This is a genomic window from Xanthomonas bonasiae (assembly GCF_017163705.1).
In the GTDB taxonomy this organism is placed as follows: domain Bacteria; phylum Pseudomonadota; class Gammaproteobacteria; order Xanthomonadales; family Xanthomonadaceae; genus Xanthomonas_A; species Xanthomonas_A bonasiae.
The window spans coordinates 112,293-169,963 of sequence record NZ_JAFIWB010000003.1; the positions used below are offsets into that span (position 1 = coordinate 112,293).

Annotated in this window: 53 protein-coding genes and 2 pseudogenes (2 of these 55 cut by a window edge); 47 read left to right on the forward strand and 8 right to left on the reverse strand. The window is 67.1% G+C overall.

Translation table 11 applies throughout. The annotated features are described in order from the left end of the window. The 4 genes from mnmA to JR064_RS05160 all read left to right on the forward strand — a co-directional run. Positions 1–809: the 3' portion of a tRNA 2-thiouridine(34) synthase MnmA gene (gene mnmA, locus JR064_RS05145; RefSeq protein ID WP_206229029.1), read on the forward strand. Its footprint begins 331 nt before the window's first position; the window shows 809 of its 1,140 coding nt (coding positions 332–1,140); its start codon lies off the left edge, out of view; its stop codon occupies positions 807–809. Beyond that, positions 806–1,420, forward strand: coding sequence for a high frequency lysogenization protein HflD (gene hflD, locus JR064_RS05150; RefSeq protein ID WP_191824232.1), 615 nt, complete (start codon positions 806–808; stop codon positions 1,418–1,420). Before mnmA ends, hflD begins: the two co-directional genes overlap by 4 nt. Before the next feature lie 135 nt (positions 1,421–1,555). Beyond that, positions 1,556–2,746, forward strand: coding sequence for a methyl-accepting chemotaxis protein (locus tag JR064_RS05155; RefSeq protein ID WP_179564590.1), 1,191 nt, complete (start codon positions 1,556–1,558; stop codon positions 2,744–2,746). Between the two features lie 128 nt (positions 2,747–2,874). Further along, positions 2,875–3,192, forward strand: coding sequence for a hypothetical protein (locus tag JR064_RS05160; protein ID WP_179564588.1), 318 nt, complete (start codon positions 2,875–2,877; stop codon positions 3,190–3,192). Positions 3,193–3,406: 214 nt separating this feature from the next. On the opposite strand, the gene JR064_RS05165 is transcribed toward JR064_RS05160, so the two are convergent. From JR064_RS05165 to JR064_RS05180, 4 genes are all read right to left on the reverse strand, one after another. Continuing rightward, complete coding sequence (locus tag JR064_RS05165; protein WP_206229030.1) at positions 3,407–4,726, reverse strand: ABC transporter ATP-binding protein; 1,320 nt, start codon at positions 4,724–4,726, stop codon at positions 3,407–3,409. A gap of 21 nt (positions 4,727–4,747) precedes the next feature. Continuing rightward, positions 4,748–6,502 carry an ABC transporter permease gene (locus tag JR064_RS05170; protein WP_206229031.1) on the reverse strand — a complete coding sequence of 585 codons (1,755 nt, stop codon included), beginning with the start codon at positions 6,500–6,502 and terminating at the stop codon, positions 4,748–4,750. 81 nt (positions 6,503–6,583) lie between these two features. Beyond that, entirely contained in the window at positions 6,584–6,832 is a 249-nt protein-coding gene (locus JR064_RS05175) for a hypothetical protein (protein WP_206229032.1), read from the reverse strand. Positions 6,833–7,226: 394 nt separating this feature from the next. Beyond that, positions 7,227–10,016 carry a sensor domain-containing protein gene (locus JR064_RS05180; RefSeq protein ID WP_179564581.1) on the reverse strand — a complete coding sequence of 930 codons (2,790 nt, stop codon included), beginning with the start codon at positions 10,014–10,016 and terminating at the stop codon, positions 7,227–7,229. Between the two features lie 172 nt (positions 10,017–10,188). Here JR064_RS05180 and JR064_RS05185 point away from each other — a divergent pair, with 172 nt between their 5' ends. Next, the gene (locus JR064_RS05185) at positions 10,189–12,288 is read left to right on the forward strand and encodes a PAS domain-containing sensor histidine kinase (RefSeq protein ID WP_241092867.1); all 2,100 of its coding nucleotides are present in this window, start codon (positions 10,189–10,191) and stop codon (positions 12,286–12,288) included. Positions 12,289–12,293: 5 nt separating this feature from the next. After that, positions 12,294–14,018, forward strand: a complete 1,725-nt coding sequence (locus JR064_RS05190; protein ID WP_179565595.1) for an EAL domain-containing protein — start codon at positions 12,294–12,296, stop codon at positions 14,016–14,018. A 180-nt stretch (positions 14,019–14,198) separates the two neighbouring features. Here the strand turns inward: JR064_RS05190 and JR064_RS05195 are convergent, their stop codons facing one another. The 4 genes from JR064_RS05195 to flgA form a co-directional block, all read right to left on the reverse strand. Then, the gene (locus JR064_RS05195; RefSeq protein ID WP_179564579.1) at positions 14,199–15,428 is read right to left on the reverse strand and encodes an ATP-binding protein; all 1,230 of its coding nucleotides are present in this window, start codon (positions 15,426–15,428) and stop codon (positions 14,199–14,201) included. Between the two features lie 104 nt (positions 15,429–15,532). Continuing rightward, positions 15,533–15,877, reverse strand: coding sequence for a flagellar protein FlgN (locus tag JR064_RS05200; protein WP_179564577.1), 345 nt, complete (start codon positions 15,875–15,877; stop codon positions 15,533–15,535). Continuing rightward, the gene (gene flgM / locus JR064_RS05205) at positions 15,874–16,191 is read right to left on the reverse strand and encodes a flagellar biosynthesis anti-sigma factor FlgM (RefSeq protein ID WP_206229033.1); all 318 of its coding nucleotides are present in this window, start codon (positions 16,189–16,191) and stop codon (positions 15,874–15,876) included. Before flgM ends, JR064_RS05200 begins: the two co-directional genes overlap by 4 nt. Positions 16,192–16,256: 65 nt before the next feature. After that, the gene (flgA, locus tag JR064_RS05210) at positions 16,257–16,901 is read right to left on the reverse strand and encodes a flagellar basal body P-ring formation chaperone FlgA (protein ID WP_191824284.1); all 645 of its coding nucleotides are present in this window, start codon (positions 16,899–16,901) and stop codon (positions 16,257–16,259) included. Between the two features lie 115 nt (positions 16,902–17,016). Here flgA and JR064_RS05215 point away from each other — a divergent pair, with 115 nt between their 5' ends. From JR064_RS05215 to fliG, 41 genes and pseudogenes are all read left to right on the forward strand, one after another. Further along, positions 17,017–17,961, forward strand: coding sequence for a chemotaxis protein (locus JR064_RS05215; RefSeq protein WP_179564572.1), 945 nt, complete (start codon positions 17,017–17,019; stop codon positions 17,959–17,961). Between the two features lie 150 nt (positions 17,962–18,111). Further along, on the forward strand, positions 18,112–18,513 hold the full coding sequence (flgB, locus tag JR064_RS05220; RefSeq protein WP_179564570.1) for a flagellar basal body rod protein FlgB: 402 nt from the start codon (positions 18,112–18,114) through the stop codon (positions 18,511–18,513). 2 nt (positions 18,514–18,515) lie between these two features. Next, the gene (gene flgC, locus JR064_RS05225) at positions 18,516–18,923 is read left to right on the forward strand and encodes a flagellar basal body rod protein FlgC (protein WP_145708233.1); all 408 of its coding nucleotides are present in this window, start codon (positions 18,516–18,518) and stop codon (positions 18,921–18,923) included. Between the two features lie 39 nt (positions 18,924–18,962). Next, positions 18,963–19,634: a flagellar hook capping FlgD N-terminal domain-containing protein gene (locus tag JR064_RS05230; protein WP_179564568.1), complete on the forward strand. Its 672-nt coding sequence runs from the start codon at positions 18,963–18,965 to the stop codon at positions 19,632–19,634. Between the two features lie 25 nt (positions 19,635–19,659). Then, positions 19,660–20,883 carry a flagellar hook protein FlgE gene (gene flgE / locus JR064_RS05235; protein WP_179564566.1) on the forward strand — a complete coding sequence of 408 codons (1,224 nt, stop codon included), beginning with the start codon at positions 19,660–19,662 and terminating at the stop codon, positions 20,881–20,883. Positions 20,884–21,032: 149 nt separating this feature from the next. Next, on the forward strand, positions 21,033–21,788 hold the full coding sequence (locus JR064_RS05240) for a flagellar basal body rod protein FlgF (protein ID WP_179564564.1): 756 nt from the start codon (positions 21,033–21,035) through the stop codon (positions 21,786–21,788). Between the two features lie 117 nt (positions 21,789–21,905). Beyond that, positions 21,906–22,691, forward strand: coding sequence for a flagellar basal-body rod protein FlgG (flgG, locus tag JR064_RS05245; RefSeq protein WP_179564562.1), 786 nt, complete (start codon positions 21,906–21,908; stop codon positions 22,689–22,691). A gap of 26 nt (positions 22,692–22,717) precedes the next feature. Continuing rightward, entirely contained in the window at positions 22,718–23,419 is a 702-nt protein-coding gene (gene flgH / locus JR064_RS05250; RefSeq protein WP_179564560.1) for a flagellar basal body L-ring protein FlgH, read from the forward strand. A gap of 8 nt (positions 23,420–23,427) precedes the next feature. After that, positions 23,428–24,546 carry a flagellar basal body P-ring protein FlgI gene (locus JR064_RS05255; RefSeq protein ID WP_179564558.1) on the forward strand — a complete coding sequence of 373 codons (1,119 nt, stop codon included), beginning with the start codon at positions 23,428–23,430 and terminating at the stop codon, positions 24,544–24,546. Between the two features lies 1 nt (position 24,547). Beyond that, positions 24,548–25,777, forward strand: a complete 1,230-nt coding sequence (flgJ, locus tag JR064_RS05260; RefSeq protein ID WP_206229034.1) for a flagellar assembly peptidoglycan hydrolase FlgJ — start codon at positions 24,548–24,550, stop codon at positions 25,775–25,777. Between the two features lie 11 nt (positions 25,778–25,788). Further along, positions 25,789–27,663: a flagellar hook-associated protein FlgK gene (gene flgK, locus JR064_RS05265; protein ID WP_191824237.1), complete on the forward strand. Its 1,875-nt coding sequence runs from the start codon at positions 25,789–25,791 to the stop codon at positions 27,661–27,663. Next, entirely contained in the window at positions 27,660–28,865 is a 1,206-nt protein-coding gene (gene flgL / locus JR064_RS05270; protein ID WP_191824238.1) for a flagellar hook-associated protein FlgL, read from the forward strand. The genes flgK and flgL overlap by 4 nt, the downstream gene beginning before the upstream one ends. A 41-nt stretch (positions 28,866–28,906) precedes the next feature. Next, the gene (locus JR064_RS05275; protein WP_191824239.1) at positions 28,907–29,131 is read left to right on the forward strand and encodes a hypothetical protein; all 225 of its coding nucleotides are present in this window, start codon (positions 28,907–28,909) and stop codon (positions 29,129–29,131) included. Between the two features lie 67 nt (positions 29,132–29,198). Then, positions 29,199–30,383 (forward strand): flagellin, encoded by a 1,185-nt coding sequence (locus tag JR064_RS05280; RefSeq protein WP_206229035.1) that lies wholly within the window; start codon positions 29,199–29,201, stop codon positions 30,381–30,383. A 197-nt stretch (positions 30,384–30,580) separates the two neighbouring features. Further along, entirely contained in the window at positions 30,581–31,915 is a 1,335-nt protein-coding gene (fliD, locus tag JR064_RS05285; protein WP_206229036.1) for a flagellar filament capping protein FliD, read from the forward strand. Between the two features lie 167 nt (positions 31,916–32,082). Further along, a complete protein-coding gene (gene fliS, locus JR064_RS05290) occupies positions 32,083–32,502 on the forward strand; it encodes a flagellar export chaperone FliS (protein WP_179564545.1) in 420 nt (139 codons plus the stop codon). Beyond that, positions 32,499–32,801 carry a hypothetical protein gene (locus JR064_RS05295; RefSeq protein WP_206229037.1) on the forward strand — a complete coding sequence of 101 codons (303 nt, stop codon included), beginning with the start codon at positions 32,499–32,501 and terminating at the stop codon, positions 32,799–32,801. The genes fliS and JR064_RS05295 overlap by 4 nt, the downstream gene beginning before the upstream one ends. Further along, positions 32,798–33,376, forward strand: coding sequence for a PilZ domain-containing protein (locus JR064_RS05300; RefSeq protein ID WP_179564541.1), 579 nt, complete (start codon positions 32,798–32,800; stop codon positions 33,374–33,376). Before JR064_RS05295 ends, JR064_RS05300 begins: the two co-directional genes overlap by 4 nt. 94 nt (positions 33,377–33,470) lie before the next feature. Next, positions 33,471–34,103, forward strand: a complete 633-nt coding sequence (locus tag JR064_RS05305) for a response regulator (RefSeq protein ID WP_179564539.1) — start codon at positions 33,471–33,473, stop codon at positions 34,101–34,103. A 270-nt stretch (positions 34,104–34,373) separates the two neighbouring features. Beyond that, positions 34,374–35,771: an RNA polymerase factor sigma-54 gene (rpoN, locus tag JR064_RS05310; RefSeq protein WP_179564537.1), complete on the forward strand. Its 1,398-nt coding sequence runs from the start codon at positions 34,374–34,376 to the stop codon at positions 35,769–35,771. A gap of 13 nt (positions 35,772–35,784) precedes the next feature. Next, complete coding sequence (locus JR064_RS05315; protein ID WP_010341669.1) at positions 35,785–36,168, forward strand: response regulator; 384 nt, start codon at positions 35,785–35,787, stop codon at positions 36,166–36,168. Next, entirely contained in the window at positions 36,165–37,655 is a 1,491-nt protein-coding gene (locus tag JR064_RS05320) for a sigma-54 dependent transcriptional regulator (RefSeq protein ID WP_206229038.1), read from the forward strand. The genes JR064_RS05315 and JR064_RS05320 overlap by 4 nt, the downstream gene beginning before the upstream one ends. 287 nt (positions 37,656–37,942) lie before the next feature. Next, complete coding sequence (locus JR064_RS05325; RefSeq protein WP_191824243.1) at positions 37,943–39,124, forward strand: DegT/DnrJ/EryC1/StrS family aminotransferase; 1,182 nt, start codon at positions 37,943–37,945, stop codon at positions 39,122–39,124. Beyond that, complete coding sequence (locus JR064_RS05330; protein WP_003466862.1) at positions 39,121–39,345, forward strand: acyl carrier protein; 225 nt, start codon at positions 39,121–39,123, stop codon at positions 39,343–39,345. Before JR064_RS05325 ends, JR064_RS05330 begins: the two co-directional genes overlap by 4 nt. 1 nt (position 39,346) lies before the next feature. Beyond that, the gene (locus JR064_RS05335) at positions 39,347–40,387 is read left to right on the forward strand and encodes a ketoacyl-ACP synthase III (protein ID WP_206229039.1); all 1,041 of its coding nucleotides are present in this window, start codon (positions 39,347–39,349) and stop codon (positions 40,385–40,387) included. Then, positions 40,384–41,157: an SDR family oxidoreductase gene (locus tag JR064_RS05340; protein ID WP_206229040.1), complete on the forward strand. Its 774-nt coding sequence runs from the start codon at positions 40,384–40,386 to the stop codon at positions 41,155–41,157. Before JR064_RS05335 ends, JR064_RS05340 begins: the two co-directional genes overlap by 4 nt. Further along, positions 41,154–41,906 (forward strand): SDR family NAD(P)-dependent oxidoreductase, encoded by a 753-nt coding sequence (locus tag JR064_RS05345; RefSeq protein WP_206229041.1) that lies wholly within the window; start codon positions 41,154–41,156, stop codon positions 41,904–41,906. Before JR064_RS05340 ends, JR064_RS05345 begins: the two co-directional genes overlap by 4 nt. Next, entirely contained in the window at positions 41,906–42,547 is a 642-nt protein-coding gene (locus JR064_RS05350; protein ID WP_206229042.1) for an acetyltransferase, read from the forward strand. Before JR064_RS05345 ends, JR064_RS05350 begins: the two co-directional genes overlap by 1 nt. A 14-nt stretch (positions 42,548–42,561) precedes the next feature. Then, positions 42,562–43,707: an aromatic ring-hydroxylating oxygenase subunit alpha gene (locus JR064_RS05355; RefSeq protein WP_206229043.1), complete on the forward strand. Its 1,146-nt coding sequence runs from the start codon at positions 42,562–42,564 to the stop codon at positions 43,705–43,707. After that, positions 43,697–44,320 (forward strand): LbetaH domain-containing protein, encoded by a 624-nt coding sequence (locus JR064_RS05360; protein ID WP_206229044.1) that lies wholly within the window; start codon positions 43,697–43,699, stop codon positions 44,318–44,320. The genes JR064_RS05355 and JR064_RS05360 overlap by 11 nt, the downstream gene beginning before the upstream one ends. Positions 44,321–44,852: 532 nt before the next feature. Further along, positions 44,853–46,127, forward strand: a complete 1,275-nt coding sequence (locus tag JR064_RS05365) for a hypothetical protein (protein WP_206229045.1) — start codon at positions 44,853–44,855, stop codon at positions 46,125–46,127. A 39-nt stretch (positions 46,128–46,166) separates the two neighbouring features. Then, positions 46,167–46,922 carry a 3-deoxy-manno-octulosonate cytidylyltransferase gene (locus JR064_RS05370; RefSeq protein ID WP_206229046.1) on the forward strand — a complete coding sequence of 252 codons (756 nt, stop codon included), beginning with the start codon at positions 46,167–46,169 and terminating at the stop codon, positions 46,920–46,922. Next, the gene (locus tag JR064_RS05375) at positions 46,919–47,692 is read left to right on the forward strand and encodes an FkbM family methyltransferase (protein WP_206229047.1); all 774 of its coding nucleotides are present in this window, start codon (positions 46,919–46,921) and stop codon (positions 47,690–47,692) included. The genes JR064_RS05370 and JR064_RS05375 overlap by 4 nt, the downstream gene beginning before the upstream one ends. A gap of 21 nt (positions 47,693–47,713) precedes the next feature. Beyond that, complete coding sequence (locus JR064_RS05380; protein WP_206229048.1) at positions 47,714–48,931, forward strand: FkbM family methyltransferase; 1,218 nt, start codon at positions 47,714–47,716, stop codon at positions 48,929–48,931. Between the two features lie 360 nt (positions 48,932–49,291). Next, complete coding sequence (locus tag JR064_RS05385) at positions 49,292–50,602, forward strand: FkbM family methyltransferase (protein WP_206229049.1); 1,311 nt, start codon at positions 49,292–49,294, stop codon at positions 50,600–50,602. Positions 50,603–50,732: 130 nt separating this feature from the next. Beyond that, positions 50,733–51,037 (forward strand): annotated as a pseudogene (locus JR064_RS05390) (transposase); the annotation flags it as partial. Between the two features lie 66 nt (positions 51,038–51,103). After that, positions 51,104–51,304: pseudogene (locus JR064_RS23355) on the forward strand (hypothetical protein); the annotation flags it as partial. A gap of 209 nt (positions 51,305–51,513) precedes the next feature. Next, positions 51,514–55,035, forward strand: coding sequence for a glycosyltransferase (locus JR064_RS05395; RefSeq protein ID WP_277420372.1), 3,522 nt, complete (start codon positions 51,514–51,516; stop codon positions 55,033–55,035). Positions 55,036–55,378: 343 nt separating this feature from the next. Next, a complete protein-coding gene (fliE, locus tag JR064_RS05400; RefSeq protein WP_185812917.1) occupies positions 55,379–55,741 on the forward strand; it encodes a flagellar hook-basal body complex protein FliE in 363 nt (120 codons plus the stop codon). Positions 55,742–55,752: 11 nt separating this feature from the next. Further along, on the forward strand, positions 55,753–57,465 hold the full coding sequence (gene fliF / locus JR064_RS05405) for a flagellar basal-body MS-ring/collar protein FliF (protein WP_179564514.1): 1,713 nt from the start codon (positions 55,753–55,755) through the stop codon (positions 57,463–57,465). A 10-nt stretch (positions 57,466–57,475) separates the two neighbouring features. Further along, positions 57,476–57,671: the 5' end (the start) of a flagellar motor switch protein FliG gene (gene fliG / locus JR064_RS05410; RefSeq protein ID WP_179565591.1), read on the forward strand. The gene runs 794 nt beyond the window's last position; the window shows 196 of its 990 coding nt (coding positions 1–196); its start codon is at positions 57,476–57,478; its stop codon lies off the right edge, out of view.

The window sequence follows — 57,671 nt, forward strand, 5'->3', positions numbered from 1 at the left end:
CGGCGCGCGAACTGGGCGCCGAGCGCATCGCGACCGGCCACTACGCCCGGGTGGCGTTCGCCGACGGCCGCTGGCGGCTGCTGCGCGGGGTGGACCGCAACAAGGACCAGAGCTATTTCCTGCACCAGCTCGGCCAGGCGCAGCTGGCCGCGACCCTGTTCCCGGTCGGCGAGCTGCCCAAGGAACAGGTGCGGCGCATCGCCCGCGAGGCCGGCCTGCCGACCCATGCGAAGAAGGACTCCACCGGCATCTGCTTCATCGGCGAGCGCGACTTCCGCGAGTTCCTCGGCCGCTACCTGCCGGCCCGGCGCGGCGAGATCCGCGACCCGCAGGACCAGGTCGTGGCCGAGCATCCGGGGGTGTTCTATTTCACCCTGGGCCAGCGCGAGGGCCTGAACATCGGCGGCGTGCGCGGCCGCGCGGCCGCGCCGTGGTACGTGGTCGGCAAGGACGTGGCGCGCAACGTGCTGTACGTGGACCAGGATCGCGACAGCCCGCATCTGATGTCCACCCAGCTGCAGTCCGAAGCCGCCCACTGGATCGCCGGATCGGCGCCGGCGCGACGCTTCGACTGCACCGCGCAGACCCGTTACCGCCAGGCCGACGAGCCGTGCACGGTCGAGGTGGCCGACGACGGCACCCTGGCGGTGCGCTTCGCCCGCCCGCAGCGCGCCGTGACCCCCGGCCAGTCGCTGGTGCTGTACCAGGGCGACGAGTGCCTGGGCGGCGCCGTGATCGCCACCACCGATGCCCCGCTGCAACGCCGTCTGGCGCAGCGCACCGATCTACATGAGGAAACCACCCGATGACCGATTCCATGGACGCGCGCGTGCTGGCGCTGGCCGGCGTCGCCCAGGCCCTGCAGCAGGTCCGGCGCATCGCCGAGACCGGGCAGTCCGAGGCGTCGCTGGTGCGGACCCTGCTGGACAGCGTGTTCCGCACCGATGCCGACACCCCGGAGGCGGTCTATGGCCGGGTCGGCGACGTCGCGCCCGGGCTGCGCCTGCTGCACAACTATTTCCGCAACCAGGGCCAGGACGAGGCGCTGCCGCGGCTGGCGCTGGCGGTGCTGCAACTGGAGCGGCGCTTCGTGCGCGACACCGAGACCAGCGCCAAGGTCACCGCCGGCATCGCCCGGATCGCGCCGAGGCTGGCCGAGCACGCCGACAGCGCGCATCCGGAGGTGATCGGCGCGCTCGGCCAGCTGTATGCCGACACCATCAGCCACCTGCGTCCGCGGGTGATGGTGCAGGGCAATCCGCATTACCTGGGCCAGGCCGGGGTGGTGGCGGAGATCCGCGCGCTGCTGCTGGCCGCGGTGCGCTCGGCGGTGCTGTGGCGGCAGATGGGCGGCAGCCTGTGGGATTTCCTGCTGGCCAAGCGGCGCATGATCGACGCGGTGGACCGCGCGCTGGGCTGAGCGCGGCGCTGGCGCCGCCGGCGCGGGCTCGATGCAGCGCACGTTTCGCCGCGCGGACGCGATCGGCAGCACACCGCGGCTAAAGACCGAGGGGGTACGGCCGATACAGCAATCGTGAATCTGCCGAGAACGTCCATGTACTCACGCCTCCTGATCCGTCTGGCTGCTCCGCTCGCCCTGACGCTGCTGTTCCCCATCGCCGCCGGTTTCGATTGGCCGGCCCCGGTCCGTTGGGCCATCCTCACCACGATGACGTTGAGTTGGCTGGGCTTCGCCGCCTGGACAGCCTATAGCCAGAGCCGGCGTTCGCCGGAGCAGTCCAAGATCATGCGCGAGCAGGATCAGCTGCTGAGCGAACTGCGCAGCTTCGTCGGCAACGAGATCGACGGCTCGCGCAGCGAGATCGAACGGGCCCGCGAACTGATCCGCCAGGCGGTCAGCGGCCTGGGCGGCAGCTTCGAGGCGATGAACCGCAAGTCGCGGCAGCAGAGCGTGGCGCTGGCCCGGATCGTGGATCGCGCCGGCGACGACGGCGGTGCCGGGGTCGACGTGGCCCGCTTCGCCCAGCATGCCAGCCAGCGCATGGAGCAATTGGTCGAGGCGCTGGAACAGGTCAGCGGCCAGAGCAGCGCCACGGTGCATTACATCGACGACATGTCGCAGCACCTGGACGGCATCTTCGCCCTGCTGGAGGACGTCAAGTCGATCGCCGACCAGACCAATCTGCTGGCGTTGAACGCGGCGATCGAAGCGGCGCGTGCCGGCGAGGCGGGCCGCGGCTTCGCGGTGGTCGCCGACGAGGTGCGCAACCTGTCCGAGCGCTCGACCACCTTCAACGAGCAGATCCGCAAGCTGGCGCACAGCTCCAAGGACGCCATCGCCAAGGTCCGCGAGACGGTCTCGCACATGGCCTCGCGCGACATGGACCGCTCCCGCGAGGCGCGCGCCGAGGCCGCGTCGATGCTGGACAACGTGGCGGCGATCAACAACTCGCTGGGCGAAGGCATGCGCGAGATCTCCGAGTGCGGCCGCGCCATCGACAGCAGCGTCGCCGAAGCGGTACGCGCCCTGCAGTTCGAGGACATCGCGACCCAGGCCCTGGGTGGCGTGCATACCCACCTGGACCGCCTGACCGCGATCAACCGCGAGGCCGTGGCCCTGCAGGAACTGCTGCATCGCAACGGCGGCGTGTTCGACAGCGAGTTGGTCGATGCGCTGCAACGGGTCGGCACCCGCCTGCGCGAGATGCGCGTGGAGTGGGAGCGTCCGCCGCACAAGCCGGTGGCGCAGCAGAGCATGGGCGCCGGCACCGTCGAGCTGTTCTGACCGACACCGCGTGCACCCTGCCATACCATGAAACGACCAGTCCCCGGCCCTGTCCGGGGCTTGTCGTGTCTGCCTTCCTCCGACCGTTCGAGCCGATGCCTTTCCAGTCCCAGTCCCGAGTCGAGGCCATGTCCTGCGACGACCTGAGCGCCGAGCACGGCGCCCTGCCCGCTCGCGCGCACCCGGCACCGGGTGTGGCCGCCAACGTCACGCCCGTCGCGGCGCGGCGCCAGCCGGGCAGCGCGCTGCGGCAGCTGGAAATGCTGGCGCAGGACGAACTGCGGCAGATGCTCGGCGGGCGTGGCCCGATGGCGCAGAGCGACGGCATCGCCGACCTGATCTGGGCCGGCCTGGCCTGGGACATGGGCCTGAGCGGGACCGCCATCGCCGCGGCCGGCACGCCGCACCCGCTGCCCGGCTACGCGGCACTTTGCGACAACGACTGAATCGGTCTGCGCGCTAGCGCCGCCATCTGCGCTTGCGGATGCAGCCACCAGACCGCATCGCGACATCGCCACGGCCGCCGATCCGCTGGCTCGTCGACGTGCGCGATGGCTTGGCCCCGCCAACCCTGTAGAAACGGCTTCAGCCGCGACCGGGCGTTCCTGGTGAGGCCCGGTCGCGGCTGAAGCCGCTCCTACAAGGGCGCGGGCGAACCAGCTAGCTCGGGTTCTCCAGCGAGAACAGGTCCGCCTGCTTGTCGTAGGCGAAGTACTCCGCGTAGCGCGCCCAGCTGATCACCGCCTGCACGGTTTCGGCCGCATAGTCCTCGGACATGTGGTCTTCCAGCTCGTCGCGGAAACGCCGCGCCGGCGCATGGTGGGTCGGGCGTTCGTCGAGCACGCGGCGGATGTGCGCGGCCAGCGGCACGTAGGTGGCCAGGTGCTGGGCGAACATCTGCTTGCGCGCGTCGGTGCCCAGTTCGGCGAAGCGTTGCCCGGCCGGGGTCAGCTGCAGGTCGCCCTGCTCGAACACGGCGAAGCGCAGCAACTGCAGGGTTTCGGCGATCGGGAACAGTTCGTCCACTTCCAGCTGCAGGCTGGCCGCCAGCGGCGGCAGGTCGGCGCGGCCGTGGTAGGGCTCGGCCGCCACCGCTTCGACCAGGCCGGCCAGCAGGTTGCTCGACACCCGCGGCAGCACCATCGCGATGCCGCTGCCGGGGAACACGCCTTCGCGCGCCTGCGGCCGCTGCGGGCTGGCGGTCATGCGCGCGTAGATGTCGTCGACCAGGGCGCGGAACGCCGGCGCCAGGCGGTTGCGCGGCTGCGGCAGGGTGACCTGGATCTCGCCGATCACCCGGCCCGGATTGGCGCCGAAGATCACGATGCGGTCGCACATCAGCACCGCTTCCTCGATGTTGTGGGTGACCATCAGGATCGACTCGATCGGCATGCGCCCTTCCGACCACAGGTCGAGCAGGTCGGTGCGCAGGGTCTCGGCGGTCAGCACGTCCAGCGCGGAGAACGGCTCGTCCATCAGCAGCAGTTTCGGCCGCACCACCAGCGCGCGGGCCAGGCCGACGCGCTGGCGCATGCCGCCGGACAATTCCTTCGGGTAGGCGCCCTCGTAGCCGTCCAGGCCGATCAGGTCGATCGCCGCCAGCGCCCGCCGGCGGCGTTCGTCGGCGGCCACGCCGCGCGCCTCCAGGCCGACCTCCACGTTCTGCAGCACGGTCAGCCACGGGAACAGCGCGAAGCTCTGGAACACCATCGCGATGTCGTCGATCGCCTGGGTCGGGATGGCGTCGCGGAACGCGATGCTGCCGGCGCTGGGCTGCAGCAGCCCGGCGATGGCACGCAGCAGCGTGGACTTGCCGGAGCCGGAGCGTCCGAGCAGGCCGACGATCTGGCCCGAATGCAGGGTCAGGTCGACATCGTCCAGCACCACCAGCGGCGTCGCCCCGCCCTTGTCGTAGCTCTTGCGCACGCCGTGCACGCGGACCAGCGGGGCGCGCTCGGGCGCGCTTGCGGAAAAGGTCATGGTCGGAATCTCCAAGGATGGTCAGTCGAAGCGCAGGCGGCGTTCGGCGAAGGCGTACAGGCGCCGCCACACCGCGCGGTTGAAGACGGTCACGAACAGCGACATCACCGCCACCCCGAGCAGCACCCGCGCGCCGTCGCCGGCGGCGGTGGCGCGGGCGATGTAGGAGCCCAGCCCGTAGGCCTGCACCTGGGTGTCGCCCCAACTGGCGAGTTCGGCGACGATGCTGGCGTTCCACGAGCCGCCGGAGGCGGTCAGCGCGCCGGTGATGTAGTACGGGAAGATGCCCGGCAGGATCACCCGCCGCCACCAGGTCCACGAGCGCAGCTGGTAGACCGTGGCCGCCTCGCGCAGGTCGGTGGGAAACGCGCTGGCGCCGGCGATCACGTTGAACAGGATGTACCACTGCGTGCCCAGGATCATCAGCGGCGACAGCCAGATGTTGGGATTGGCGCCGGTGGCGACGATCGCCAGCACCGCGAACGGGAACAGCACGTTGGCCGGGAACGCGGCCAGGAACTGCGCCAGCGGCTGCACCCGCTGCGCCACCTTCGGGCGCAATCCGATCCACACCCCGATCGGCACCCACACCACGCTGGCCAGCGCGATCAGCACCACCACCCGCAGCAGCGTGGCCAGGCCGCCGCCGAACGCCTCGGCCAGGTCGTGCAGGCGCAGGTGCTGGCGGCCGTAGTCGAACGCGAACCAGGCCGCGGCCAGTCCCGCGAGCGCCAGCGCCGCGCTCCATAGGCGGTCGCCCCAGACGTTGCCGCTGGCGTCCTGCACGGACGCCGACGCGGGACGCGGGCGCCGCGGCGCCCAGCGCAGCAGCAAGGTGCGCTGCCAGACCCAGGCCAGCGGCGCGACCAGGCGCTTGGCCAGGCGGGTGCGCCGCAGCAGGTCGTACAGCCACGATTGCGGCTTGTCCTGCGAGGCGGTGAGTTCGGCGCGGAACTTGTCCGACCAGGCGACGATGGGGCGGAACAGCAACTGGTCGTACAGCACGATCAGAACACCCATCGCCAGCACCGCCCAGCCGACCGCGGCGAAATTGCGCTGCGCGATCGCCAACGCCAGGTAGGAGCCGATGCCGGGCAGTTCCAGGGTGTGGTCGCCGACCGTGATCGCTTCGGAGGCGACCACGAAGAACCAGCCGCCGGACATCGACATCATCATGTTCCAGATCAGCGCCGGCGTCGCATACGGCGCTTCCAGCCGCCAGAAGCGCTGCCACGACGACAGGCCGAAGCCGCGCGTGACCTCGTCCAGGTCGCGCGGCACGTTGCGCAGCGACTGGTAGAACGAGTACGCCATGTTCCAGGCCTGGCTGGTGAAGATGGCGAAGATCGAGGCCAGTTCCGCGCCGATCTGGCGGCCGGGAAACAGGCCCAGGAAGAAGGTCACGGTGAAGGTCAGGAAGCCCAGCACCGGCACCGACTGCAGGATGTCCAGCGCCGGCACGATCAACCGCTCGGCGCGGCGGCTCTTGGCCGCCAGGGTCGCCACGACGAAGGTGAACATGAGCGAGGCGGCCATCGCCGCGAACATGCGCAAGGTGGTGCGCAGGCCGTATTCGGGAAGCTGGCGCAGATCCAGCGAGACCGCTTCGGTGCCCGGCGGCGGCAGCGGCGCGCGCATGTCGGCGGCGCCGTGCAACAGCAGCACGCCCAGCGCCAGCAGCAGCGCGAACACCGCCAGATCGTGGAAATTGGGCAGCACGCCGGGGCGTGCGGCGACAGTACCGGGCGCGTTGCGGTCGCGGGGGAATAGCACCATGGGAAGGTTCCGGCAGGACGGCGGCGCCAGCTGCGCCGCACGGATGGTAGGGAATGAGGGAAACCGGCGGGGGACGACCGCTCAGTGTGACAAGCGAATATGCAAGCCAGGCGTCAGCCGCTGCTGCGCCGCGTTCGTGGTGTGTCCAGAGGCCACCTGGCCGATGCCGGTCGCGGCGTCGATCGCGGCAGGCACGCCGGCGTCGGCCAGGGCCGCAGCGCGTCCATGACGGCACATGCCCAGCCGGATCGGGTTGCCGGCGGCGCGACCGGCCGGCGCGCCGCTGCCGCGCGCCGGCGTGCAGCGCGGATCGAGTAGCGGCAGCAGCATGCCCCGCCGCGGACCATGGACCGCGGCGGGCGCGCGTACGCACAACCGGCGGCGCTCAAGCGGCGCATGGCGACAACGACGACGACAGATGCATGGGCGGCTCCGGAATGCGGAAACGCCAGTGGCCACGCTCGGGGTCCTCGCGGATCGGGCTTGCGTACTGCGGGAGTGTCTTGCCAGCGCCGGTGCGGCGGTGGCGAACGATCCCGTCCTGAGCGGACGGGACCCATCTGGGACGAACCCAGACCTTGGCGGTCCTGTCAGCTCGACAGCTGCAGCGTCGGTCTAGGATGACTGTCCAAGGAAGTGGCCTCTGGCCGGGAACGATGGGCGCGAAGTATAGCCAGCAACCGCGGTACCGCAACAGCGTCCGACGGGCGCTGGCGGCGAGCGTTCACTGGCCAGCAAGCACCAGTCGCGGCAGCGTCGCCGGGGTCTCGGCCTGGCGCGCGCGCAGCCAGGCCGCCAGCTCGCGCGGCGGCAGCGGCCGCGAGTGCAGATAGCCCTGGATCTCGTCGCAGCCCTGCTCGCGCAGCAGCGCCTCCTCCTGCGGCGTCTCCACGCCCTCGGCCACCACCTGCATGCCCAGCGCATGGCCGAGTTGCACGATCGCCTGGGTGACCTTGGCGGTGCCGCTGTCGATGAGCATGTCCTGCACGAAGCTGCGGTCGATCTTCAGCCGCTGCACCGGGAAGCGGTTGAGGTAATGCAGGTTGGAGAAGCCGGTGCCGAAGTCGTCCACCGCCAGCAGCACGCCTTCCTGCTCGAACAGTTCGAAGCAGCGGCGCAGCGATTCGGTGTCGCGGATCAGCGCCGATTCGGTCAGTTCCAGCTCCAGCCGCTTGGGCGACCAGCCGTTGCGCTGGCACAGCTCGATCACCCGCTCGGCGAAGCCGCGGTCGCGCAGCTGCATCGCCGAGACGTTGACCGACACGCGGTCGAAGCTCAGCCCCGCCGCATCCCAGGCCGCGGCCTGGCGGCAGGCCTCGTTGATCACCCAGTCGCCCAGGCGCACGATCTCGCCGCATTCCTCGGCGATGGGAATGAACTCGGCCGGGTTGCAATGGCCGTGACCGGGGCGGTGCCAGCGCAACAGCGCCTCGACCGCCGGCGCGCGTTCGCCGGCCGCATGCACCAGCGGCTGGTACACCAGCGAGAACTCCTCGCGGTCCAGCGCGCCGTGCAGCGCATGTTCGATCTCCAGGCGCCGCTGCGCACGCAGCAACACGTCCTGGCTGTAGTAGTGGCAGGTGTTGCGGCCCGATTCCTTGGCCGCGTACATCGCCGCATCGGCGGCGCGCAGCAGGCTGTCGAAGTCCTGGCGCCCCTCCTCCATCAAGGCGATGCCGATGCTGGCGCCGATCTTGATCACGTTCTCGCCGTTGTGCAGCGGCTCGGCCAGCGCCGCGATCAGCTTGCGCGCCACATGGCCGGCATCGCCCGGCTCGGCCAGGTCGCGCAGCACCACCAGGAATTCGTCGCCGCTGAAGCGCCCGAACAGGTCGCTGGTGCGCAGCTGCTGGTGCATGCGCGTGGCCGCCAGTTTCAGCAACGCATCGCCGGTGGCATGGCCGAAGGAATCGTTGATGCTCTTGAACCCGTCCAGGTCGACGAACAGCATCGCCAGGGTGCTGCCGCGCTCCACCGCGTCGTGCATCGCCGCTTCCGCCTGCTCGCGCAGCAGTTGCCGGTTCGGCAGCCCGGTCAGCAGGTCGTAGTGGGCCAGCAGTTCGATACGCTCGCTGGCCTCGCGTTCGCGGCTGATGTCGCGGAACAGCACCACGAAGCGCGGCGGCAGGCCGTCGCGGTCGTCCAGTTCGATCAGCACCTGCACCCACACCCGGTGCCCGGAGGGGCGGTGGAAGCACAGGTCCAGTTGCTCGGGCAGGCCGCCGTGGGCGATCCGCGCCAGCGCCGTTTCGAACGCGTCGCGCGAATCCAGGGTGTACAGGGCCAGCGCCTGGTCCAGGTCGATGTTTTCCTTGCGCAGGCCGTGGATGCGGTAGCACTCCTCGGTCCATTGCATGCGCCGGGTGCCGACCTCGATCTCGCAGCCGCCGATCTTGCCCAGCGCCGAGACGCGGTTGAGCAGTTCGGTGCGCCAGCGGATCAGCGCGTCGGTCTGGCGCTGCTCGGTGATGTTCTGCACCTGGCCGAGCACGCGCTGCACGGCGCCGTCCGCTTCCAGCTGCGGTTGCGCCCATACCCGCAGGTGCAGCGGCGCCTCGCTGCCGCGTACCAGCTCGACCTCGAAATTGGCCTGCTTGCCGTCGCGCTGCATGCGCCGCCAGGTGGAGATCACCTGCGCCGCCGACTCGCGGCTGAGCAGGCGCAGCCAGCCGCGGCTGCTCGGCACCTGATCCTCGGCCAGGCCGGTCACGCGCAGGAACTCGCGCGACCACCAGATCCGGTTCTGCAGCGGATCCCACGACCAGCTGCCCATGCTGGTCATGCGCTGCGCCTCGCGCAGCAGGGTCTGCTGGTCGCGCAGGCGCTGCTCCAGCAGCTTCTGTTCGTGGATGTCGGTATGCGTGCCGACCATGCGCAGCGGGCTGCCGTCGGCGGTGCGGGCGACGATGCGGCCGCGGTCCAGGATCCAGCGCCACTGGCCGTCCTGCTGGCGCAGCCTGAATTCGCACACGTAGGTCGCGCTGCGGCCTTCGAAATGGGCGCGGATCGCCTCGCGCAGGCGCGCCTGGTCGTCGTTGTGCACCAACGGCAGCAGTGCGTTGAGTCCGTAGTCCGGCGCGTTGCCTTCGTAGCCGAGCATCTGCTTCCAGCGCTCGGAACGGAAGATCCGGTCGCTGGGGATGTCCCAGTCCCACAGGCCGTGTTCGGCGCTGTCCAGGGCGATTTCCCAGCGCGTGGCGCCGTCGCTGCCGACCGGCTCGGGCACGCTCAGGGTATAGGCCAACAGCGCGCCGGCATCGTCGCGCACCGCGCGCAGCCACCCGTCCAGGCGCCGCCCGGCGGTGCCGGGCAGCGCGCAGGCGAGCATGCTCTCGCCGTTGACCAGGCGCTCGCGCACGTCGCGCATCAGCTCGGCATAGGCCTCGACCGTACGCGGCAGCTCCAGCGCCTGCGCGGCCCGGTTCGCGGCCAGCGGCCGCCCTTCGGCGTCCAACAGGACCACGGCCGAGGTGAGCGGATGCTGCAGCAAGCTTGCGATGACGCCTTGATCCACGCCGAGGTGCTCCGTTTCTGCCGCGCTGGTGCTGGCGGACGAAGGTGATAACGGCACCCGGCGGCATTAATTGAGCGCCCGGCCGGCCGCGGCGCCGGTCGCGCTGGGCCGCAATGGCCGCTTGCCGGTAAGATGGCGGCGGACGAATACCGCCGCATCGGGCTGTCGGGGCATGCAACCACAACGCGATCTCTCCCCGACCTCCCCGTCCTCGGGCATGCGTCTGGCGCAGCGGCTGGACCGGGGAATCTGGCGGACCGCGCTGCTGTACCTGCTGGTCGGCCTGATCTGGTCGCTGGGCAGCGACCTGCTGCTGGTTCGATTCGTGGACGACACGCAGACCCTGGCCATGCTGCAACTGGTCAACGACGCGGTGTTCCTGCTGTTGACCGCCATCGCCCTGTACTGCCTGCTGCGCCCGCTGGTGCGCGGGGCGGTGCAGGTGCACGCGCAGCTGGCGCTGTCCGAGGCCGGCTACCGGCAGATGTTCCAGGCCAATCCCAGCCCGATGCTGGTCTACGATCCGGAAACGCTGCGGGTGGTGGACGTCAATCCGGCGGCGATCGCCTTTTTCGGGTGGCCGCACGACAGCTTCGTCGGGCTGGAACTGGGCCGGCTGTGGCCGCCCGGCGCCGCCGAGCGCATGAGCGACGTGATCCAGGCGATCCGCGACGCCCCCTCCAAGGTCTGCGTGGTGGCCGAGCCGCTGTGCCTGCGCGACGGCAGCCAGCGCATGGTCGAGGCGCGCAGCACCGGCCTGGACTACCGCGGCCGCGGCGCGCGGCTGGTGGTGATCAGCGACCGCAGCGCCGAGCACGAGGCGCAGCAGCGCCGCGACCAGGCGCTGCTGCGGCTGGAGGAGGCGCAGGCGATCGCCCGCCTCGGTTCCTGGCAACTGGACCCGGCCAGCGGCCTGGGCCGCTACTCCGACCAGGTCTACCGGATGCTCGGCCGGCGCGCGCCGGAGTCGCCGCGCCAGCATCGCCTGGAGGAATTGCTGATCCCCGCCGACCTGGCGTCGCAGGCGCGCATCCAGCGCATGCTCGAGGACCTGTGCGGCACCGCGCCGGTGCAACTGGACATGCTGCTGCCGGTGCTGGCCGCCGACGGCCAGGCGCGCATGCTGCACCTGCGCGCCGAATCGGCCAACGACGACGATGGCGCGGCCTGCGTGCGCGGCACGCTGCAGGACGTGACCGAGCACGAACGCTCGCGGCGCCTGCTGCACGAACGCGAGGAACAGTTCCGCGAACTGGTGCGGGTGCTGCCCGACGGAGTGGCGATCCTGCACCAGGAACACGTGCTGTACGCCAATGCCGCCTGCGCCGGGCAGTTCGGCTACGAGGGCGAGAACCTGCTCGGCGAACCGTTGCAGGGCCTGGTCTACCCCAGCGATCTGCAGCAGGTGCGCGAGCAGATGCGCGATGCCGGCGACAAGGGCGAGCGCGGCGCCGCCGCGCGCATGCGCCGCCGCGACGGTTCGCTGTTCCACGCCGGGCTGTCGTTCGGCAAGGTGCGCTACAGCGGCCGCGACTGCAAGCTGCTCATTGTGCGCGACCTCAGCGAGCCCGAGCGCATGCGCGACGCGCTGGCGCTGAGCAACCGCGAGCTGCAGGCGATGGCGCGGCGGCTGTTCTCGCTGCAGGAGGACGAGCGCCGCGCGATCTCGCGCGACCTGCACGACGACATCGGCCAGGCGATCACCGCGATGAAGCTGTCCGCGCACGCGGCGCTGGACGAAACCGATGCCGAGCGCCGCCGCGAAGACCTCGACGAGATCGTGCAGCTGGCCGACAGCAGCATCACCAAGCTGCGCAACCTGTCCACCCTGCTGCGCCCGCCGCAACTGGACGCGCTCGGGCTGGAAGCGGCGCTGCGCTGGCAGGCCGGCATGCTGTTCCGCGCCTCGCCGGTACGCCTGCAGCTGGAGATCGCCACCCTGCCCGCGCGGCCCAGCGGCGAGGTCGAGCAGGCCTGCTTCCGCATCGCCCAGGAAAGCCTGACCAACGTGCTGCGCCATGCCTGCGCCGGCGAAGTACGCATGGCGCTGAGCGACGAGCAGCACCGGCAGCTGCGCCTGGAGGTGGTCGACGACGGCGACGGCTTCGATCCGGCCGGACCGCGCGGACTGGGCCTGATCGTGATGCGCGAGCGCGCGCAGAGCGCAGGCGGTACCCTGCAGATCGACACCGCGCCCGGTGCCGGCACGCGGGTGACGCTGTGCCTGCCCTACACGACGGCGGCGACGCCGACGCACCCACCTGGACCCTGAAGACGATGTGGAATCCCGCTGCCCCCGTGCCGCCAGACGACGAACTTCCGTCGCGCCTGGGCGCAGGCCACCCGGCGCTGACCGGCATGATCGCCGAGGCGCTGGCCGGCGGGCCGGGGGTGATGCTGCTGCACATCGACATCGACCACTTCGCCTCGATCAACGAGAACATGAGCGCGGAAGTCGGCGACCACGCGCTGGCGCTGCTGGCGCATCGGCTGCAGGCGCACCTGCGCGGGCGCGGCCTGCTGTGGCGCCACGGCAGCGACGAACTGGTCATGGCGGTGCCGCGCACCGCCGACGTGCCGCCGCCGGAGGCCTTCGCCGAAGAGGTGCGGCAGCAGATCGAACTGCCGCTGTCGGTACTGCCGTACACCTTGTTCATGACCGGCAAGATCGGCGTGAGCCTGTGCCCGGAACACTCCACGCGGCTGTCCACGCTGCTCGACTACGCCGAGGACGCGGTCTACCAGGCCGCGCGCGAAGGCGGCAACATGGTGCGCCTGTACGCGGCCGACGGCCCGCCCAGCGCGCACAGCGAGAGCATCATCTCGCGGCAGATCGTCGATGCGATCCCCAACGGCGAGCTGCGCCTGCGCTACCAGCCGATGGTCAGCGCCCGCGACGGCCGCGTGGTCGGCATGGAATCGCTGCTGCGCTGGCAATCGCCGACGCTGGGCATCCTGGTGCCGGAACGGTTCATGCGCACCGCCGAGCGGCTGGGCGTGATCGTGCAGATCGGTACCTGGGTGATGGAGGGCGCGCTGCGCCAGGCGCGGCTGTGGCGCGACCAGGGCTTCGACGACTTCACCATCGCGGTCAACGTCTCCACCCTGCAGCTGCTGCGCCCGACCTTCTTCAACGAAGTGATGTCGGCGCTGCAGGCGGCCGGCGTGCCGCCGCAGATGATGGTGCTGGAGATCAACGAAAGCGCGCTGACCAACAACGTCAACTTCGTCCACGAGACCCTGGCCAACCTGTGCCGCGAAGGCATCAGCCTGAGCCTGGACAACTTCGGCACCGGCGATTCCAGCCTCAGTGCGCTGGTGCGTTATCCGGTGGACAAGCTGAAGATCGACCGCAGCTTCATCAAGAGCGCGCCGGCCGGCAACCGCGAGGCGGCGATCGCCCGCGCCATCATCGCCATGGGCCACCAGCTGGGCATGGTGGTGATCGCCAACGGCGTCGAATCGCAGGCGCAGCTGGGCTTCCTGCGCCGCAACGACTGCGACATCTTCCAGGGCTACCTGTTCGGCGAGCCGATGTCGGCCGAAGCCGCGGGCATGGCGTTGCGCCGGCGTTACCTGCGCCCGGAATCGTTCACCGAGACCCGCCCGGACCGCACGCTGCTGCTGCTCGATGACGAGGAGAACGTGCTGCGCTCGCTGGTGCGCCTGTTCCGCCGCGACGGCTACCGGATCCTGGCCGCCGGCAACGTGCGCGACGCCTTCGACCTGCTCGCCACCAACGACGTGCAGGTGATCCTGTCCGACCAGCGCATGTCCGACATGAGCGGCACCGAGTTCCTGGGCCGGGTGAAGATGCTCTACCCCGACACCATCCGCCTGGTGCTGTCCGGCTACACCGACCTGGCCACCGTCACCGACGCGATCAACCGCGGCGCGATCTACCGCTTCCTGACCAAGCCCTGGAACGACGACGAACTGCGCGAACACATCCGCCAGGCGTTCCGCACGCACGACGAACAGCGGCGGGATGCTGGGCCCTGACGGGCCGGGATTGGGCATTCGGGATTCGGGATTCGCTAAAGGGCCGGGATTGGAGATTCGGGATTCGAGATTGGCAAAAGCGTTTGCCGTTCGCTGTTCCCTTCCTGGCGTACCAACAAGAATGCGGGATGTGCGGCTCTTGCGAATCCCCAATCCCGATTCCCCACTCCCCATTCCCGGCTACTTCGGCTGCCTCACCGGAATCACGATCCGGAAGCTGGAGCCCTCGCCGACGGTGCTGGTCACGTCGATGCGGCCGTGGTGCTTGTTGATGATGCCGTAGGAGATCGACAGGCCCAGGCCGGTGCCGCTGCCGACCGGCTTGGTGGTGAAGAACGGGTCGAAGATGCGCTGCAGCAGGTCCGCCGGGATGCCGGCGCCGGAGTCCTTGAACTCGATCCAGACCTCCTCGCCGTCCTGGCCGGTGCTGACCACGATGGTGCCGCGCTCGCCGATCGCCTGGCCGGCGTTGAGCAGCAGGTTCATGTACACCTGGTTGAGCTCGGACGGCAGGCACTCGACCAGCGGCAGGTTGCCGTAGTGGCGGTCCAGGGTGACCTTGTACTTGAGCTCGTTCCAGATGATGTTGATCGTGGACTCGAGCCCGGAATGCAGGTCCACCAGCTTCCACGATTCCTCGCGGCCGGAGTACGAGAAATCCTTGAGGTCGCGCACGATGCGCGTCACCCGCTCGATGCCTTCGCGCGACTCGGCCATCAGCTGCGGCAGGTCGCGGCTGATGAAGTCGATGTCGAAGCGGTTGCGGATGTCGTCGATTTCCGGGATCAGCGCCTTGGGATCGGGCGCGCGCAAGGCGCGCTCGTAGGCTTCGATCAGGGTGAACAGGCTGCGCAGGTATTCCTGCAGGCTGCCCAGGTTGGAATGCACGTAGCCGATCGGGTTGTTGATCTCGTGCGCGACGCCGGCGGCGAGCTGGCCGATCGAGGCCATCTTCTCCGACTGCAGCAGTTTTTCCTGCGCGCCGTTGAGGCGCAGATAGGCCTGGCGCAACTCGGCGTGGCGCTGCTGCAGTTCCTGTTCGTAGTCCTGCTGGCCTTCGATGCCCTGGATCAGCACCAGAAAGTGGCCATCGTCGCCGTCGGCATGGAAATACAGATGCGCCAGCACCACGTGTTCTTCGGTCGGCAGGCTGCCGCTCCAGCGGCCATGGCTGCGCGCCTGCGACAGCGCATCGCTGGGCAGCCACTGCGCCAGGCGCTCGCCCAGGGCGCAGTCGTCGAAGACTTCGGCATTGCACAGGTGGCCGCGCGCGGCGCTGTTGGCCAGCAGCAGGCGGCCGTCGGCGCGGAACAGCACCAGGCCTTCGTCGATCAGCTCGCTCAGCGCGAGCAAGCTCTTGCGCGAAGGCAACGGCACCGTGTCGGTGTAATCGGGATCGGCGAAATTCACGAAAGGCAACGGGTAACGAGCGGACGCTCAATATACGCCGATGCCATCGCCAGGTGCGTGGATGCCGGCACATGGCCGGCACGCGGTGACGCGCCTGGCGTTTCTCAGGCGATCGCCAGCGGGCGGCTCATCCGCAAGGTGCTGGACTGGCCATTGGCATCGTAGGACGAGGCGCTCTCGCTGCGCCCCAGATGCCGCAGCGCCCAGTTGACCTCGCGCCGCCGCCGCGACAGCAACGCGCCGTTGGCGCGGTTGGCGTCGGCCAGCTGGCGCAGCAGCGATTCGGCCTCGGCACCGGCCGGCACGTTGGCCTCCAGCGCCCGCAGCGCGGCCAGCTTGTCGCCGGTCGCCTGCATCAGGCCTTCCACGTTGTGATCCAACAACGCCTGCCGTTCGCCGGCGAGTGCGTCGCTGAGCTGCTGCAAGGGGTTGGTCACGGTCGTGTTCATGCGCTGAGCTGCTGGTCCATCTGCAGCATGCGGTTGGCGATCACGTCGGGGTTGATCTGGTAGCTGCCGCTCTGCAGCGCGCCGCGCACCGACTCGACGCGGTTGCTGTCCACCGCCGGCGCCGCCGCCAGCTCGCGCTGCAGGCTTTGCAGCCCGGACGCTTCGCCGGTCAGGCGCAGACTGTCGGTCGCGGCCGTGGCGCCCACCGCATTCGTCTTGCCGTCCTCGGACGCGCCGGAGGCGGCCTTGGTGTTGACGGTCGACGTGCGAAGGGTGGCCTGGGTCGGCGAATTCCCTTCAATTTTCTGGCTCATGACGAAATCCTGCTACGGGTTCGGTGTAGGTAACGGCCCTACACCGACGAACTTTAGGCCAGATCTCAACGCGTCACAAAAACGTCGCCATTTTGTGACACGGTTCCCTGAACGACGCGGCGAGACGACAGGTTTTCGACGGTCACCCGCTCGTTCTCGCCGCCGTCGCTGAGCGCGCGCCCCGCCATGCGCACTTCCAGCGCCCCGTTGCGCGCCACCAGCGCCACATTGTCGCCGCGCCGCACCAGCCGCTGCGCGACCAGATCGCTGGCCGACAGCAAGGTGCCGGCCGGCAGGGTGCGCCGCACCACCCTGCCGATCGCCGCGGCCGGATCGGTCATTGCCGCACCGACGATCCGCGCCGCGTCGCGCCTTTCGACGACCATATCAGCGGCACCGACGGTTTCTCCAGCGGCCAGGCCGCGGCCCAGCACCAGCACGTTCTGCAGGCGCCGCACCTTGACCGGCACGAACAGGCGCCAGCCGGCCTCGCGCGGACAACTCACTTCCACTGTCGTGGTCCCGGTCGGCTGCGCCTGCAGCGACACCGGGCACAGCGGCACGCGCACCGACGGGTCCAGCGTCGCCTCGGCTTCGGCATCGGCGCCAAGGGTGGACAGCGCCGCGGCGCGGATCGAATCCACCGATTGGAATTCCGCGGCCCAGGCCGGCATCGCCGCCAGCAGGACCACTAACAGGATCAGGCGCATGGCCGTCTCTCTTATGAAGGTGTCGCCAGTCCCATGCAAAGCGCGTGCCGCAATTCGCGCCCCTCGCCGACAGCCCGGCCTCAAGTTCCGCCGCGAAGGCGCCGATATGAACCCCATGTCTCATGACCTGCTCAACCGAATCGACCAGCGCACCCGCTTGGCGGGCCACAATCGGCTTGCCCTGCTGCTGTTCCGGCTGGGCGGCCGTCAGCTTTTTGGCGTGAACGTCTTCAAGGTGCAGGAAGTGCTGCGCCGGCCGGAGCTGTTCCAGGTGCCGGGGCTGCCACTGCAATTCTCCGGGGTCGCCGATGTGCGCGGCCGTTCGGTGCCGGTGCTCGATCTGGGCCTGGCGATCGGCCATCCGGAACGCGAGACGCAGGCCGACAAGGCGCCCGGCTACCTGGTGGTCACCGAGTTCAACCGCTCGGTGCAGGGCTTCCTGGTCAGCGGCGTGGAGCGCATCGTCAACATCGCGGTGGAGGACATCCATCCGCCGCCGGAACTGGGCGCCGAATCCAGCTACCTGACCGCGGTGACCCGCTTCCAGGGCGAGCTGATCCAGGTCATCGACGTGGAAAGCGTGCTGGCCGACATCGCCCAGAACCGCACCGAGGCGCTGATCGACCCGTCGCTGGCGCTCACCGGCTCGCAGCTGCAGGTGCTGGTGGTGGACGACTCACGCGTGGCGCGGCAACAGATCCGCAGCGTGCTCGACCAGCTCGGGGTCGGCGCCACCCTGCTGTCCGACGGCCGCCAGGCCCTGGACCACCTCCTGCAGATCCACGCCGGCGGCGAGAATCCGGCCGACCGCTACGCCATGGTGATCTCCGACATCGAGATGCCGGCGATGGACGGCTATACGCTGACGACGGAAATCCGGCGCCACCCCGGCCTGGCCGGCCTGTACGTGCTGCTGCACACCTCGCTGTCGGGGGTGTTCAACAACGCCATGGTCGAGCGCGTCGGCGCCAACGCCTTCGTCGCCAAGTACAGCCCGCACGAACTGGCCGATTACGTGCTGGCGCGGCTGCGGGTGGTCGCCGAGGCCCAGGCCGCCTAGCGTTTCGCGGCCCCGGCGCGACGCCGGGCGCCCAGCAGCACGCCTTCCGCCGCAATGGCGAAGGCCGTTCCCCCGCGCCGCACGGCGCGCGCACCCCGGTTCTGGCACAGACCTTGCCTGTACTCCTGCAACGAACCGCGGGAGCGCGCCATGCCCAATCTGATTTCATCCTACCTAGGTGTCCACGGCGACGCCCTGCCGCTGCGCGAGCAACGGATGAAGCTGATCGCCAGCAACCTCAGCAATGTCGACACGCCCGGCTACAAGGCGCAGGACCTGGATTTCGACGCGGCGATGCGCGCCGCGCAGGGCCAGCGCGACGGCAGCCAGATGCAGGTCACCGACAGCCGCCACATCGCGGTCGGCGGCAGCACCGGGCTGAATCCGTTCCAGGTCACCCGCGAGGCCAACCAGCCCAGCCTCGACGGCAATACCGTCGATGCGGACACCGAACGCGCCGCCTACGGCCGCGCCGCGCTGGAATACCGCGCCTCGCTGAGCTTCGTCGAATCCAAGGTGCGCAGCATGCTCACCGCGATCACAGGCCAATAAGCATGAGCAATCTGCCGATTTTCGACGTCGCCGGCTCCGCGCTGCAAGCGCAGTCGGTGCGCCTGAGCACCATCGCCAGCAACCTGGCCAACGCCGATTCGGTGGCCGGGTCGGCCGAAGCGGCCTACAAGCCGATCGAGCCGATCTTCCAGGCGGTGCGCAACCCGCACGACAGCAGCCTGACCGCGGTCAACGTCAAGGAAATCACCCAGAGCAAGGATCCGCCGATCAAGCGCTACGAGCCCGGCCATCCGCTCGCCGACGCCGACGGCTACATCTACTCGCCGGACGTGGACCCGGTGTCGCAGATGGTCAACCTGATCTCCGCCTCGCGCAATTACCAGGCAGGCGTGGAAGTCCTCAACACCGCCAAGGAACTGGCGTTGGCCACCTTGTCCATGGGCCGCTGAGCCCTCCCCTCCCGCCGCCTAACGGCCTAGGACGTACTGATGAGCACCGTTTCCAGCGACATCTATTCCAGCCTCGGATTGACCGCCTCCAGCACCACCAGCACGTCCAACAAGTCCTCGTCGCTGGACCAGGCCGACTTTCTGAAGCTGATGACCGAGCAATTGCAGCACCAGGACCCGCTCAAGCCGATGGACAACAGCCAGATGGTCTCGCAGATGGCGCAGCTGTCCACCGTGCAGGGCATCGGCGACCTCAACAAGACCGTGACCGCGCTATCCGATTCGATGAGCACCGACCAGATCCTGCGCGGCGCGCAGCTGGTCGGGCACAAAGTGCTGGTGCCGTCGGCGACGATGCCGCTGGGCAGCGACGGCGGCACCACCGGCGTGATCGCCGCGCCCAGCGCAGGCATCGTCAACCTCACCGTCACCGATGCCAACGGCAACGCGGTCAAGCAGATCAGCGTCACCGCCAGCAAGGCCGGCGAAGTCAATTTCAGTTGGGACGGCACCAACACCGCCGGCGAGCGCATGCCGGCCGGCGCCTATGGCGTCACCGCCACGCATACCGACAGCAAGGGCACCAACACCGCGCTGTCCACCTACGTCCAGGCCCCGGTCGAGAGCGCCACCATCGGCTCGGACGGCATCTACCTCGACCTGACCGGGCTGGGCACCGCCCCGCTCGCCAACGTGCTCCGCGTCAGCTGAGCCGGCCAATCCACAGGAGTCCATCATGGGTTTCAATACTTCGCTGTCCGGTATCAAAGCGGCCAACTCCGACCTCAACGTCACCGCCAACAACATCGCCAACGTCAACACCACCGGCTTCAAGGAGTCGCGCGCCGAGTTCGCCGACCTGTTCTCCGCCACCGGCTACGGCCTGGCGCGCAACGCGATCGGCGCCGGCGTGCGGGTCAGCAACGTCGCCCAGCAGTTCTCGCAGGGCAACGTCGACCCGACCGGGCGCAACCTGGACCTGGCGATCTCCGGCGACGGCTTCTTCACCCTGACCAACAACGGCGCCAAGGTCTATTCGCGCGCCGGCAACTTCCAGACCGACGAGAACGGCTACGTGGTCAACCCGCAGGGCGCCAGGCTGCAGGTGTTCCCGCCGGCGGCCAACGGCAACGGCTTCGCGGTCGGCACGCTGAGCGACCTGCAGTTGCTGACCACCGACAGCTCGCCCAAGCAGAGCGAAACGGTGAACCTGATGTTCACCCTGCCCGGCAACGCCAGCGTGCCGACGGTGACCACCTTCGATCCGGCCGACGCCAACAGCTACAACCATTCCACCGGCGGCATCACCGTCTACGATTCGCTGGGCGTCAGCCACACCCAGACTTCGTATTTCGTCAAGACCGCCAACGCCAACGAATGGCAGGTGCACAACTACGTCGACGGCACCGCGGTCGGCACGCCGAGCACGATCCAGTTCGACGGCAACGGCAAGCTCACCACGCCCGCCGACGGCAGGATCGCGCTGAGCACCTTCACCCCCAGCACCGGCGCCGGCACCCTCAACCTGACCCTGGACATCAGCGGCTCGACCCAGTACGGCGAGGCGTTCGCCTTGCGCGACGCGCGCCAGGACGGTTACGCCAGCGGCAAGCTCAACTCGATCAGCATCGACGCCAGCGGCGTGGTCTACGCGCGCTACTCCAACAACGCCGACAAGGCGCTGGGCCAGGTGGCGATGACCAACTTCGTCAATCCGCAGGGGCTGAGCTCGCTCGGCGACAACGTGTGGGCGGAAAGCTCGGCCTCGGGCAACGCGCGCACCGGCGCGCCGGGGACCTCGGATTTCGGCAGCGTCCAGTCCGGCGCGCTCGAAGCCTCCACCGTCGACCTCACCGAACAGCTGGTCAACATGATCGTCGCGCAGCGCAACTTCCAGGCCAACTCGCAGATGATCTCGACCCAGGACCAGGTCACGCAGACCATCATCAATATCCGTTAAGGCCGGGATTGGTGATTCGGGATTGGTGATTCGTCACGGCTGGCATTCCGTCGATCGGAAGCCAGCCTTGCACGCCACCCCTGATCGTTTGCGGCACCCCCGCTTCTTCGAATCCCGAATCCCCCCATCCCGAATCACGGCTCACACCCATGGACAAAGCACTCTACGTCGCCATGACCGGCGCCCGCGCTTCGCTGCAGGCGCAGGGCACGGTGTCGCACAATCTGGCCAACGTCGATACCGCCGGCTTCAAGGCGGCATTGGCCAATACCGAGGCGTACCGCATCAAGGGCGCCGGCTATCCGTCGCGGATCGATGCGCTGCACATCGACCAGGGCTTCAATCGCGATGTCGGCGCGCAGCAGGTGACCGGCAATGCGCTGGACGTCTCGCTCAGCGCCGACAACTGGCTGGCGGTCCAGGCCAGCGACGGCAAGGAGGCGTACACGCGCGGCGGCGAGCTGGCGTTGACCCCGAACGGCCAGCTGGTCACCTCCAGCGGCCGCGCGGTGCTCGACGACCAGGGCAATCCGATGGCGATCCCGCCGCACCAGTCGCTGGAGATCGGCGGCGACGGCTCGGTGTCGATCGTGCCGCTGGGCGAAGGCCCGCAGGCGATGACCGTGGTCGGCAAGATGAAGGTGGTGCAGGCGCCGGCCGAACGCCTGGAACGCCGCCCCGACGGGCTGATGCGCAACATCAGCGACGATCCGACCCAGGCCTTCGCCCTGGCCACCGGCACCGCCGTGCATACCGGTGCGCTGGAAGGCAGCAACGTCGATGCCGCCGGCGCGCTGGTGCAGATGATCCAGCTGCAGCGCCAGTTCGAGATGCAGGTGAAGGTGATCAAGCACGGCGACGAGAACGCGCAGTCGGCCAACACCATGCTGCGCCTGAACGGCTAAGCCCGCCACGGGCGCCACGCCGCTGCCGACGAAAAGCCGGCGCATTTGTGGCACGGCACATGCATCAGTCCCCCTGCCCCTCGCGGATCTCGGGGCCACCATCAGAGGAATCGGGTCATGAATCAGGCTTTGTGGGTCGCCAAGACCGGACTGGATGCGCAGCAGACGCGCATGTCGGTCGTGTCCAACAACCTGGCCAACACCAACACCACCGGCTTCAAGCGCGATCGCGCCAGCTTCGAGGACCTGCTGTACCAACAGGTGCGTCAGCCTGGTGGCGCGACCTCGGCGCAGACGCAGTTGCCCTCGGGCCTGCAGCTGGGCACCGGCGTGCGCGTGGTGTCCACCTCGAAGGATTTCGAACAGGGCAATCCGCAGCAGACCGGACGCGCGCTGGACGTGATGGTCAACGGCCGCGGCTTCTTCGAAGTGCAGATGCCCGACGGCACCTCGGCCTACACCCGCGACGGCAGCTTCCAGATCAACTCGCAGGGCGAGCTGGTCACCAACAGCGGCTATGCGATCCAGCCCGGCATCCAGGTCCCGGAAGGCGCGCAGTCGCTGACCATCGGCACCGACGGCACGGTCAGCGTGCAGGTCGCCGGCACCGCCGCGGCGCTGGAGATCGGTTCGTTGACGCTGAGCGACTTCATCAACCCCTCGGGCCTGCAGGCCAAGGGCGAGAACCTGTACGCGGAAACCGCCGCCTCCGGTCCGGCGCAGAACGGTACGCCCGGCCTCAATGGCCTCGGCACCACCGTGCAGGCCTCGCTGGAAGGCAGCAACGTCAACGTGGTCGAGGAGCTGGTCAGCATGATCGAGACCCAGCGCGCCTACGAGATGAACGCCAAGGCGATCTCCACCACCGATTCGATGCTCGGCTATCTGAACAACAACGTCTGATCCCGACACTTCTTCTGGAAACCGCCATGTCGCGTCCGTCCTCCTTCTCTCTCATCGCTGCGCTGGTCCTGCCCGCGCTGCTCGGCGGCTGCGCCGGGCTGGGCATCGCCGCCGGCGACGTGCGCCCGTATGCGCCGATGGCGCCGATCGTGCCGGTGGTGGCGCAGCCCGCGCAGCCCAGCGCCGGCGCGATCTACGCCGCCGGCCCGAGTCTGTCGCTGTATTCGGATCGGCGCGCGCGCGACGTCGGCGACCTGCTGACCATCACCCTGGTCGAAAGCACCAACGCCAGCTCCACCGCCAACACCAGCATCACCAAGAAGGACGCGGTGACCATGGCCACGCCGACCCTGCTCGGCGCGCCGCTGACGGTCAACGGCATCAACGTGCTCGAAAACAGCACCAGCGGCGACCGCAGCTTCGCCGGCAAGGGCAACACCGCACAGAGCAACACCATGCAGGGCAGCATCACCGTGACCGTGGTGCAGCGCCTGCCCAACGGCAACCTGGTGATCCAGGGACAGAAGAACCTGCGCCTGAACCAGGGCGACGAACTGGTGCAGGTGCAAGGCATCGTCCGCGCCGCCGACATCGGTGCGGACAACACCATTCCGTCCAGCAAGGTCGCCGACGCGCGCATCGCCTACGGCGGCCGCGGCGCCGTCGCCCAATCCAACGCGATGGGCTGGCTGAGCCGCTTCTTCAACTCGCGCATCTCGCCGTACTGAGGCCTGCCATGAACCTTCTGTCCCTGTCCTGCCGCCTGCTCGCCGCGTTCGCGCTGTGCGCCGGCCTGGCCGCCCCGGCCGCCGCCGAACGCATCAAGGACCTGGCCCAGGTCGGCGGCGTGCGCGGCAACGCGCTGGTCGGCTACGGCCTGGTGGTCGGCCTGGACGGCAGCGGCGACCGCACCAGCCAGGCGCCCTTCACCGTGCAGAGCCTGAAGAACATGCTCGGCGAGTTGGGCGTCAACGTTCCGTCGAACGTCAATCCGCAGCTGAAGAACGTGGCCGCGGTGGCGATCCACGCCGAACTGCCGCCGTTCGCCAAGCCCGGCCAGCCGATCGACATCACCGTGTCCTCGATCGGCAACGCGGTGTCGCTGCGCGGCGGTTCGCTGCTGATGGCGCCGCTGAAGGGCGCCGACGGCCAGGTCTACGCGATCGCCCAGGGCAGCCTGATCGTCGGCGGCTTCGGCGCGCAGGGCAAGGACGGCTCGCGGATCTCGGTGAACGTGCCCAGCGTCGGCCGCATTCCCAACGGCGCCACGGTGGAGCGCGCGTTGCCGGACGTGTTCGGCAGCAGCGGCGAGATCACCCTGAACCTGCACCAGAACGATTTCACCACGGTGTCGCGGATGGTCGCGGCGCTGGAGAACACCTTCGGCCCCGGCAGTGCCCACGCGGTCGACGGCGGCACCGTCGCGGTGCGCTCGCCCACCGACCCGAGCGCGCGCATCGGCCTGCTGGCGCGGATCGAGAACGTGGAACTGTCGCCGGGCGCGGCGCCGGCCAAGGTGGTGGTCAACGCCCGCACCGGCACCGTGGTCATCGGCGCGCAGGTGCGGGTCAGCCCGGCGGCGATCTCGCACGGCTCGCTGACCGTCACCATCAGCGAAGGCACCCAGGTCAGCCAGCCCAACGCGCTGAGCAACGGCCAGACCGTGGCCACGCCGAAATCGACCATCACCGCCACCAACGAAGGCAGCCGCATGTTCAAGTTCGAGGGCGGCACCTCGCTGGACCAGATCGTGCGCGCGGTCAACGAAGTCGGCGCCGCGCCGGGCGACCTGATCGCGATCCTGGAAGCACTGAAGCAGGCCGGCGCGCTGAGCGCGGAGCTGGAGGTGATCTGACATGCGCATCTCGGCCTCTCCCATCGAACTGAACGCGACCACCCAGAACGATCCTGCCCGGATCGACAAGGTGTCGCGCCAGTTGGAAGGACAGTTCGCGAACCTGCTCGTCAAGAGCATGCGCGACGCCAGCTTCGGCGATTCCCTGTTCCCGGGCGAGAACCAGACCTTCCGCGACATGTACGACCAGCAGATGGCCAAGGCGCTGACCGAGGGCAAGGGGCTGGGACTGGCGGCGATGATCGCCAAGCAACTGGGCGGCGGCAAAAGCGCCGACGCGCCGGCCATCAACACCTCGATCGGTGCCGCGCAGGCGGCCAAGGCGTATTCGCTGGTGTCCGGCCAGGGCGGCGGCAGCGCCGGCAACAGCGCCGGCGCCGGTGCCTCCGCGCTTGCCGATACCGGCGCAGCCGCAGGTGCCGGTGCCGCTGCCTGGGGCGGCCTGGACGCCGCCGACGCGCCGCAGCAGCAGGTCGCGCGCGTGCTCGACCTGATCGCCGGCCGCGAGACCAGCGCCATGCACGAAGCGATCGGCAGCAATCCTGCCGACGGCAGCGCCAGCCTGGCCTGGACCGGGGCGGACGACCGCTGGTCGGATCTGGCGACGACGGCGGCGGACGACAGCATCGGCATCGATGCCAGCGCTACCGCCGCCGCCAAGGCCGCCGCGGCCAGCCTCGGCGAGCGCACCCCGGAAGGCTTCGTCGCGCAGATCTGGACCCATGCGCAGAAGGCGGCCAAGGAACTGGGCGTGGATGCGCGGGCGCTGGTCGCGCAGGCCGCGCTGGAGACCGGCTGGGGACGCCGCGGCATTTCCCGCGGCGACGGCGCCAGTTCCAACAACCTGTTCGGGATCAAGGCCACCGGCTGGAGCGGCGAGCGCGTCACCACCGGCACCCACGAATACGTCGGTGGGGTCAAGCAATCGCAGACCGCCGATTTCCGCGCCTACGCCTCGCCGGCCGAGAGCTTCGCCGACTACGTGCGCCTGCTGAAGACCAATCCGCGCTACCAGCAGGCGCTCAATGCCGGCACCGACATCCGCGGCTTCGCCCAGGGCCTGCAGCGTGCCGGCTATGCCACCGATCCGTCCTACGCCGCCAAGATCGCCGCGATCGCCGGCGGCCCGACCATCGGCCGCGCCGTCGCCGCGATCGGCAACGCCGCCGCCAGCGGCATCGAACGCGCGTTCGCCAGCACCTCCGATCCGTCCAACAGCGTCCTGCGCTGAGGTAGCCGTCCATGTCCGTCCTGTCCACCGGCACCAGCGCCCTCATCGCCTTCCAGCGCGCCCTGGCGACCGTGAGCCACAACGTCGCCAACATCAACACCGACGGCTACAGCCGGCAGCGCGTGTCGTTCGCGACCACCACGCCGACCCAGTACGGCTCGGACTACATCGGCAATGGCACCAAGATCACCGACATCTCCCGCGTCGCCGACCAGCTGGCGACCTCGCGGCTGCTGGACAGCAGCGGCGAACTGGCGCGGCTGAAACAGCTGTCGAGCCTGTCCGACCGCGTCGACGGGCTGTTCTCCGACAAGGCCACCAACATTTCCGGGCAGTGGTCGAACTTCTTCGACGCCACCACCGGGCTGTCCTCCAACGCCTCGGCCACCGCCAGCCGGCAGAACGTGCTGGACAACGCCAACTCGCTGGTGACCCGCTTCAAGCAGCTCAACGGGCAGATGGATTCGCTCGGCAACGAGGTCAACAACGGCCTGCTCTCGGCCACCACGGAAGCCAACCGCCTGGCCACCGAGATCGCCAAGATCAACGGCCAGATCGGCGGCGACGCCAGCTCGGCCGCGCCGGACCTGCTCGACCGGCGCGATGCGCTGATCACCCAGCTGGTCGGCTACACCGGCGGCAGCGCGGTGCAGCAGGACGGCGGTGCGATCAACGTCTATACCTCCGGCGGCCAGGCGCTGGTGGTCGGCACCACTGCCTCCACCCTGACCACGGTCACCGATCCCTATCAGCCTGGGCGCCTGCAGGTCGCGCTGAAGGCGCAAGGCACCACCATCACCCTGAGCGACAGCTCGCTGGGCGGGCAGATCGGCGGCCTGCTCGAGTTCCGCAGCAGCGTGCTGGATCCGACCAAGGCCGAACTGGGGCGCATCGCCACCGGCCTGGCGGTCACCTACAACCAGCAGCACAAGGCCGGCGTGGACCTGTACGGCAACCTGGGCAGCGACTTCTTCTCGCTGTCCGCGCCCAGCGTCAACGCCAACGCCGCCAACACCGGCACTGCCAGCTTCAGCGCCAGCGTCAGCGACCTGAGCAAGCTCGACGGGCAGAACCTGCTGCTGAAGTTCGACGGCAGCACCTGGACCGCCAGCCGCGCCGACACCGGCGCCAGCGTGGCCATGACCGGCACCGGCAGCAGCGCCGATCCGTTCGTGGTCAACGGGGTGACCCTGCAGGTGTCCGGCAGCGCCGCCGCCGGCGACAAGTTCCTGCTGCAACCCACCGCCAACGCGGTCACCGGCCTGGCGGTGGCGATCACTGATCCGTCGCGCATCGCCGCGGCCACGCCGGTCACCGGCAGCGCCGACCTGGACAACCTGGGCACCGGCAAGGTCAGCAACGTGCGCGCCACCGACGCCAGCAACGCCAATCTGCTGACGCCCTCCAGCATCGCCTTCATCGACGCCAACCAGTACACCATCGACGGCGCCGGTCCGTTCGCCTACACCGCCGGGCAGACCATCAGCGCCAACGGCTGGAGCATGACCCTGGACGGCGCACCGGTCGCCGGCGACACCTTCGCGGTCAAACCCACCGGCGCCGGCTCCAGCAACAACGGCAACGCGCTGACCCTGTCCAACCTGGACGACAGCAAGGCGTTCAACGGCGGCACCATCACCCTCAATGGCGCGGTGTCCGGACTCACCACCACGATCGGCTCGGCGGCGAGGCAGGCGACCTACGCGGCCGACGCGCAGGAAGTGATCCACACCAGCGCGCAGGACGCGCGCGACTCGGTTTCCGGCGTCAACCTGGACGAGGAAGCCTCGGACATGTTGCGCCTGCAGCAGGCCTACCAGGCCGCCTCGCAGTTGATCTCCACCGCCGACACGATGTTCCAGTCCATTCTGGGTGCGATCCGATGAGCAACCGTATCTCCACCGGCATGATGTTCAGCCAGTCGGTCAACAACATGCTGGGCAAGCAGGCCAAGATCTCGCATCTGGAACAGCAGCTGGCGACCGGCCAGCGCCTGGTCACCGCCGCCGACGATCCGGTTGCGTCCGGCACCGCGGTCAACCTGGACCGCGCGGTGGCCGAACTGGAGCGTTTCGGCCAGAACGCCAACAACGTGCAGAACCGCCTGGGCCTGCAGGAGAACGCGCTGTCGCAGGCCGGCGACCTGATGGCCCGGGTCAACGAATTGACCGTGGAAGCGAACAGCTCGGCGTTGACCACCGACAACCGCAAGGCGATCGCCTCCGAACTCAAATCGCTGCACGATAGCCTGCTCAGCCTGTCCAACAGCACCGACGGCAGCGGCCGCTACCTGTTCGCCGGCGCCGCCGACGACAAGGCGCCGTTCGCGGTGGTCAACGGCAGCGTGGTCTACAGCGGCGACCAGACCCAGCGCAGCGTGGAGGTGGCGGCCGACACCCAGGTCGCCGACGCCCTGCCCGGCAGCGAGATCTTCATGCGCATCCGCACCGGCGACGGCACTGTCGATGCGCACGCGGCCAGCACCAACACCGGCACCGGCCTGCTGCTGGACTACAGCCGCGACTCCGGCGCCGGCGGCTGGAACGGCGGCAGCTACAGCGTCGCCTTCACCGCCACCGACACCTATGAAGTACGCGACAGTACCGGCACCGTGGTCACCACCGGCACCTACGCCGCCGGCGAGACGCTCAGCTTCGGTGGCCTGAAGATGCGCCTGGACGGCGCGCCGGCGGTCGGCGACAGCTTCCAGATCGGCGCCTCCACCACCAAGGACGTGTTCTCAACCATCACCAATCTGGTCAATGCGCTGAACACCGACCCGATCACCGCGACCGACAAGGCCGCGTTGCAGAACACCCTGCAGTCGTCGATGCGCGACATCAGCCAGGCCTCGGCGAAGATGATCGATGCGCGCGCCGCCGGCGGCGCGCAGCTGGCCGCGCTCGACAGCGCCGCCGAGCTGCGCGAATCCAACGAAGTGACGCTGAAGACCACCCTGTCCTCGCTGCGCGACCTGGACTACGCCGATGCGATCGGCCAGTACCAGCTGGAACAGGCCGCGCTCAAGTCGGCGCAGACCATCTTCACCCAGATGCAATCGATGTCGCTGTTCAACATGATCCGCTGAATCCCGATTCCACTCCATACGCGAAGGCCCGGAGCGCAGCGATGCCTCCGGGCCTTTGCCGTTATACCGAGTTCGTCATCGCTGCCGATCCCGCCAAATTTCGTGCCAAGGCCGCTAAAGTTTGCCAAACCGCGGCCGAAACAAGCTCTTCGCCGCGCGTGCCACAGGCTCCCGGTTCGCCACATCGCGATAATTTCCGCAGCGAATCGCTAAAGGTTGTTGACATCGCGCCGTTATTTATCTCAGCAGCGGCAACGGCCAATTGATGGCCCCCCTGCGGAGGCTCCAGGCACCGATGGGTTGCCGGATAAATCGCTTAGAGGAGATATCAAAATGGCACAGGTAATCAACACCAACGTAATGTCGCTGAACGCTCAGCGTAATCTCAACAGCACCAGCGCGAGCATGGCGACGACGATTCAGCGTCTGTCTTCGGGCCTGCGCATCAACAGCGCCAAGGACGACGCCGCCGGTCTGGCGATCTCCGAGCGCTTCACCACCCAGATCCGCGGCCTGGACGTCGCCTCGCGCAACGCCAACGACGGCATCTCGCTGGCGCAGACCGCAGAAGGTTCGATGGTTGAAATCGGCAACAACCTGCAGCGTATCCGCGAGCTGTCGGTGCAGTCGGCCAACGCCACCAACTCCGCCACCGACCGCGAGGCGCTGAACTCGGAAGTCAAGCAGCTGACCTCGGAAATCGACCGCGTCGCCAACCAGACCAGCTTCAACGGCACCAAGCTGCTGGACGGCTCGTTCTCCGGCGCGCTGTTCCAGGTCGGCGCCGATGCCGGCCAGACCATCGGCATCAACAGCATCGTCGACGCCAACGTCGATTCGCTGGGCAAGGCCGGCTTCGCCGCCACCCAGACCGGTTCGGCCGCCCTGGCCTCCGGCACCGCGACCGCCAGCGGCAGCTTCTCCGGCATGTCGGTCAACGGCGCCAGCATCGCCTCGGTCGCCGTCGCCGTCGGCGACACCGGCGCTGACATCTCCAAGAAGATCGCCGCCGCGATCAACGACAAGCTGGACCAGACCGGCGTGTATGCCTCGGTCGACAGCACCACCGGCGCACTGAAGCTGGAATCGCTGAAGGCCGGCAAGGATTTCTCCTTCACCGCAGGCTCGGCCACCGGCGCCACCGGCGTCACCTTCAGCAGCGCAGGCATCGCCACCTCGGCCACCGCCGTCGCCGGCACCACCAGCACTCTGGAGGACCTGGACATCTCCACCTTCTCCGGTGCGCAGCGAGCGCTGGAAATCGTCGACAAGGCGCTGACCGCGGTCAATTCCTCGCGCGCCGACATGGGTGCGGTGCAGAACCGCTTCACCTCCACCATCGCCAACCTGAGCTCCACCTCGGAGAACCTGTCGGCCTCGCGTAGCCGCATCCGCGATACCGATTACGCCAAGGAAACCGCCGAACTGACCCGCACGCAGATCCTGCAGCAGGCCGGTACCGCGATGCTGGCGCAGGCCAAGTCGGTCCCGCAGAACGTGCTGAGCCTGCTGCAGTAACAGCCAGCTCGACACCAGTGTCATCCGAAGCCCCTCCGCAAGGAGGGGCTTTTTTGCGTCTGGCCGGGCGCAGGCACAGGATTTGCATCGCGCTCGGGGCACTGGCGACGCGCGCGCGGCCTCAAGAACCGCTGTACGCCGCCGATACCCCTATCTACCGCTGGCCTCCGTGCCCGCCATCGTAAGGAAGCCCACCCATGGCTACTTCATCGCTGTCTTCTGTCGGCTCCGGTATGGACGTCACCGCAGTCGTCAAATCATTGGTCGCTGCGCAGCGCGCACCGCAGGAAAACCGGATCAACGCCGACGGTACCGCGTCCAGCGCCCAGCTTTCGGCGCTGAGCACGATCAAGGGCGCGCTGTCCAACCTGCAGACGGCGATGAACGCGATCGCCAAGAGCGCCGACAAGAGTGCGGTCAAGGCCACCGTCGCCGACGGCGCCGGCTATACCGCCAGCGTCACCGAGAGCGCCACCGCCGGCAACTACAGCGTGGAAGTGGTGAAGCTGGCCGAACGGCAGAAATTGACCTCGGCCGCCTATGCCAGCGATGCGGTGGTCGGCGACGGCACCTTGACCATCGCCTATGGCGACAAGACGCTGAACGTCACCGTGGCGGAAAACAGCAAGCTCAGCGACGTCGCCGCCGCGATCAACAAGGCCGCCGGCGGCAGCGGCGTGACCGCCAGCGTGGTCAGCGCCGACGATGGCGATCACCTGGTGCTCAACGCAGTCGATTCCGGCACCAAGGGCGCGCTGACCCTCACCAGCACCGGCGGCAACGGCGGACTCGCCGCGCTGACCTACGGCAGCGGCAGCAGCGGCGGCCTGACCCAGACCGTGGCTGCGGCCGATGCGGTGGTGCGCGTGGACGGCTTCGAACGCACCTCCAGCAGCAACGCGATCGCCGACCTCGTGCCCGGCGTCACCCTGAACCTGACCAAGGCCGCGGAAGGCACCAAGTACAGCCTGAGCATCGTCAACGACAGCACCAGCCTGAAGGCGAACCTCACCGCGTTCGTGACCGCCTACAACACCGCCAACACCCTGCTGAAGTCCTCCAGCGCCTACGACGCCACCAACAAGAAGGCCTCGGCGCTGACCGGCGATTCGATGGTGCGCGGGCTGCAGCAATCGCTGCGCAAGCAGGTCAGCGACAACGTCGTCGACCTCAAGGCGCTGGGCGTGACCATCGACAAGGACGGGGTGATGAGCTTCGACAGCGCCAAGTTCGACAGCGCCGTCGCCAGCGACCCGTCGTCGGCCAAGGCGATGTTCGGCACCGACGGCAGCTTCACCGCCGGCATGACCACGCTGCTGGACAGCAACCTCGATACCACCAACGGCAGCATCACCCAGCGCACCGCCTCGCTCAACAAGCACATCACCGACCTGACCGACCAGCTCAGCGACCTGGACAAGCGGATGGAGACGCTGACCACCCAGTACACCGCCAGGTTCACCGCGATGGACACCATCGTGGCGCAGATGCAGTCGATCAGCGACACCCTCACCAAGCAGTTCTCGTCGTAGCGGCAACGGCGTCGGGAAAAGTCATTGCCGATGCTCAAGTACAAGCGGATAGCTGCCGATATCTTTAGCATCGACAGTCATTCCGGACTGGCAGCACGTACCGCCGCCGCGGCGCCTTCGCCGTCCGGCGCGGCAGCGCGGCACCAGGCCACCCGAGGGAGTTTTCCATGCACGGTTCCAGTCGCCAATACGCCGAGCAATACCGCAAGATGAGCGTGTCCACCAGCATCACCGATGCCGACCCGCACAAGCTGGTGGCGCTGCTGTTCGCCGGCGCGTGCCAGCGCATCCGCCAGGCCCAGGCCTGCCTGGCGCAGGGCGACCAGGCGCGCAAGGGCAAGGCGATCGGCGAAGCCTGCGCCATCGTCGGCCACCTCAACGGCTCGCTGGACCACGAGGCCGGCGGCGAGATCGCCAACAACCTCTCGGCGCTGTACGACTACGTGATGCACCGGCTCACCGAAGCCAACCTGCACAACGACGACAGCGCGCTGGTCGAGTCGCTGGAACTGCTCAGCGAGATCGATGCGGCGTGGAACGCCATTCCCGTCCAGCAACGCGAACTCGCCGCGGTCGCCACCCTATGATCGCCGTCAGCATCGAATCGCTGCACGCCGAACTGCAGCAGCTGCAGCAGGTGCTGCACGGCGACGACCACGCGCTGGCCGAGCGCATGGTCGCCGAGCACGACCAGCACCTGCGCGAATACCTGCAGCAGGCCGGCAGCGAGGTCGCGCGCGAGGGCATCGGCTCGCTGCTGAAACTGCAGCAAGCGGTGATCGCGCAGATGCTGCAGGCGCGCGACGAGGCCGGCGACTGGCTGCGCGCCAACCGCTTGTCCAACAATGCCGCGCGCGCCTATTCGCAGGCCGGATCGCTGAGATGAACAGCGCGTCCGACGGCGTCGTGCACCACCCTGCCGAAACGGAGCTGTTCCACGACACCCTCAGCTGCGAACTGGCATTGCCGGCCGACTTCAAGCTCGGCAACGGCATCGGCCGCTTCGGCGCCGGCGAAGCCCTGCTGCGCGGCCTGGCCCAGGTCGAGGACCTGCGCAGCGAGGACGGCGGCGAGGAGCGCAGCGACCAGCCGCTGCAACTGCAGCGCATGGACGCCAAGCTCGACCTGATGCTGGTGCTGCTCGGCCGCCTGGCCCGGCAGCACGAGGAAGGCCTGCCGCTGCGCCCCGTGCGCTGGTCGCGCCGAGGCCTGAGACTGGAATTGGGATCACGCTCGGGCGCACTGCCGGGCGCGGCCGGCCTGTTGCGCCTGCAGCCCTCGGACTGGCTGCCCGATCACCTCGAACTGCCGGTCCAGGTGCTGGCCGAGGCCACCGCTGGCGGCGGTTTCTATCTCTGGCTACGATTCGAGACACAGCCACCCGGCCTGGAAGAGGCCCTGGAACGGCACCTGTTCCGCCTGCACCGGCGGCAGATCGCCGACAGCCGGCGCGCGCGCTGAATCGCCGCTGGCCGCCCCGCCGCGGCGCCGCGAGGTTGGCGGCGACGGCGCGCTCGGCTAAGGTGCGGTACTAGAGTAGAGAGATCTTCCCACTGTGCGAGTCATCATCGTCGACGATCACACCCTGGTCCGCGCCGGCCTGAGCCGGCTGTTGCAGACGTTCGCGGACATCGACGTGATCGCCGAGGCCAGCAACGCACAGGAAGCGGTGGACCTGGCCAGCCTGCACCGCCCAGACCTGGTGCTGATGGACCTGTCGCTGCCCGGGCGCAGCGGCCTGGACGCGCTGACCGACGTGCTGCAGACCTCGCCCAAGACCCGCGTGGTGATGATGTCGATGCACGACGATCCGGTACACGTGCGCGACGCGCTGGACCGCGGCGCCACCGGCTTCGTGGTCAAGGACGCGGCGCCGCTGGAACTGGAACTGGCGCTGCGCGCGGCCAGCCTCAACCAGGTGTTCCTGAGCCCGCAGATCTCCTCGAAGATGATCGCGCCGATGCTGGGCCGCGAGCGCCCGGTCGGCGTCGCCGCGCTGTCGCCGCGGCAGCGCGAGATCCTGCGCCAGATCGGCCGCGGCCAGAGCAACAAGGAAATCGCCTCGGACCTGGGGATCAGCGTCAAGACCGTGGAGACCCACCGCGCGCGGATGATGGAATCGCTGGGCTGCCGGCGCGCCAACGATCTGGTCCTGCTGGCCGCGCGCCACCAGAACGAATTGACCTGAGCGGCCGGGAACGGGTTCTCGACGCGACGCACTGGCATGCGGCTTGCCTTAACCGCTCAGCTGCCGCCGTGAAACCGTCGAAGCCCGCCAGCGTTGACTCTGCAGCGCCGATCGACCGGCGCCCCCTACGGTCATGTAGGGATTTTCCCCACATGCTGTCGGGAATTTGACTACCTCACTCAGGAACGCCCTGATTCTGTTACCGTCAGGTGGCAAGCACTATGCATTCCACGGGCGCCAGAGGGTTGGCGCCAAACCGAGGAAGTTCGCATGAAGCCGACCGTCTCCGCCCAGCTAGGCCAGCAACTCCACCTGACCCCGCAATTGCTGCAGTCGATCCGGCTGCTGCAACTGGACGGGATGCAATTGGAAATGGAAATCCGGCGCGCGCTGGAAACCAATCCCTTGCTGGAACTGGAAGAGCCGGAAGGCGTGCTTGAGCCGGTGGTCGATCACGACACCACGCTGGAAACCGCCGCGTTCGACGAGCTGCCCGAATCCTCGATGTGGGACATTCCCGCCGCCGGCTGGAGCGAGGGCGAAGACGACCGCATGCAGCGCATCGCCGCCGGCGAGTCCACCGATCCGCAGTTGCGCGTGCTGCAGCGCCTGGCGCTGGAACTGGACGAGCGCGACCTGGAAGTGGCCGCGTTCTGGCTGGAGCACAGCGACGATGCCGGCTACCTCGACGGCGCGCTGGACACCCTGACCCTGCTCGCCTGTGCGCGCTTCGACCGTTCCGCCGCGCAGGTGGAAGCGATCCGCCAGCGGCTGCTGCACGGCGACCCCGCCGGCCTGGCCGCCTGCGACCTGCGCGAATGCCTGAGCGTGCAGCTGGCCGCCCTGCCCGGCCGCGTCGCCGGCCGCCACCTGGCCGCGCGCATCCTCGCCGGCGACCTGAATCTGCTCGCCAGCCACGATTACCCGCTGCTGGCGCGCCTGCTCGACGCCGAAGCCGACGACGTGCGCGAGGCGGTGCGGCTGATCCTGTCGCTGCAGCCGCGCCCCGGCGACAGCCTGCTGCCGGAGAACCTGGGCCACGTGATTCCCGACGTGGTCGCCTGGCACAGCGACGGCACCTGGCGGGTGGCGCTGAACCCGGCCACCACCCACCGCGTCAGCGTCAATCCGATGCACGAGCGCGCCCTGGCCGAGGCCGGCGAGGCGGCGGCGCCGTTGCGCGAAATGCTGCAGGAGGCGCGCTGGCTGACCCGCGGCCTGTCGATGCGCTACGAGACCCTGCTGCGCACCACCCGCGCCATCGTCGAACGCCAGGCCGCGTTCCTGGTCAAGGGCGAGGAAGCGATGGCGCCGCTGACCCTGAAGGAAGTGGCCGACGCGATCGGCATGCACGAGTCCACCGTGTCGCGCATCACCACCGGCAAGTACCTGCAGACGCCGCGTGGTACCTTCGAACTGAAGCATTTCTTCGCCGTGCGCCTGGAAGGCGCCGCGGTCTCGGGACAGGCGGTGCGCGCGATGGTGCGGCGCCTGATCGAATCCGAGCCGTCGGGGCGGCCGCTGGCCGACGAGGCGATCGCCGGCCTGTTGTCGCGCCAGGGCGTGAACGTGGCCAGGCGCACCGTGGCCAAGTACCGTGAACAACTGGATATCGCCCCCGCCCGCGAACGCCGTCGCGCCAAACCGCTGCTGGCCCGCGCGGGCTAAGGAAACACTACACATGAACAAATTGTCCGTGCTTCTGGTCGACGACCACGAAGGCTTCATCAACGCCGCGATGCGCCACTTCCGCAAGCTCGACTGGATGGAAGTGATCGGCAGCGCCGCCAACGGCCTGGAGGCGATCGAACGCTCCGAGTCGCTGCGCCCGCAGGTGGTGCTGATGGATCTGGCCATGCCCGAAATGGGCGGCCTGCAGGCCACGCGCCTGATCAAGACCCAGGACCAGGCGCCCTACATCGTGATCGCCAGCCATTTCGACGATGCCGAGCACCGCGAGCACGCCATGCGCGCCGGTGCCGACAACTTCGTCAGCAAGCTGTCCTACATCCAGGAAGTGATGCCGATCCTGGAGGGCTTACGCACAGAGGGAGTACCGGCATGAGCGAATCGCGCATCCTGGTGATCGATGACGACGCGGTCCGCGCCGAACGCACGGTAAGCCTGCTCGAATTCATGGACCTCAACCCGCGTTGGGTGACCGACGTGGCCGACGTCAATCCCGGCCGCCACCGGCAGAGCGAGTGGATGGCGATCCTGGTCGGCGGACTCGACGACCAGGCCCAGGCCGACGCGTTCTTCGGCTGGGTCGCGCGCAGTCCGCTGCCGCCGCCGGTGCTGCTGCTCAACGGTGAGGCGCAGGCGTTCGCGCAGCGCCACGGCCTGCACGAAGCCAACGTGTGGCAGCTGGAAGCGCCGCTGCGCCACGCGCAGCTGGAAACCCTGCTGCGCCGCGCCAGCCTCAAGCGCCTGGACGCCGAGCACCAGGCCGGCGCGGTGCAGGACAGCGGCCCGACCGGCAACAGCGCCGCGGTGGTGCGGCTGCGGCGGCTGATCGACCAGGTCGCCCCGTTCGACACCACCGTGCTGGTGCTGGGCGAGTCCGGGACCGGCAAGGAAGTGGTCGCGCGCGCGATCCACCAGCAGTCGCCGCGCCGCGACGGCCCGTTCGTGGCGATCAACTGCGGCGCGATCCCGCCGGATCTGCTGGAAAGCGAACTGTTCGGCCACGAGAAAGGCTCCTTCACCGGCGCGCTGTCCGCGCGCAAGGGCCGCTTCGAGATGGCCGAGGGCGGCACCCTGCTGCTCGACGAGATCGGCGACATGAGCCTGCCGATGCAGGTCAAGCTGCTGCGCGTGCTGCAGGAACGCAGTTTCGAGCGGGTCGGCGGCAACGTCACCATCCGCTGCAACGTGCGGGTGATCGCCGCCACCCACCGCAACCTGGAAGAGCGCATCGCCGGCAACCAGTTCCGCGAGGACCTGTTCTACCGGCTCAACGTGTTCCCGATCGAGATGCCGGCGCTGCGCGAGCGCAGCGACGACCTGCCGGCGCTGGTCAACACCATCGCCGCGCAGCTGGCGCGCACCGGGCGTGGCGAAGTGCGCTTCTCCGAAGAAGCCTTGCAAGCGCTGCGCGGCTACGACTGGCCGGGCAACGTGCGCGAGCTGACCAACCTGGTCGAGCGCCTGGCGGTGCTGCATCCCAGCGGCCTGGTGCGGGTGCAGGACCTGCCGGCGCGCTACCGCGGCGACTTCGCCTCCTCGATCGACGTGTCGGCGCCGCCGGCACCGATCGCCGCACCGGATCCGCGCCGCGTGCCCAATGTGGTCGACCTGCACGTCGGTCCCAAGGCGTTCTCCGATCCGTCCGAAGCGGCCGCGCAGACCGCATCGACGCTGCCGGAGAGCGGCCTGGACCTGCGCGGGCACATGGCCAACATCGAGTTGGCGCTGATCAACGAAGCGCTGGAGCGCACCCAGGGCGTGGTCGCGCATGCGGCCCAGCTGCTGGGCCTGCGTCGCACCACGCTGGTGGAGAAACTGCGCAAGTACGGCATCGACCGCGACCAGACCGAACTGGCAGGCTGAGCGCGCGTCGCGAGCAGATCCGCGTCGTCGCGCGCGTGCTGCGCTACGGAACGACCGCGGTTCGAAACTGAAGTACCCTCCCCCTCTACGCATCGCATGCTTTCCGGACGTGCGTCCGGCCGGCCCGCTGCGGCTGTGTCGCGAACGATGGGGATCGTCGCGCGCTTCTGGCAAGCAAACGCGGAAGCAGTGGACACGTCTGTTGGCATATGGCTTGCTTTCAGAACAGGAACCCCGTCGCCACGATCCGCGCCGCGGATTCTCCACACGTACCCACGCAGGCCACCATGCCCATTCCCGTCACCAGTCCGCTGCTGCCTCCCCTGGACGAGTTCGTGCCGTACCTGGAGAAGATCTGGAGCAGCCGCATCCTGACCAATGGCGGCGACATGCATCGGGCGCTGGAAAAGGCGCTGGCGGAGTACCTGGGCGTCGGGCATCTGGCGTTGCTGACCAACGGCACGCTGGCCCTGCTCACCGCGCTGCAGGCACTGCGCGTCACCGGCGAGGTGATCACCACGCCCTACTCGTTCGTGGCCACCGCGCACTCGCTGCTGTGGAAAGGGATCAAGCCGGTGTTCGTCGACATCGATCCGGTCACGCTGAACCTGGACCCGCAGAAGATCGAGGCCGCGATCACCCCGCAGACCACCGCGATCATGCCGGTGCACTGCTACGGCACGCCGTGCGACACCGCCGCGATCGAGCGCATCGCCGACACCTACAACCTCAAGGTCATCTACGACGCCGCGCATGCCTTCGGGGTCAGGGACGACGGCGGCTCGATCCTGCGCCACGGCGACCTCAGCGTGCTCAGCTTCCACGCCACCAAGGTGTTCAACACCTTCGAGGGCGGCGCCATCGTCTGCCCCGACGAAAAGACCTACCAGCGCATCAGCCGGCTGAAGAACTTCGGCTTCGTCGACGAGACCACGGTGGTGGCCACCGGCATCAACGGCAAGATGAGCGAGGTGAACGCCGCCTTCGGCCTGCTGCAACTGCAGCACATCGATCGTGCGCTGGCGCAACGCCGCGAGATCGACGCCGACTACCGGCGACGCCTGGCGCAGGTCCCCGGCGTACGTTGCCTGGCGCCGCGTTCCCCGGACCTGGCCAACTACGCCTCGTTCCCGATCCTGATCGAGGACGACTTCCCGCTGACCCGCGACGGCCTGCATCAACTGATGCGCGAGCATGAGATCCTGGTGCGCCGCTACTTCTATCCGCTGATCAGCGATTTCCCGATGTACCGCGGCCTGCCTTCGGCCGCGCCGGCCGGCTTGCCGGTCGCCCGGCAGATGTCCGAACGGGTGCTGTGCCTGCCGATCTATCCCGGCCTGAGCGGCGGCGACGTGGAGACCATCGCCGACCTGATCGCCGGCGCCGGTACAGCCGCATCAACCGCTGCAAAAATCGGTCGCCCTGCCGCGACCCTCCCTTCCTCCGCCCACTCCGTGGAACAAGAATGAGCCAAGCAACGTTTATCGAGAATTTCCTGTCGGCGACCGATTTCCAGACACCGGTCGAGGTGACGACGGACACCGTGCTGCGCGAGCTTCCCGAATGGGATTCGCTCGCCGCGCTCGGCGTGATCGTGATGTTCGACATGGAGTACGGCAAAACCATCACCGGCGAGCACCTGGCCGCCGCCGTCACCGTGGGCGACCTCTACCAGCTGACCGAGGCGTAGCATGCCGACTTCCACGCTGCACAACGTGCGCTTCGCCGGCATGGCGACCTGCGTGCCCAAGCGCGTCGTCTCCAACCTGACCGATTGCCGGCCGCAGATCCGTTCCGAGCGCGAGCGGCTGGTGCGCAACATCGGCATCGAGACCCGGCGCATGGCGCAGGAGTGGCAGTGTTTTTCCGACCTGGCGTTCGACGCGGCGCAGGTATTGATCGAACGGCTGCAATGGCAGCGCGAGGAAATCGATGCGCTGATCGTGGTCACCCAGTCGCCGGACTATCCGATCCCGGCGACCGCGATCATCCTGCAGGACCGGCTGGGCCTGTCGCATGCCACCGTCGCCTTCGATGTCAACCTGGGCTGCTCGGCCTATCCGTTCGGCATCAACCTGCTGGGCTCGATGATCGCCGCCGGCGGGGTCAAGAAGGGCCTGCTGCTGGTGGGCGACCGCAGCGCCAACCTGGAGGACCCGATCTTCTCCGATTCCGGCACCGCCACCGCGCTGGAATTCAGCGCCGACGCCGCGCCGATGTATTTCGACCTCAACAGCGACGGCAGCGGCTACAAGGCGATCATCCTGCCGGTCGGCGGACAGCGCGAGCCGGTCGGCGTTCAACACCTGATTCCCTATCGTGAGAACGAGAAGGATCGTTGGCACCAGGCGATTGACCTACAGCTTGATGGGCCCGCGGTGCTGAGCTTCTCGACTCAGCGCGTGCCACCGGCAGTGGAAAAGTTGATCAATTACGCGGGCGTGGGCAAGGACGACATCGACTACTTCGTGTTCCACCAGGCCAACCGGATGATCAACGAGACCATCCGCAAGAAGCTCAGCCTGCCGGTGGAGAAGGTGCCCTCGACCCTGCGCGACTTCGGCAACACCAGCGGCGCCTCGCTGCCGGTCACCATGACCGCACGCATCAACAAGGAACTGGAATCGGGCCGCAAGCGCGTGCTGCTGTGCGGCTTCGGCATCGGCCTGTCGTGGGGTACCTGCCTGATTGATATCGAGGGCGCGGTGTTTCCGGAGTTGATCGAGTCGTGAGTGCAGCCATCGATCCGAACGACCCATTCTCGTTGCAGGGCAAACGCATTCTGGTCACCGGTGCATCGTCAGGCATCGGACGGCAGATCGCGCTGAGCTGCGCGCAGATCGGCGCACAGTTGGTCATCAGCGGCCGCGACGAAGGCCGCCTGGCCGAGACCTTCGCCACACTTGAAGGCACAGGGCATGAGCAGGTGATCGCCAACCTGGACAAGCAGGAGGACATCGACCATCTCGTGGCTTCGGTCGGTCTCCTGGATGGCGTCGCGCACGCGGCCGGAATCGCCCGGCTGGCGCCGTTCCGGCTAATGAACCGAGCGCATCTGGACGAAACCTTCGCCAGCAATGTCTATGCGCCACTGCTGCTGACGCGCGGCCTGCTGGCGAAGAAACGCATCAACGCCAACGGCTCGATCCTATTCATCTCCGCCGTGGGCTCGCACGTCGGTCCTGTCGCCACTGCCGCCTACTCTGCCAGCAAGGCAGCCCTGCTCGGCGCAATGCGTACGCTGGCGCTGGAAGTGGCCAAGCAGGGTATCCGCGCCAACTGCATCGCGCCCGGTTATGTGCGCACCCCAATGCTCGACGGGCTCAACCAAAGTGGCGGCAACATCGACGAGCACGCGAAGCTGACTCCGCTTGGACTGGGCGAACCGGAAGACGTGGCTTATGCGGCAGTGTTCTACCTGTCCGACGCCAGTCGCTGGGTCACCCGCAACTACTTCGTCGTTGACGGTGGTCTGACCGTGCCGATGGACATCTACGCATGAGCAATCCGACTCGCAAAGCCTTTTCCCTAGAGGGCAAGACCATCCTGGTCACCGGCGCGTCGTCCGGCATTGGCCAGGAAATCGCACTCACCTGCGCACGGCGCGGCGCGCGACTGATCGTCAGCGGTCGCGATGCCGCGCGTCTCCAGACCACCCATGCGCAGCTGGCAGGAGACGGGCATGTGCAGGTGCAGGCCGACCTGACTGTTGCGGAGGACCGGGAGCGCCTGGTGCAAGCCAGCCAGCGCATCGACGGCGTGGTGCATTGCTTCGGCGGACAGATGCTGTCACCGATCCGCCAGCTGAAAGAAGAGCTGATGACGCGCATATACGAGGTTCATTTCCTGGCCCCGGTCATGCTGACCCAGCGTCTGCTGCAGGCCAATGCCATCACCGCGCAAGGCTCCATCGTGTTCATGCTATCCACCTCGGCGCACATTGGCACACGCGGCGTGGGGCCATACTCGGCAATGAAGTCCGGCCTGCTGGGCATTATCCGCTGCTTGGCGCTGGAACAGGCGAGGCACCGCATGAGAGTCAACGGGATTTCGCCATCGGTCGTGCCCACCCCGCGCCTTTGGGGCGAGGACAACGAGCATAACGAACCACTGAAGCAGCAACGCGCGCGCCATCCATTGGGTCTGGGTACACCGCAAGATGTCGCCAACGCTGCGGTCTATTTGCTGTCCGACGCCAGCCGCTGGGTCACCGGCACCAGCCTGGTCATGGACGGCGGGGCGGTGCTGTGATGGAACGGGCACTCATTATCGGCGCCGGCGGCTGGGGCCGCGAAGTCCTGGAGCAAATGCATGACGACGTCGGGCATGGCAAGGACTGGCTGATCGGCGGGTTCCTGGACAGCCGCGCCGATATCCTCGACCGCTATGACGTCGACACGCCGATCATTGGCGATCCGATGAGTTACCTGCCACAGCCTGACGATGTATTCGTCTGTGCGATGGGCAACCCCTACGACCGCCACCGCTACGCTCTGCCGATCCTCGAGAAAGGCGGGCGGTTCATTCCCATCCTTACCGACGTCCGCCTGGGTCGGCGGGTGCACTTCGGCCAGGGCTGCTTCTTTGGCCTGCTGGTCCAGTCCGGGCCGGACGTGCGCATCGGCGACTTCGTCACCATCCACGCCCAGAGCATGCTCGGGCACGACGTAAGCATCGGCGACTACGTGCACGTTGGCGCAATGGCCTTCATGGGCGGCGGCGTCCAGATTGGCAACTTCGTCACCGTACATCCGCGTGCCACCCTGATGCCAGGCGTCAAGGTTGGTGACGGCGCAGTCATCGGGGCCGGCGCGGTGGTCATGAAAGACGTACCAGCCGGCGCCAGTGTGTTCGGCAACCCTGCCCGCATCGTGTTCCAGAAAGACATTTGACAAGGCAGTTATTCATGCGCTCGCGAATGCACCCCAGGTACTACCTGTCGCCGGAGATTTTTTCCCGCGAGCAGGAAAAGATCTTTCGCAAGGTTTGGCTTTTCGCCGGTCTGAAGACCCTGCTGACGGAGAACAACAGCTTCATCACCCGCAAGATCGCCGGCATCCCGGTCGTCATCCAGAATTTCAACGGCCAGTTGCGCGCATTCGAGAACGTGTGTCTGCACCGCAGCGCGCCGCTCCAGACCGCGCCCACCGGACGACGTCCGCTGGTATGCCCCTACCACGCTTGGAGCTACGACCAGGACGGCGCGATCAAGAACATCCCCGAATGTCGTGCCCTGTATCGCATAAGCCAGGCCGAACAGCAGAAACTCCGGCTGCGGGAGTTCGCCCTGCACGCGATCGGCAACGTGCTGTTCGTCAACCTGGACAGTGACCCGATGCCGATCGAGGAGCAGTTCCCCGCGCACTTCATCTCCATGTTGGAAAGCAGCTCCAACCTGTACGACGGCGAGGTGATGGTGACCACCTGGCACTGCAAGTTCAACTGGAAGCTGGCGTACGAGAACCTTCGCGACGCCAATCACCCGCGCTTTGTCCATCCCAAGAGCCTCGCCCGGGAATTCGACTTCATCCCCTACGTCGATACTGAACTGGCGGCCGAAGGCCTCCGTCCCCTGGCCGATACCAGCCCCGCCGGGCTACGCGCGGAGATGCGCCGCTTCAGCTCGGCCGGCGCTGACGCGCCGATCACCGAGCCCAAGCCTCTGCCATTCCATGACATGGTCGAGCGCTGGGGGAAACAGGACGCCTATTTCAACTGGCTGGCGTTTCCCAACATGCATATCGCCTGCCCCAACGGCGGCTATTCCTTCACTCTGGAACATCACATCCCCGTGGCCCCGGACAGGACCGATCTGGAAATCTATTGGTTCACCACGCGCAAGAAGAAGCCTTATGCCTTTTCCAGCTGGAACCTGCTCTCGCACATGCATGGCAGCCGGCTGGTGACAGGCGAGGACGTGGAGATCATGGAACATGTGCAATCAGCGCTGCACATGGACGCACCGATGCCGACCCAGGGGGTCTACGAGTTCACCAACCGCTTGGTGGAGCGCTGGTACGCAACACTGATGGAGACAGAACATGGCCTCTAGATGCGTCATCGGAACCGGCATCTGCCTGAATCAGGTTTTCAATGCCTGGAGGCAGGCCGAGCCGCAGGCCGAGGTGCGCAAGGTCGAGGTTTCGCTACGCGCCGACTACGGCTTCGACCCGGACGCACTGGATGGCCTTGACCCGGCTGCGGACAGGCTGTTCATCGCCTACGACGAACGCTTCGGCAACTTCAAGCGCATGGAGCTGATGCAACTGGCGATGGAGCGCGGCTTTAGCCTGGAGCCTTTCGTCAGCACGTCGGCCGTGGTTGCTGCCGATGCGGTGATCGGCCGCAACTGCTTCATCGGCGACGGCGTGGTGGTCGGCGCGGGCAGCCGTATCGACTACAACACCGTGCTGCATAGCGGGGTCAAGATCGGCGCTGGCGCGCATCTGCGCCCCTCATGTTGGTGCGACATCGGCGTAAGCATCGGCCACGGCGCGGAAATCGGCGCGCACGCCATCTTGCGCATGGGAGCGGTGGTCGGCCCTGGCGTCCGGATCGGCCGCCACTGCGAACTGGGCTGGCCACGCCTGTATGACCGGGACGTGCCCAGCCGCACGGTGTACGACACCCGCTATGACGAGCCCATCCATGTCTATGGCCTTTGACTTCAAGGGAGCCGCACGAAAAGCCCACGCGCTGAAAAGCGGAGAGAAAGATCGCGCCCTCGACCAGAACCTGATCGGCACCGACCACTTGTGCCGATCTGGTCTGGCCGCACGCGCACTTCGATGCCGACCTGCGTCTGATGGGCAACGCGTTTATCGGCCCAGCTGCGGGCGTCCGGCATCCACATCGGTCCAGGCAGCTGGCTGGGGCAGCAGGTGATCGCCGAACAGGATGTGCGTGCAGGTGCCCGCGCGCCCTGCATGCTGGCATCCATCTCGGGCGCGGCATGGAGATCGACCAAGGCAGCACCAGGGCAGCGGCAGCATCGCGCGAAGCAAGGCAACAATCGGACGACACTGCGCATGGCTGTTGCCGGGGGTGCTGCCCGACACGCCACCGAATCGTTGTGGATGCAACGCGCTGATGCCGCGCGGCATTCATATCCCGGGCTCAGCGCCAGATGAACATTCTGACCCGCCATTACAGTGAACAGGATCTGCTCGACGGCGAAGCCACCAAGGAACCATCACCATGGCCTTAACCACCGGCTCCATCGCACGAGCCCGCATCAAATATCCGGGACTGGATCCGGCCAGGACCAAGCTGATCGGCTGGGGCGCGGGGCAGTTCTTCCGCGATTTCTATCCTAGCGTCAGCGGTCAATTGGACATGCAGTACACGATCTGTCCACGCAGCGAGAACCAGGGAACCACCGTGCACGGCGTCGCGGTGCGCCCGCCAGCCGCGCTGGAAGAAGAGTCGGTCGACGATGTGCTGATCGTGATCTTTTCCAACCACTACCCCGAAGTGATGAACCAGATCCACAGGTTGCATGGCAACTGGCGCACCGTGCGGGCCGTGGACTGCAACGACGCCGACGTCGCCCTGCTTGAAGAACTGCAGGACGTCTCGAACCTGCTGCCGGACCTGCGCCTGTCGCGCAGCCTGCAGGTTCCGAAGACCGGCATCTTCGTGCAGGGACTGGCATTCGACTTCACCCCCCTGTTACTGGCCTGGAACCGCCTGCACTACCCGACCGCCTACCAGTGCATGGTGACCTGGGAGCATCAATCCGGCGAACTGCTGGACCGCTGCCGTCCGTGGCTGGACGAATTGATCCTCGTACCCCAACCGGACAACCTCGGCCTGCACTATCGCAACGCGGTGCTGCGCTCGGCACGTCTCGGAGCCGAGCATTTGGCGCAAAAGGGCATCGCCTTCGCGGTGCGCTGCCGCAGCGACAACATCCTGCACGGGTCGATCCACCAGGCCATCGACGCGTACTTCCGCGGCACGCGCAACCGCGGAAAGATCGCGGTCTCACTGGCGGCGTCGTGGCAGCACATGCCGTTCCATTTCTCTGAAAAGGCGATGCTGGCCAGGACCGAGGACATGCTGGCGCTGTGGTCGATGGCGGAAGACCCGCGGCCGCCAAGCTTCGCCGACGACGAACTGTCGCCGATGCTGGAGCTGGCGCCGCATCGTCACTTCCAGGAACTGAGCCAGTACACCTTCGAGTCCTCGCTGTGGCGGGACTACGCGCGGCGCCTGGGTTTCGCCACGGAAACGCTGGTTGACGGATACCGGTTCGCCCAATCGCGCCTGCTTGCGCTGGAACCGCATCTGAGCTGGTCCTCGCTGAAATTCGTGCCGTTGTTCAACGTGCAGCGCGATACCGGCTACTCGTTCTCGATGGAAAGCTGGAACCGCTTGATCAGCGAGGGCGATGCGGCACTGGAACGGGCGGATGCGGTCAGCAGACTGCAGATCAATTCGACCGACTACTGGCAAGGCCGCGCCGGTTGAGCGCTGCACCCAAGACTTTCGGATGCAAGGAAGATTTTCATGAACTACGCCATCGTCATTCCCGCGCGCCGCGATTCCTCGCGCCTGCCTGGCAAGCCGCTGCTCGAGCTCGGCGGCATTCCCATGATCGTGCGGACCTATCGCCAATGCGCGCAGGCCGCGCCAGCCGAGCGGATCGTGGTCGCCACCGACTGTGACATGATCCGCACCGCTTGCGAGCTGGCCGGGATCCGCACGCTGATGACCTCCAGCGATTGCCTGACCGGCACCGACCGCGTTGCCGAGGTCGCGCGGCGGGTGGAGGCAGACACCTACATCAACGTGCAGGGCGACGACCCGCTGTTCAATCCCGACGACCTGCGGTTGCTGATCGACGCGGCGGCGACGGCGCCGGATGCGGTCATCAACGGCTATTGCCCAATCGCCAGCATTGAGGACTTCCGCAATCCCAGCATTCCCAAGGTGGCGGTCCGCCCCGACGGTCGTTTGCTGTACATGTCGCGCGCCTCGATTCCGATCACCAAACAAGGCGAGTTCCACCGCGCCTGGCGTCAGGTCTGCGCCTACGCCTTTCCCAGGCAGGCGCTGCAGGCGTTCGCCGCCGTCACCCGCAAGACCGCATTGGAAGAGATCGAGGACATCGAGATCCTGCGCTTCCTGGAGCTGGGTTTCGAGGTCAGGATGGTGCAGATGAGCGACCAATCGATCGCGGTGGATACGCCGGCCGACGTGCTGCGCGTGGAGCAGGCGCTGCGCGCCCGGCAGCACAGCGACGTGCCGGAAGCGCAATCATGAGCGCTACGTCCGACCATCCGACCAACCCGCACTCTCCCGCCTGCGGTTCTGCAGACGCCAGAAACGCCGAGCACGCCCTCGCCTATTCGCCACGCGCGTTCTTCGATCGTCTGCTCGGCACGCAAACGCCCGTCGTGCTTGACGTCGGTGCGCATCGTGGCGAATCGATCCGTTTCTTCAAAGCGATCTATCCGCAGTGCCACCTGTATTCTTTCGAGCCAGATCCGCATAACTTCGCCGAGCTGGAAAAAGTATCCACGCAGTTCGGCACTGTCGCGGTGCAGGTGGCGCTGGGCGAGAAGAAAGAGCAGTGCCGCTACTACCGGCAAGGCATCTCCCATCTGGGAGGCTTGCTGCCGATCGACCCGCAATCGCGCGATTCGCTGGGCTACGCCCGAAACGCGGCCAACGAGGCGATCGAGGTCCGCAAGACCTCGCTTGATCTGGCCTGCGCCGAACTGGGCATCGACCACGTGCATATCCTCAAGATCGACGTGCAAGGCTACGAAAGCCAGGTACTGCAAGGCTGCACGCGGATGCTGCGGCACACCGATTGCGCGGTGATCGAGATCGGACTTTACGACTTCTACGGCAAGACCAGCAGTTTCGTCGAGGTGGTCAACCTGATGCACGCTGCGGGCTTCTCGCTGTGGGACATCGCCAAACTGTCGAAGAACCCCAAGAGCCTGCGCACCGACTGGATCGAGGTCGTGTACCGCCGCGACAATGCAGTAACGCAGGAGCCGGGCGAGTTTCTTTCAAAATCATAGAACATGACTCAGGGGCCAATCATGCAAAATAGTATCCAAACCAAAATAAACATCGACCCCCAGTCAATGGAAGAGAATTTTCTGCTGGCCGCCCAGGGCCTGGCTGACGACCCGATGTTCGGCGTTCGCGAGGACGTGCGCCGTCTCATTGCCAAGCATGGCGACGACACCAAGATGATCATCCTCGGAACTAGAGGCTTTGGCGGGTACTTGCTGGACCTGAAAGAGGATCTGCCTTGCAATGTAATCGCCTCCGTGGACGACACCCAGTGTCACTCCGGCGCCCTGTATCACGAAACACCCATCATCTCTACGAAAAAATTCGTAGAACTGGCTAGATCCGGAGACATCATCGCCTTCAACAGCTGTGGAAGTGATGGCCCCAAGCGTTTTTTTGATCAAGTATGCCGGCAACACAGCATTCCCCATCTCAATTTTGAACAGACCATTCGCGCCTTCGGCTTGCAGGGGCGGGTTGATTACAGGGTGGACGATTGGGGACAGGAAATCGTGCGCAACGTTGCCAGATACCAGCGTCTGGCAAAACGTTTTTTCGATGACTACTCCGCAAAAACCCTGTTTTCCGTCCTGAACTTTCATCTAACCTGCGATCCGGAGTACCACCACGAATTTGAACGCCCCTATAACACCCTGTACTTCCGCTCCGGCCTGCTGCGATTCAGCGATTCGGAAAAGATGGTGGATTGCGGCGCCTCCATCGGCGAATCCCTCAGCGGCCTTATTGGCGTCACCAAAGGCCAATTCTCGCGCTCATGGATGATCGAACCTGATCGCATCAATATAGACACACTGAATAATCTGTTGCGCCGCTACGAAGGCACGCCTCTAGGATCCAAAATCAGCCTACATGGCTGCGGCGTGGGCGAGACAGAAACCAGGGTTCCATTCAAGCACCAAGGTGGGCACGGCGGCTTCATCAGCTCCTCGGATGACGATTGCGAGCCCACAGACATGATCGACGTGCGTCCTATCGACAGCATCGTCGACGACGCGCCCACGTTCATCAAGATGGACATCGAAGGGTCGGAACTGGGGGCCATGAGGGGTGCGGGAAAGACGATCAAGCTATGCAAGCCCAAGATGGCAATCTCTGCCTATCACAGGTCCACCGACTTGCTGGATCTCAGCGATTTGGCGCTTTCTTTGAACCCGGATTACAAGATGGGCCTGCGCCATCACACGCACTATCGTTGGGATACATGCCTGTATTTCTATTGACTACCCGCCACAGAAATGACTGGATTGATGACTGATCACAGCCGAAGCAACATCCGGGACCGTCTGGGCGGTGACGAGTAGGGCGATGTCGATTTCCGCTAGCGCCTGCGCGAGCTTGAAAACCTCTGGGACGGAAGAAATTAATTCGCGACGAACGCCACCCTAGGCTGGCCGCAGGCACGACATGCAGTCGGATGCCCCAGCATACGTTCACCATTCACCGAAAGCCTGCTCGTCGCCTACCATGCACGCCATCAGACACTACCGCGGCAACCCATAGAAATTGGTCGCTTAATTACCTCCACCCCTTAGGCTTCGAGAGTTAGGGTCAATCCGCTACTTTTGAAAGGACTTATATTTATGTACCCATTTTTGTCTCAACAACAGCTCACCAGGGATGTCTTTGAATTGCGTGATTCGCTTATGCAACCAAATGGGCTTTTCCCTGTATGGCTCGATCAGACGCCTCTGGATTTTCTTAAAAATCAGAAATTCATAGTTTGCGGATCAGTTTGCCGAGCCGAGATTCGAGTGCTGGCAAAGTCAGCCAATGTTATTGCCATTGTTGACGACTTCCTGCGTGAGCGTCAAAGTCACATATTTGGAATACCCCTCATCAGCTCGGACACTTGGGTCGAATTGGCGGCTGGCCAAGCCGATGTGGTGTCTTGCGTTTTGACCCCAGGTGGAAGGGCTTTTCAGCATTTCACCAAAATAGCCAATCAGTGGAATTTACCAACACTACTCCCCCTGCAGTTTTTGCATTTATTAGACACATGCAATATTGATCATAGCGGGGAGGTCGGTTGCTTTTTCTGGTATGGTTACGAATTTTTCAGTGATGTCATTAAAAATGTTGACCACCTGGTAGGTTTTACCAAAAATTTTGTTGATGACTATTCACGCATTTCATGGCTGTGCATTCTGCTTTATAGATTAACCTCGAATCCATTTTATCTTGAAGCATGCGCCGTCGGTTTCGGCAAGGAGAATTTCAATCTAAATTCATATGCCACCAACCGCCAATTCTTTAAATTTAATGATCGCGAAGTTTATGTTGATGGCGGTGCCTTCAACGGCGACACCATCGAAGTTTTTTTGCGTGCATGTAAAGGTCAGTTCAAGAGAATTCACTCCTTCGAACCATCAAGCCATAGTAACAATTTAATTCGCTCACGTCTTAATACACTGCAAGACCAATATCTAAAGCCATTGGCGCCCGCTATCACTTTGCACGAGAAGGGGTTGTGGGATAGCAACACAACATTGAAATTCAACCCAGGACAAGGTGTTCCAGATTTCAAAATGTCCAGCCTCGTTCAACCCCAGTCCGCTCATCTGATAGAATCGAACATCATTGGCCACATATATGAAAAATCACGCGAAGAGGATGTATCGATGACTGTGCCAGTCACAAGCATTGACGACGCCACAGAAAGGACCGCAACATTCATTAAACTAGAGATCGAAGGATCCGAACTCAAGGCATTGCATGGCGCACGGGAAACAATCGAGAAAAACCGGCCCCAAATGGCGATTTCAATTTATCATAAGCCTGAGGACTTATTGACGCTAACGAATTTCGTTACCGAAACGGATAAGGATTATAAGCTTGGTTTCCGGCAGCATAATCGGCTGTGGCCTGATGCAATGGTCCTATATTGCTTTTAGGCACATCATCAATAGTAGGTCCTGAAGAACTCCCGAGAGCCACTTGGATCAAGGCTTTTGCCTAGCTGGAGGCGTGCCTGGATTTCCAGACTTGGCTACTTTGGGCGTTAGTTTCTTGCGATTTTCGAGCATGCGTACACGCCGTCCTGCCGCCGAGGGCCATCCCGTCGAGACCTGTTCCGTTCTCGCCTGGAGAACCAGATCGACCTGTGCCATCCGCTGGCGCAATTGTCCGGGAAGATGCCGCGGCCGGCACTGGAGCAGGTGCTTGCCGCCAGCCTGCCGGCCGATCCGGTATGTGGCGGTCGCCCCGCCCCTCCGATCCGGTTGATGGCCGGGCTGCTGTACCTCAAGCACACCTACGACCTGTCCGACGAGCAGGTGTGCGAGCGCTGGCTGGAGAAGGCGCGCACTGAGCATTTTGGCTCAAAAATTGCCTCAATGGGCGACGCTGCCGCCTTTCCGCCGACGTCCACCACATCCCTCCCCCACACGGTTCATCAAGTGGTGATCTGCGACAGCAACCCGGACGGCACCCTCGCCGCGGCAGTGGAGCGCAAGCGCGCTGACGCTCGCTTCCCGATCCGCTACCAGCGCAACCCCAGCCGCCTGGGCGAGCCCGGCGGCACTATTAGAGGCATTGGCTTGGCGCAGGGCGAATATGTCAAGTCCTTGCACGACGACGTGCTGGAACCGGAGTGCCAGAGGGTCAATCACGCCATTGGTCGACAGCGGCCTCGACTGGGCACGGCATGCTCGGCCAAACCCAACGAAGTCCGGCCGGGCCACGGCCCGGCACGCATGTTGCATCCGGTAGCGGATCGGCGCCGTCATCCCCGTCTCCGAATGGTGCCGAAACCACTGACAATGCAGTGGATGTACTTTCCCACCCCGAACACGGTCAATCCTGCATGAGTTCCCCCGCCCTGGTCAGCATCGTCATGCCGGCCTACAAGTTCCGCTATTTCGAGCGGACGCTGGACAGCGTGCTGGGCCAGACCTATACGGCGCTGGAACTGGTGATCTGCGACGACAACCCCGATGGCAGCATCGCTGCTGCGGTGGAGCGCAAGCGCGCCGACGCGCGCTTCCCGATCCGCTACCAGCGCAACCCCATCCGCCTGGGCGAACTCGGCAGCAAGATCAAGGCCATCGCCCTGGCGCAGGGCGAATACGTCAAGTTCCTGCACGACGACGATTTACTGGAACCTGAGTGCATCGCCGCCCTGGTGCAGGCCATGCAAGCCGCGGCCGGGGTGGTGCTGGCCTCCTCGCGCCGGCAGCGCATCGACGGCGACGACGCGCCGCTGCCGGACATCCACGCCACCAGCTTCCCGTTCGCCGGCGACGTGCTGCTCGACGGCCCGGAGCTGCTGTCCTTCCTCGCCGACCACACCATCAACTTCATCGGCGAGCCCAGCTGCGTGCTGTGCCGGCGCCGGGATCTGCTGGAGATCGGCGACCAGCTGATGATGCTGGACGGCAAGGTGATCCACTGGGTCGGCGACCTGGCGCTGTACGCCAAGCTCCTGCATCGCGGCAACCTCGCCCTGCTGGCCAGGCCACTGACCCGCTTCCGGGTGACGCGGGACCAATACAGCCAGGCCGGCCGCGACCAGCCGGGGATCGGCGACCAGGGCCACGACGATTTCCGCCGCGGCGTGCGCGCCATGGGCTGGTACCGCGGCGACGGCGACGTGCGCCTGGTCCATGTGACCCCGCTGGACGGAGGCCGCGCCGAACCGGTCGATCTGCTGCAGGCGATCCAGGCCGCGTATGCGCGCGGCCGCGCCCAGCTGGCGCTGCGTGACTGGCAGGCGCAGCGCCAGCTGCCGCCGGCCAAGCGCGCCCTGTTCGACGCGCGCCTGGCGGAACTGGGCGGCGGTGCGCGGCTGGCGGTAATGCTGGACGCGCGCAACGCGGATGCGGCCACGCTGCAAGCCAGCCTGCACAGCCTGCTGCTCGACGGCGCCGCCTTCGCGACGCTGAGCGTGGCCGTGCTCGGCGCCGCGACGGCCACGCCGTGGCCGGATCCGCGGGTCCGGCATCTGCCGCTGGCGTCCGCCGACGAGGCCGCCGACCGCAACGCCGCGCTGGCCGAACTCGACCACTCTGACTGGTTCCTGTGCGCCCGCGCAGGCACCGTTTTCTGCGCGGGCGGCCTGCTGCGCTTGGTGCTGGAGCTGGCGCAGCAGCCGCACTGCAGCGCGCTGTATGCCGACGAATGGCTGGCGCTGGACGCCCAGACGCTGGCTCCGGTGCTGCGCCCGGATCCGGATCTGGACCTGCTGCTGGGCAATCCGCTGGCGACCGCCGGGCACTGGGTGTTCCGCCGCGCCCTGGTGCAGGAGCTGGGCGGGTTCGATCCCGATCACGACGGCGCGCTGGAACTGGAGCTGATCCTGCGCCTGTTCCAGCGCGATGCCGGCGCCAGCCTGGGACATCTGCCCGAGCCGCTGCTGATCGCGGCGCCGGCCGACGCCGCCGCGGGCGCCGAGGCGCGCCAGCGCGCCGTCGCCAGCCATCTGCGGGCACGCGGCTATGCCGACGCCAGGATCGACGCGCTGCCTGGAGGGCTGCATCGCATCGACTATGGCCATGCGCAGCAGGCGCCGGTCTCGATCGTGACCATCGCCCAGGACAATCTGCCGGCCCTGCAGCGCCTGGTGGTCGGTCTGCTCGAGACCACCGCCTACCCGGCCTACGAACTGCTGCTGGTCGACAACGCCAGCGACGCGCCGGCAGTCGGCGCATGGCTGCAGGCGGTGGCCGAACTGGGCAACGGCCGCATCCGCGTGTTCGCATTGGAGCAGCGCGTGGCCCAGGCCGAGGCGCGCAACCTGGCCGCGACCCAGGCGCATGGCGACTACCTGCTGTTCCTGGACGCCGACAGCGCCGTGGTCCAGGGCCGCTGGCTGCACGAACTGATGAACCATGCGCAGCGCCCGGAGGTCGGCATCGTCGGCGCCAAGGGCGTGTCCGCGGACGCCACCATCACCCACGCGGGTCTGCTGCCCGGGCTGTTGCCCGGCGCCGGCCACGCCTTCGCCGGCGAGCCGATGGCGCACGCCGGCTACATGGGCCGGCTGCAGGTGGCGCACCGCTACAGCGCCGTGTCCGAGCGCTGCATGCTGGTGCGGCGCGACCTGTTCGAACGCTTGTCCGGCTTCGATGCGGGCGGGTTCGGCGACGGCGGCGCCGACGTGGACCTGTGCCTGCGCGCCGCCGCGCTGGGCGAATGGACGCTCTGGACACCGGAAGCGCTGCTGCTGCAGCCCCCCGCGCCGCCACGGCCGCAAAGCGCGGACGATGCGCTGCTGCAACGCTGGCTGCCGGTCATGGCGCACGATCCAGCCTACTCGCCGAGCCTGGGCCTGGAGCAGTCGGGCGGCTTCAAGCTCGGCGAATCCGAGTTCTCCTGGCAGCCGCTGGCGTGGAAGCCGCTGCCGCGGATCCTGGCGCATCCCGGCGACGCGTTCGGCAGCGGCCACTATCGGGTGATCCAGCCGTTCCAGGCACTGGCCGAGGCCGGGCAGATCGACGGCGTCTACTACGCGCGCCTGCTCGACCCGGTGGAGATGGAGCGCATCGCCCCCGATGCGGTGGTGGTGCAACGCCGGGTCGGCGACGTCGAACTGGCCAAGATGGAGCGCATGCGCCGCTTCTCCACCGCGTTCAAGGTCTACGAACTCGACGACTACCTGCCCAACCTGCCGTTGAAGAGCGTGCATCGCGAGCAGATGCCCAAGGACGTGCTGCGCTCGCTGCGCCGGGCCGCGGCGCTGGCGGACCGGGTGGTGGTGTCGACCCCGACCCTGGCCGAGGCGCTCGCCGGCCTGCATGCCGACATCCGCGTGGTCCACAACCGGCTGGATCCGCGCATGTGGGGCGATCTGCCCGCGCCGACCAGGACCAGCGCCGGCGCCAAACCGCGGGTCGGCTGGGCCGGCGGCGCCAGCCACACCGGCGACCTGGAACTGATCGCCGACGTGGTGCAGGCGCTGGCCGGCGAGGTGCACTGGGTGTTCATGGGCATGTGCCCGGAGCGGCTGCGTCCGCATGTGGCCGAAGTGCACCCGGGCGTGGACTTCGAACGCTATCCGCAGGCCCTGGCCGCGCTGCGCCTGGACCTGGCGCTGGCGCCGCTGGAAGACAACCTGTTCAACCGCTGCAAGAGCAATCTGCGCCTGCTCGAATACGGCGCCTGCGGCTACCCGGTGGTGGCCAGCGACCTGCCGCCCTACCAGCACGGGTTGCCGGCGACCCTGGTCAAGAACCGCTTCCGCGACTGGGTCAATGCGATCCGCATGCACCTGGCCGATGCCCCCGCCCGGGCTGCGGCCGGCGACGCGCTGCACGCGGCGGTGCGCCGCGACTGGATGCTGGAAGGCGCCAACCTGCAGGCCTGGCGCGCGGCCTGGCTGCCGGACTGAGCGCAGCGGCCGCCGGGACCGGCACCAGGGTTGCATCCTGCTGATCCGGTCCAGGACCCGAGCCGGCACGGCGCGTCAATCGGCCGTCACCAGGTGGGCGAAGACCGCGGCCGGGCTGCGTCGGGAAGCCGACGCCTCCGCCTGCCCCCGCACGGCGCGCGCTTCCCTTCTCCCCCGGGAGAAGGTGCCCCGAAGGGGCGGATGAGGGTCCGGGCGACGCTTCGTGTCGTTCGATGCGGCCATGCGTTCGCCCGTCCTTCCGGGTAGCCGATCGGCACCCGCCGGTTTTCGGCACACCGCTTGCATCCATCCCGGGTAGCCGCCCCGGCATGGACATCCCCGTATGAGCGACTCCATCAGTTCCATCCTCTCGCAGATCCGCAGCTACCAGAGCCAGGTCGGCCAAGCCGCGCCTGCGCAGGTGGCCGATGCCGGACGCAGCAATGCGATCGAAGGCCTGACCGGGACCCAGGGCACGCAGGCCCCGAGCTTCAGCGAGACCCTGCGCAGCGCGATCAGCGGCGTCAACGAAACCCAGCAGAAGGCCGGCGATCTGGCCAAGGCGTTCGAAATGGGCGACCCCAACGCCGGCCTGGCCAAGGTGATGATGGCCGCGCAACAGTCCCAGGTGGCGTTCCGCGCCACCGTGGAAGTCCGCAACCGACTCGTCCAGGCGTACCAGGACGTGATGAACATGCCGCTGTAAGGTAGACAACGATGGCTCTTGCGCTCAGCAAAGACACTCTCAGCGGCGAAAAGGCAGGCGCCTGGTTCGATCGCCTGCAGAGCCTGCAGATCACCCGCCGCATCGGGCTGATGGCGATGATCGCCGTGGCCGTGGCCGCGGGCCTGTTCGTGTTCTTCTGGTCGCAGAAGCCCGCGTACACCCCGCTGTACACCGGCCTGGACGAAAAGGGCACGGCCGAGGCCACCGACCTGCTGCGCACCGCGCAGATCCCGTTCAAGCTCGACCAGACCACCGGCGCGATCACCGTGCCGGAGGACAAGCTCTACGACGCGCGGCTGAAGCTGGCCGGCTCCGGCCTGACCGACACCGGCAACATGGGCTTCGAGGTCATGGAGAAGGATCCGGGCTTCGGCGTCAGCCAGTTCGTCGAAAACGCGCGCTACCAGCACGCGCTGGAGACCGAACTGGCGCGCACCATCGCCAGCCTGCGCCCGGTGCGCGAGGCGCGGGTGCACCTGGCCATCCCCAAGCCCAGCGCGTTCACCCGCCAGCGCGACGTGGCCAGCGCCTCGGTGGTGCTGGAACTGCGCGGCGGCACCACCCTGGAACGCAACCAGGTCGATGCGATCGTCAACATGGTCGCCTCCAGCATCCCCGACCTGACCCCGGAGCGGGTCACCGTGGTCGACCAGAGCGGGCGCATGCTGACCATCGCCGACCCGAACAGCGACGCGGCCCTGAATGCGGCCCAGTTCGAGCAGGTGCGGCGCCAGGAAAGCTCCTACAACCAGCGCATCCGCGAACTGCTGGAGCCGATGACCGGCCCCGGCCGGGTCAATCCGGAAGTCAGCGTGGACATGGACTTCTCGGTCACCGAGGAAGCGCGCGAGCTGTACAACGGCGAGCCGCCGAAGCTGCGCAGCGAGCAGGTCAGCGACAGCAGCATGGCCGCGGCCGGCCCGCAGGGCGTGCCCGGCGCGACCAGCAATTCGCCGCCCGGCGCCGCCGCGCCCGGCCAGCCCGGTGCCGCCGGCACCCCGGGCGCGACCCCGGCCAACACCCAGCAGGCGGCCGCCGCGACCCCGACCGAAACCTCCAAGAGCGCCACCCGCAACTACGAGCTGGACCGCACCCTGCAGCACACCCGGCAGCCGCCGGGCCGGATCAAGCGCGTGTCGGTGGCGGTGCTGGTCGACCACGTGCCGCGGCCGGGCGCCAAGGGCAAGATGGTCGAGCAGGCGCTCAGCGCCGCCGAGCTGACCCGCATCGAAGGCCTGGTCAAGCAGGCGGTCGGTTTCAACGCCGAGCGCGGCGACACCGTCTCGGTGATGAATGCGCCGTTCGTGCGCGAAGCGCCGGAAGCGGCGGACAAGCCCGGTTGGTGGGAAGATCCGCGGGTGATGAACGGCTTGCGCCTGCTGCTCGGCGCGGCGGTGGTGCTGGCCCTGCTGTTCGGCGTGCTGCGCCCGGCGCTGCGCCAGATCGCCGGCCCGGCGCCGGCCAAGAACACCGGCAAGGACAAGTCCGAGCCGCACAACGCCAATGTGTCGATGCTGGACGACGACGACCCGCTGCTGCCGTCGATGGCCGAAGACACGGCCAGCATCGCCGGCGGCAGCCGTCCCGCGATCGCCCTGCCCGACGCCTACGAAGAGCGTCTGCGCCTGGCCCGCGAAGCGGTCAAGCAGGATTCCAAGCGTGTCGCGCAAGTCGTGAAGGGATGGGTCGCCAGTGAAGCCTGATGCCAGTGCAATCAATGGAGTGCAGCGCGCCGCGGTGCTGCTGCTGTCGCTCGGCGAAGCCGACGCGGCCGAGGTGCTCAAGCACATGGACCCCAAGGAGGTGCAGAAGATCGGCATCGCCATGGCGACCATGAGCGGCATCTCGCGCGACCAGGTCGAGAAGGTCATGGACGAGTTCAACAACGAACTCGGCAGCAAGACCTCGC

Bases quoted from the DNA above. Each gene is read 5' to 3' on its own strand.
- fliS (WP_179564545.1), top strand. From the start codon at position 32,083: ATGCACGGTTCCAGTCGCCAATACGCCGAGCAATACCGCAAGATGAGC.
- JR064_RS05165 (WP_206229030.1), bottom strand. From the start codon at position 4,726: ATGACCTTTTCCGCAAGCGCGCCCGAGCGCGCCCCGCTGGTCCGCGTG.
- flgB (WP_179564570.1), top strand. From the start codon at position 18,112: ATGCCCAATCTGATTTCATCCTACCTAGGTGTCCACGGCGACGCCCTG.
- JR064_RS05200 (WP_179564577.1), bottom strand. From the start codon at position 15,877: ATGAACACGACCGTGACCAACCCCTTGCAGCAGCTCAGCGACGCACTC.
- JR064_RS05385 (WP_206229049.1), top strand. From the start codon at position 49,292: ATGTACCCATTTTTGTCTCAACAACAGCTCACCAGGGATGTCTTTGAA.
- JR064_RS05375 (WP_206229047.1), top strand. From the start codon at position 46,919: ATGAGCGCTACGTCCGACCATCCGACCAACCCGCACTCTCCCGCCTGC.
- JR064_RS05395 (WP_277420372.1), top strand. From the start codon at position 51,514: ATGAGTTCCCCCGCCCTGGTCAGCATCGTCATGCCGGCCTACAAGTTC.
- flgE (WP_179564566.1), top strand. From the start codon at position 19,660: ATGGGTTTCAATACTTCGCTGTCCGGTATCAAAGCGGCCAACTCCGAC.
- JR064_RS05295 (WP_206229037.1), top strand. From the start codon at position 32,499: ATGATCGCCGTCAGCATCGAATCGCTGCACGCCGAACTGCAGCAGCTG.
- flgH (WP_179564560.1), top strand. From the start codon at position 22,718: ATGTCGCGTCCGTCCTCCTTCTCTCTCATCGCTGCGCTGGTCCTGCCC.
- JR064_RS05320 (WP_206229038.1), top strand. From the start codon at position 36,165: ATGAGCGAATCGCGCATCCTGGTGATCGATGACGACGCGGTCCGCGCC.
- fliF (WP_179564514.1), top strand. From the start codon at position 55,753: ATGGCTCTTGCGCTCAGCAAAGACACTCTCAGCGGCGAAAAGGCAGGC.
- JR064_RS05190 (WP_179565595.1), top strand. From the start codon at position 12,294: ATGTGGAATCCCGCTGCCCCCGTGCCGCCAGACGACGAACTTCCGTCG.
- JR064_RS05380 (WP_206229048.1), top strand. From the start codon at position 47,714: ATGCAAAATAGTATCCAAACCAAAATAAACATCGACCCCCAGTCAATG.
- JR064_RS05300 (WP_179564541.1), top strand. From the start codon at position 32,798: ATGAACAGCGCGTCCGACGGCGTCGTGCACCACCCTGCCGAAACGGAG.
- JR064_RS05255 (WP_179564558.1), top strand. From the start codon at position 23,428: ATGAACCTTCTGTCCCTGTCCTGCCGCCTGCTCGCCGCGTTCGCGCTG.
- flgJ (WP_206229034.1), top strand. From the start codon at position 24,548: ATGCGCATCTCGGCCTCTCCCATCGAACTGAACGCGACCACCCAGAAC.
- JR064_RS05240 (WP_179564564.1), top strand. From the start codon at position 21,033: ATGGACAAAGCACTCTACGTCGCCATGACCGGCGCCCGCGCTTCGCTG.
- JR064_RS05345 (WP_206229041.1), top strand. From the start codon at position 41,154: ATGAGCAATCCGACTCGCAAAGCCTTTTCCCTAGAGGGCAAGACCATC.
- flgK (WP_191824237.1), top strand. From the start codon at position 25,789: ATGTCCGTCCTGTCCACCGGCACCAGCGCCCTCATCGCCTTCCAGCGC.
- JR064_RS05350 (WP_206229042.1), top strand. From the start codon at position 41,906: ATGGAACGGGCACTCATTATCGGCGCCGGCGGCTGGGGCCGCGAAGTC.
- JR064_RS05330 (WP_003466862.1), top strand. From the start codon at position 39,121: ATGAGCCAAGCAACGTTTATCGAGAATTTCCTGTCGGCGACCGATTTC.
- JR064_RS05315 (WP_010341669.1), top strand. From the start codon at position 35,785: ATGAACAAATTGTCCGTGCTTCTGGTCGACGACCACGAAGGCTTCATC.
- fliE (WP_185812917.1), top strand. From the start codon at position 55,379: ATGAGCGACTCCATCAGTTCCATCCTCTCGCAGATCCGCAGCTACCAG.
- JR064_RS05365 (WP_206229045.1), top strand. From the start codon at position 44,853: ATGGCCTTAACCACCGGCTCCATCGCACGAGCCCGCATCAAATATCCG.
- JR064_RS05155 (WP_179564590.1), top strand. From the start codon at position 1,556: ATGTACTCACGCCTCCTGATCCGTCTGGCTGCTCCGCTCGCCCTGACG.
- flgA (WP_191824284.1), bottom strand. From the start codon at position 16,901: ATGCGCCTGATCCTGTTAGTGGTCCTGCTGGCGGCGATGCCGGCCTGG.
- JR064_RS05370 (WP_206229046.1), top strand. From the start codon at position 46,167: ATGAACTACGCCATCGTCATTCCCGCGCGCCGCGATTCCTCGCGCCTG.
- JR064_RS05280 (WP_206229035.1), top strand. From the start codon at position 29,199: ATGGCACAGGTAATCAACACCAACGTAATGTCGCTGAACGCTCAGCGT.
- fliD (WP_206229036.1), top strand. From the start codon at position 30,581: ATGGCTACTTCATCGCTGTCTTCTGTCGGCTCCGGTATGGACGTCACC.
- JR064_RS05160 (WP_179564588.1), top strand. From the start codon at position 2,875: ATGTCCTGCGACGACCTGAGCGCCGAGCACGGCGCCCTGCCCGCTCGC.
- rpoN (WP_179564537.1), top strand. From the start codon at position 34,374: ATGAAGCCGACCGTCTCCGCCCAGCTAGGCCAGCAACTCCACCTGACC.
- flgM (WP_206229033.1), bottom strand. From the start codon at position 16,191: ATGAGCCAGAAAATTGAAGGGAATTCGCCGACCCAGGCCACCCTTCGC.
- flgC (WP_145708233.1), top strand. From the start codon at position 18,516: ATGAGCAATCTGCCGATTTTCGACGTCGCCGGCTCCGCGCTGCAAGCG.
- JR064_RS05360 (WP_206229044.1), top strand. From the start codon at position 43,697: ATGGCCTCTAGATGCGTCATCGGAACCGGCATCTGCCTGAATCAGGTT.
- flgG (WP_179564562.1), top strand. From the start codon at position 21,906: ATGAATCAGGCTTTGTGGGTCGCCAAGACCGGACTGGATGCGCAGCAG.
- JR064_RS05325 (WP_191824243.1), top strand. From the start codon at position 37,943: ATGCCCATTCCCGTCACCAGTCCGCTGCTGCCTCCCCTGGACGAGTTC.
- JR064_RS05275 (WP_191824239.1), top strand. From the start codon at position 28,907: ATGCCTCCGGGCCTTTGCCGTTATACCGAGTTCGTCATCGCTGCCGAT.
- JR064_RS05355 (WP_206229043.1), top strand. From the start codon at position 42,562: ATGCGCTCGCGAATGCACCCCAGGTACTACCTGTCGCCGGAGATTTTT.
- JR064_RS05185 (WP_241092867.1), top strand. From the start codon at position 10,189: ATGCAACCACAACGCGATCTCTCCCCGACCTCCCCGTCCTCGGGCATG.
- JR064_RS05215 (WP_179564572.1), top strand. From the start codon at position 17,017: ATGTCTCATGACCTGCTCAACCGAATCGACCAGCGCACCCGCTTGGCG.
- JR064_RS05230 (WP_179564568.1), top strand. From the start codon at position 18,963: ATGAGCACCGTTTCCAGCGACATCTATTCCAGCCTCGGATTGACCGCC.
- JR064_RS05335 (WP_206229039.1), top strand. From the start codon at position 39,347: ATGCCGACTTCCACGCTGCACAACGTGCGCTTCGCCGGCATGGCGACC.
- JR064_RS05170 (WP_206229031.1), bottom strand. From the start codon at position 6,502: ATGGTGCTATTCCCCCGCGACCGCAACGCGCCCGGTACTGTCGCCGCA.
- flgL (WP_191824238.1), top strand. From the start codon at position 27,660: ATGAGCAACCGTATCTCCACCGGCATGATGTTCAGCCAGTCGGTCAAC.
- hflD (WP_191824232.1), top strand. From the start codon at position 806: ATGACCGATTCCATGGACGCGCGCGTGCTGGCGCTGGCCGGCGTCGCC.
- JR064_RS05175 (WP_206229032.1), bottom strand. From the start codon at position 6,832: ATGCTGCTGCCGCTACTCGATCCGCGCTGCACGCCGGCGCGCGGCAGC.